This is a genomic window from Bacillus sp. FSL R5-0439, from assembly GCF_038008805.1.
Classification (GTDB): Bacteria; Bacillota; Bacilli; order Bacillales; family Bacillaceae; genus Bacillus; species Bacillus safensis.
On the sequence record NZ_JBBOZW010000001.1, the window covers coordinates 403,093 to 460,763 of the forward strand.

Here is a 57,671-nt window from a genome sequence, read left to right on the forward strand (position 1 = left end):
CAATTCTTCGACCTTGGCGGACATTCACTAAAGGCGACTCAAACCATTTCTCGGATCAATCATGAATTTTCAATGAAGGCGCCTTTAAAAATATTATTTGAAAGCAAACATCTGGCACATCTGGCGCAAATGATTGATGACATCAAAGGGGCGCCAGCCGTTCAGGAAGCCAAAATTCCAAAGCTTGAAAAGAAAACAAGCTATGAGCTGTCACATGCCCAGAAGCGCATTTGGTTCTTATCCACATTAGAAAAGAGTCATCATTACAATATATTAGGTGCTTGGAAGCTGACAGGACCATTACACATTCAAGCATTAACAAAAGCGATTGGCCTTTTAACAAAGCGGCATGAAGCACTTCGGGCAACATTCGAATCACTTGGCGGCAAGCCGGTCCAACTCATTCGAGAAGACCTTCCGCCATCTGTGACTGTGGCAAATTTCTCGTTATTTAATGAAAAAACAAGAGCGAGAAGACTGAAGCAGCTCATTCAGCAAGAGGCAGAACGCGTCTATGATTTAGAAAGAGGACCTCTTGCGCAGTGGACGATAGTAGATATGGGGAAGGAGGAGTATTATCTCCTTTGCGCGCAGCACCATATCATTTCAGATGCATGGTCACTCAGCCTGCTCATTCAGGAATTAGAAGTGGCATATGACGCGCTGCTTGCAGATGAAACGCCGCAACTCCCAGCCTTAGAAATCGAATGGACAGATTATGTACATTGGGAAAATGAACAATTAAAGCATCATCAAGCAGACAAAACCTATTGGCTCAATACGTTACAAGGTGAACTTCCAGTGCTGGATCTGCCGTTTGACCGCCCTCGTCCGCCGGTTCAAACATTTAACGGTGCTACAGAGCAAATCGTATTGGATGAACCGCTTATCCGCCGCTTGCAGGCTTTGTCTAAGCAGCAGGGCACGACACTGTTCATGACGATGCTGTCTGCGTACTACGTCCTGCTTCACAAGCTGTCCGGACAGACAGATATCATTGTTGGATCGCCTATTGCAGGCCGGGATGCCAAGCAATCAGAGCAGCTCGTTGGGATGTTTGTGAATACACTTGCGCTGAGACAGGAAGTCTCAACAGCAGAGACGTTCGCCGATCTCTTGGAAAATGTGAAAGAGATGACATTAAAAGCGTTTGAACATCAGCATTATCCATTTGATAAGCTTGTCGATGACCTTTCGTTAGATCGAGATTTAAGCCGGTCACCTATTTTTCAGGCGGCCATGGGGTATGTCACCAATTCGCTTGATGTAAACCTAAAAGGGCTGACAAGTGAACATGTGGTGGTTCATCATACAGTATCTAAATTTGATCTCACCCTGCATGTATTTGAACAGGAAGAGCAGCTGTCGATTCATGTGGAATACAATACGGATTTATTTGATCAAGAGACCATCCATCGTTATATGAACTATTATCTCCATGTGCTAGACGGCATGACGGCTCAGCCTGAGCGTACATTTGCTGATTATTGCTTAATGGACAAAGCGGAACAGGCGGCGATGATTATAGGGAAAAATCAAACGGAAACGCCTTATCCAAAGCGTACGCTTCAAGAATTGTTTGAAGAGCAGGTACAGCGTGATCCGCATCGTATTGCCCTGTCCTATATGGATGAACATATGACGTATGAAGCCTTAGATAAGAAGGCGACAAAGCTTGCTGCTTACTTGCAGTCAAAAGGAATTGGACCAGGCTCCCTCGTCCCGATGCTTTTTGATCGCTCCTTTGACATGATTGTTTCGGTACTAGGAATCATCAAATCTGGTGCTGCATATGTTCCGATGTCACCTGAATATCCTGATGCACGCATCCGTCTCATCGTTCGTGATACGCAAAGCGATGTGATCATCACCCAGTCTCATTTTGCAGACCGTCTAGTAGACTTTACATGTACAAAGATCGTCATGGACAAGCCAATACAAGAAACAAATGCAGTGTATCAAAGAGAATCATCGATCATAGGTGAAGACCAGATAGCCTATGTTAATTACACATCAGGCTCAACAGGTACACCAAAAGGCGTGATGCTTCCTCATGCAGGAGTTGTCCGCTTGGTTAGAGAAACAAATTATATAAAGCTCGGTCCAGATGACAAAATGCTTCAGCTTTCAAACTATGCTTTTGATGCCTTTACATTTGAATTATGGGGAATGCTGCTGAATGGCGGTCAGCTGATTCTGCTCCCAAAATATGCAGCACTGAATATGGACGAATTAACACAGTTCATCAAAACGCATCAAGTAACCGCCAACTGTCTGCCAACCGCTTTATTTAATCGATTGGTGGAGCATGATCCAAAAAGCGTGGCAGGCTACCGCACATTACTCGTTGGCGGGGAAGCCATGTCTAGTGAGCATGCACGAAAGGCACTGCCGCATATGGAAGGTGTGCTCGTCAATGCTTACGGGCCAACAGAAAACACGACCTTAGCCACAACACATCAAGTCACACACGTGCCAGCAGGTGCAAAATCAGTTCCAATTGGTGTGCCGGTGTCGAACTCAACTGTTGTCATACTGGACGATGCGCTCAACCCAGTACCAGCAGGAGTCAAAGGAGAAATTTATATCGGTGGAACTGGCCTTGCTAAAGGCTACCTTCATGATCCAGAGCGGACAAAGGAGCGGTTTATTGACAATCCTTTTCCTGAACTAAAGGGAGACAAGCTGTATCGCTCAGGCGACCTTGGTACATGGCGGTCAGATGGCACCATTGAATACCTCGGGCGAAAAGATCATCTAGTGAAAATTAGAGGCTACCGAATTGAATGCGGAGAAATTGAAACAGCACTGCTCAAGCATCCACAAGTCAAAGAATGTACAGTCATCGCCAAAACGTATGGCAGCTCAAAAAGGCTGGCAGCCTACCTAGTGACAAACGGAGACAATCCTCTTCCGGGCTGGAAAGCCTTTTTGCAGGAAAGCCTGCCAGGTTATATGATTCCAAGTTACTTTGTCGTACTGGATGAAATGCCGGTGACAACGAACGGGAAGGTTGATCAAAAAGCACTGCCAGAGCCAACAGAAACAATCTCCCTTTCCCAAGATGACGACAAACCGGTCACCGAAACGGAGGAGCGGATTGTCGCAGCTTTCAAGGAGGTGCTTGGTGTGAAGCAAGTAGGTATGCATGACTCCTTCTTTGATCTGGGCGGCGATTCCATCATGAGTATTCAGGCTGTCGCCAAATTAAAAGAAAAAGGTGTTCGTGTTGATCCAAAATGGATTTTTATGCACCCTGCACCTGCGCAATTAGCCGCACATTTGGACGCAGTACCAGAAGCCGCTGAGAACGTCGAAAGGTCTCCGAAGGACTATGTGATCGAGTTGAAAAAAGGCGATTCAGCCGAACCAAGAATATTCTTTGCACCGCCTGCTGGTGGAACGGTGATGGGCTATATTGATGTTGCCAAGCTCATGACACATCAAGGTGCTGTGTACGCCTTGCAGTCTCCCGGCTTATATGAGGATGAAGAGCCGCAATTTCTCCATTACACGGAGCTTGTGACCCTTTTTGTTGAAGCTATTGAAACGTTCTACCGTCCGGGCATTGACTATCTCGCAGGGCATTCAATGGGCGGGCACCTTGCCTACGGAATGAATCAGCGGCTCTCTCATGCAGGAAAAGCACCGAAAGGACTCATCATTTTAGATACGGTGCCAGTGCTAAGAGATGAGGCAGATCAGGCACTTCATGCCGATATGAACGAAGAAGAAGTGAAAATGCTCGCACTTGTCCTTGGAATGGGGAATCTGGTCGGCATTCAGCCAGAAGCTTTACAAGGATTGAGCTTCCAAGAAGTGAAGCAGAAAATACTCAAAGAGGCAGAAAAGGATGAAGTTGTTCATCAATTCATGAATGATCAATATTTAGATAAATATTTGCAAATGCAAACGCATAATACGATCATGTCACAAGCCATTGAATTAGAAAAAGAACCATTCCCTGTGCCATTTTATATTGTCCAAAGTAGTGATCATGCAAGCGATTTCCAGAAGAAGTTCGCAGACTGGGAGGCTTATACGAAAGGATCGTGCGTGTATTACCACATCAAAGGCGACCATGTCACCATGATGAAAAGACCGCAGGCAGATGAACTGGCACGGATTCTTCAAACGATTATAAAGGGGTAAAGACGTATGAATCAGTTATTTAAAACCTTTGAAAAAAAATCAGATCTCATTCAGCTTATATGTTTTCCTTTTGCCGGCGGATATTCCGCCTCATACCGTCCACTCTTTGAACAGCTAAAAGACATGGCCGAAGTCACAGCAGCAGAGCCTCCAGGGCACGGCACCAATCTCATGCCGCTTGAATCAAGCATTGACAGGCTGGCAGAGCTGTATAAAGAAGGACTCACGGACAAATTGAACCGTCCATTTATTCTGTTCGGACATTCAATGGGCGGACTTGTGGTTTACAGACTAACCCAGCTGCTAGAAAAAGAAGGGATCTATCCGGCAGCAGCGGTGATCTCAGCCATTCAGCCCCCGCAAACAAAACGACAGATGCTGACGCATTTATCCAATGACGCATTTGTGCAGCATATTGCCGAAATGGGCGGGATTCCAAAGGAATTACTAGAAAACAAACCAATGATGGATTACTTTACACCATCCTTGCGTGCAGACTACAGGGCACTAGAAACCTTTCAGCACACAGATCAATCGATCATCGACACACCTGTTTATTTATTCAATGGAAAACAAGATGAGAAATGCATGCAGGATGCAAGCGGCTGGCTAAAATGGGCAAAAACCATCGAACGCACCGATTTCGATGGAGGCCACATGTACATCAACACACATCCCGAGCCATTTGCAGAGCAGATGAGACATGTGATTGAGCTTGCAGCCAAGCAGCAATTGATCAAGAATTAAGAAAAAACGACCCATCAATAGGGTCGTTTTTTACTGAGGAATAATACTTGAAAACGCTGATATAGCTAATGAAAATAAGAATAATAAAACGAATGGGATGTAAAATTTATAACTTCTATTTTCTTGATCTTTTAAGTGAGAATAGCACCACACACTAAATGCAACTATAACGAAAATGTTGATGTTCCATAAAAATGGAAGTGTAATCGTGCGTTCAGCATTAGATACCTTTAATAGGTATAAAATAATAACAATCAAGTTGCCTAATAAAATGTAATAGTAAGCTAATATCCCTTTTTTAAAAATATTTTTATAGGAATCTTTTATTCCGAAAATAATAAAACTTAAAAAAATGACTAATGAAAAAAATAAAACTTCAATCATTGGCTTGAATATTTCTCCAATCACAGCAAGTGAAATACCTATCCACTTACTAACTTCAATTACATCTTGATTCCCATCAATTTGTAGCTCTAGTAGATTTTTATTTATTTCATCCATTTTTAATATAGAAAGGATGAAAGCTATTATACCAGAAAGCATACATACTAATAAAATGTGTTTTTTCATAATAGCACCCTTTAACAATATCAAATTTTTATAAAATAAAATTCAATCATCGAAGCAATAAATAATAAGAAAACACCGGTTATAAGCTGACTAGCATAGATTTTTCCTTTTGTTTTAAATGAAATTTTGTTTTTAGATATGATATATCCTATAATCTGTCTTGATATATCAAAAGAGACAAAATAAAAAAGAAACAAACCGAAAATTTCAATCGGAGCGTGGAAAATAATATAGTATAATGCTATATCAATTCCATATATATATGTATACGATATAAAAAATGCACCTAAGAAAAAACCATTTAGAAAAATAATAATGCTAGATAACAAACCTAAACTAACAATGCCAGATATTAATATTAGGAGTGACACAAAAAGGTTATTAAAAAAAATTTCTAGATAGCTATGAATCTCAATGTTGTTTTTCAAATCTATACTATCTATAAATGTTGAAGCAAAAATACTTAAACTAAAACCTCCTAAAAATAATATGATAAAAACTGAAAAATTTTTAAGATAATTTTTCAAAAAATTTCTTTTCGAGTTGATCTTCATGAAAAGTCACTCCTGAAGATTTTTTTTCTGAGTGAATGATACTACCATTATCAATAAAAAGGATTTCATCACATAAGTCTGCAGCAAATTGAATGATATGTGTGGAGAGCAAAATGATTTTGTTGGCATCTCTGAAATTTCTTAAATGTTTTTTCATGTCAGCCATGTTTGTAGGATCAAGACCTGTAAATGGCTCATCTAATAAAATAATGTTTGGATGATGTAATATTGTTAAAATAAAAGACATTCTTTGTCTCATACCTCTTGAAAGAGCAGAGGAACGGCGGTGAATTTGTTCTTCTAATCCATATTTGCTCAATAGATCCTTGATTTGATCATTTTCTAAAGGTTGTTCTACAAGCATAGATTGGTATTTTACAAGTTCAAAACAGGTTAAGTTTTCAAATAGAGTTGGATCGTCTTCCATATATCCGACAGAAGAAAAATTTTGCTTACTATGATTTATTAATATTTGACCTTCATCAGGGTTTATCAATCCAGCTACCATTTCTAAAATAGTCGTTTTTCCAGCACCATTTTTACCTAATAGTCCGATAATTCTACCCTCTTGGAAATGCATCTCAGGGATCATAACTTTAAAGTTAGACTCTTTGTACTCTTTTATTAGACCATGAATTGATAACATACAATCCCTCACTCAAATAATGTTTTAAATGATTTGTAATTTTTGTTGATTGTTCTATCCCAAAATTTAATCATTAAAAATAAAATGATGAAAGAACAAGCAGCCATAACAGAATTTGTTAAAATGAAATATACTGTGCTATATGAGGAAATCACTGATAAAGCTAGAATGAAACCATAACAAATATTTAAAGTCAATTTACTAAGAGAACTTGGAACTTGATAAACAAATTCCCAATTAAAATAAGGAAATACAACAGTAGAACCGACAGTACAAATACCGACGAGAATACAAGTGTTTATTAAAGTAATCATCACGTAAAAAGGCTGATCTAGTTTTAATACAAAGCTTGAAAAAATGATATATAAAATACAAAAAAACAAGTGTAATATAATAGATAAAATAATCTTGTTTTTAATTTTATTTTTCACTAAGTTAGGTAAATTCTGTTTTAAAGGAAGAATGGGGCCATCAATATCAAAAGAGACATATGGTTGTATTGCGTTCGATATAATAATCATTGGAAAAATCACACTAAAAATAAATAAAAAATCATTTTCTATATTCAATGTTTCAAGTTGATTTGTATTAACACCATAAAGAATTAGACCAAATAACCCCCCAGATATTGTTAATATAAATAATAATACTGACCATTGTATAGGAGGATTTCTCATGAGAAGTGTAATTTCATAAAATAAAATATGATTAAACTCTCTAGATGTTCTTTTTCGTTTTTCTTTTAATTCTTTTTGGGAATTAAAAATTGGTACATTACGAACATTTTTCTTCCAATTCATCAATAACAATAAGCTAATAAATGTGAAGGTTAAAATAAAATATATTGAATAACTAGATAAAGAATTTGTTAATAAATTGAATCTAAATACAGTGAAAACCCACAGTGCAATGAGGCCAGTAGTTATATAACCAATACTCGATGAAATTGAGAAAAACTTTGGGTTAGAAAGTAGCAACAAGACATGTAATCTAAGTAAGTAACCTATAATAAAAGACGAGGCTGCCAAAGCAGCGATTGTAAAAGATCCCTCATACCCATTTATAATTAAATTTGCTAAGTAAGACCCTAAAATGAAGAATAATACACCCACAATAGTACTGAAAAACTTACTCATATCTTTACTGAAGATATATTGATCTAGATGAACTTTTAAAATAGCCATCTGTTTTTTATCAGTAGAGAAAAGTATTCTCATCAAACTTTTATCAATATTAACTGTAAACATAAATATAAACAGCGATAAATAGATTATTGTTAAATCCTTAACGAAAAAAGGAGTTAATATACCTAGTAATAGCGGTGTTATTATGTATAAGAAAGCAAAAAACACAAAAATGAGAGCATTATTTCGTTGGTGTCTTCTTAGATCATTGATTAACAACATTTTTGTATATGTTAAATATTTATGCATTTACAACACTTCCATTTTAAAGGTGTATAGAGAAGGCTGTTACACCTTCTCTATTAAATCTTTTTTAGAAAGAAATAGCGTATTTCACTCCGTATTTTCTAGCATAACTAATGACCAGAGAAGCAATAGCACCAAGTCCAAAAGTACCTAAGACAGCAGCAACAGCACCCACTGTACCTGCTGCATTTAGAATTGCACTAACAGAAGTTATAGCCCAGCCAGGTATTTGAGGATAGTTTGCTACTAGATTTGCAAAAGGTGTAACTGGTTCAAGAGTCAATAAAATCATAGTTGTTAAAGTTAGAGTGAAAATAAGACTCAAGCCTACAATTGCAAAAAATCTATTTTTTAAACTCAAATCCCTAATTAACACCTCCTCTCTTGCTTATATACCCATATTATACAAAAAAAGGATATTAAATAAATGGGTTTTTGATAAAATGTGAGGAAAGATAATGAATTTACTAGAGAATTATTAGCATATAAATCGTTTTTTTAATTGATAATGACATTTCTTCAGTAACTAGCTATGAAATACAAGGTGAAAACACTAAATATATTTATTGAAATTTAATTCGGACGAAAAAAGAAGCTTTTTAGGATAATACAAGACAAGCAACAATTGATCAGACATTAAAAAAGAAAGCGGCTCTCTTTAAAGAGGCCGCTTTTTCTTATGAATTCGGTTTCTTTACCACATTCCCGCCAATCACCCCGCCAATGACCAGCACCCCTCCGAGGAAATGATACCAATCAATCGTTTCGTGTAAAATGAGAACCCCGGCGGCGACCGTGATAAACGCGGATAAATTGTTAAAGATGCTGACCTTTGCCGCTTCAAGCTGAGAGAGTGCATAGTTTGATAAATAAGCCGTGAGAAGCGATGAAAGAATACCTAAAAAGAGCATCGACCATACAAAGGATGCTTCTGTAAATGGGCTGAAAAACTCCGGCAATGAGCCATTGATCGAATGCCGGATAAGCGCAGCGGCATTGAAAAAGACAAAGCCAAAGAAGGTCATCACAAAGGTGAGTTCGATCACATGGAATCGTTTTGTAATCACTCTAGCAAACACACTATATGCACTGGATGACAAGGCTGAAAGTAAAATCAGCACATAGCCGATGAAGTGAGAATGCTGGACATCAATTCCCTTCATGACAAAGAGAAGCATCACCCCGCACACAGAAAGAAGGGTAAACAGCACTTGTATCCATGTCGCACGTTCCTTTAAAAACCAGGCTGCCAGCAGCATCGTCAAAATGGGAATCGTCGCTTGAATGATGCCAGCCTCTGAAGAAGATGTATACATCAATCCCCACACTTGAAAAGCAAAGAACAAAACAGGATAAAGCAAGGAAAACGGTACGATATAAATGAGATCACGCCATTGAATGGATATGCGATTCTTCTTTCGTAAAAATGGATACAGCAATAGAGCGGCTGCAAAAGAAACAGTAAAGCGGTGTGCCAATAAATCGATTGGGTTTGCTGATTCTAATGCTATTTTGACAAACAAAAAGGAAAAACCAATGATAGAGGCGTATGCGATCGCAGCAGCATACGCTTTTTGTTTTGAAATATTCATAACGTGACTCCTTACATGAGCATGCATGCTTCAAATGAATTGACCGGTTCTGTTCTTCTATCGTAATCGGAACATCTAACGTGTACAATAAGAGAACATAATATCTGTACCGGTACAAGGAGGAAAAGGCGTGAGGAAATATGATCAGCTTGTCTTGAGTTTAAAAGAAAAAATGGATTCAGGGGAGTACAGCGCTGGAATGAAAATTCCCTCCATTCGCCACTTAGCGGCTCAATATGCAGTGAGTAAAAGCACTGTCATCAAAGCGCTAGACACATTGGAGCGTGAACATCTGCTGTATTCTGTAGAAAGAAGCGGCTATTATGTCGTGAAAACGAAGCAATCAGTTGGTAAGCAGGATGGCACATGGATTGATTTTGCTTCCTCTGCACCTGATCCCGTGGTGTTTCCGTATGTCGATTTTCAGCACTGCATCAATCAAGCGATCGATTTGTATCAAAACGATTTATTTATTTACGGCACAGCCAACGGTTTACCATCTCTGCTGCCAGTCATTTCAAAGCGATTAATGGATTATCAAGTGTTTGCTCAACCAGAACAGATCGTCATGACCTCTGGTATTCAGCTCGCGTTATCCATTTTAAGCACCATCCCTTTTCCGAATGGAAAACAAACTATACTTGTAGAACAGCCGGGTTATCACTTATATCTCCAATATTTAGAGAAAAACCAATTGCCTGTGCGCGGAATTCAGCGGACGGAAAAAGGGATCGATCTGATCGAATTAGAGCGTATCTTTCGAGAAGAGGAGATTCGTTTTTTCTATACGATGCCACGATTTCAAAACCCGCTTGGAACGAGTTTATCAAAGCAAGAAAAAAGAGCGATAGCAGCCCTTGCCGAGAAATATGATGTCTACATTGTTGAGGATGATTATTTAGCAGATTTAGAATTTGATACAAAAAGAGACCCTATTTATTCATACGATCAGGCAGGAAAGGTTATTTATTTGAAAAGCTTTTCGAAAATCATTTTTCCAGGGCTTCGAACAGGAGCGGTCGTCTTACCTGAAGAACTGATTACTCCTTTTAGCGAACACAAACGGCTCATTGATATCGATAGCTCCATGTTGTCTCAGGCAGCTTTAGAAATATATTTAAAAAGCGGGATGTTTGAGCGGCATAGAGACAGAATGCGGGCGAGCTATCGAAACCGCTCCAAGCAGCTCGTGGCAAGTCTAAAAAATGATCAAAGCGCTTATCAGCTGGGAGAATGGGAACCAGCTACCCATACACATGTACGTGTCGACCGGTCGATTCCAATGAACCAGCTCATTCAGCAACTGAAAAAGGCATCTGTTTCCATTCAGCCAATTGACCGCCATTACCTGAAGGCCTATCAAAAGGACCCGATTTTTCAGCTCAACATCTGGCAGGTGAAAGAAGAGCAGATCACACGCGGAGTCGATCTATTAAAGACGGTATTTCAGCAAATCACGCGTTATTAAAGGCGGGACAGTACATCACTGCAAGTGAGTCTCTCAACGCTATCAGCCGCAGCAGACTTTCGTGTGCATACCGCCATTTGGTAGGCAGGATCAATTGAATATGTTTGAACAAAGCAAGGCGTTTCATGATCGGGTAATGTCAACGCAGCCTGTCCATTCTCTGAAAGACGGGCTGTAAAGGACGAAAGACCATAGGATAATCCTTTTCCAGTCAGTTTGATAAAAGCCTCCTTCATTGACCATAGATGAAAGAAATAGGCTTCCTGCCGCCCTGCCGGCTGTGAGAGTAAATCCTGATACTCATCCGCTGAAAAAAATCGCTTGGCAATCGCCAGATCAATAGGTTTGATTTCCTCAATATCAATGCCAACAGGTGCATCATCTACTGCGCAAACGACCCAATCGCCAGAATGAGATAGATTAAAATGAAAAGAAGGGAGCTGCCGGACGACAGGCTTGCCATTGCCCTCAGTTTCAAAAAGGATCTGATCCATAGGCAGATCGTACATATCATGAATCGTTTGACGAACCAGCACCTCACCTAACAAGGTTCTTCTGGCATCGATCAAAAAACGAAAGCGATCAGCCGCTGCACGCTTTTCAGATGACACAAAGAGCTTCAAACGTTCTATTTGTTGTTGTGCATTGATTTCATCTAAGTGTTGTAATTGGATAGCAAATATCTTCATAACGAACCTCTAATTTTTTACATTCATTGTACCATTGGAGAGTGACGTGCAAAAGGGTCCATTAATGTAAAAAAGACAGCGAGCCTCGCTGCTTTTATGACTGTTTCATAATGTGTACACCATTCGGATCAATTGTCTCCATTTTATCAATATCCGTCATGACCACGTCAAGCAGGGAAAGGCGTTCTCCTCTTTGCCAGTGAATGAGCTGATTCAAAGGTGATAGCAGCTGATCGACTTTAGGCGTCTGCGACAAATCAGCAGCAGCAATTGTCACAGTATGCAGCGCATCGCTTCCAGTTTCAATGACATCTGTACGCCGCTGTAATTCAAGCCTTAAACGAAGAGGTGTCGAAAGAAACGTTCTCCGTTCCCCTTCTTGGACAGGCCAGTTTAATTCTTTAGCTTGTGCAAGCAGCTGATCATATTCTTCGTTTGAGACAAGAAAGCCGATGTGATCAAACAAGACTTTTTTACTATATCCGAATGTGATATTGATCTGACCTTTTCTCATTTCGATGATTCGAAAAGTCGGCTGCTTATATCTAAAATCATCCCATGTGAGCGGGGGATGAAAGGAACCATCCTTTGTGAAACGTCCTTTTACCTCAAAGCCCAGCGAACGATAAGCTTGTTCTGTCTCTTCAACAAATGGTGTCCAGTAATGATAGTGGAAAAGCTGCATGAGATCTCCAACTCCTATGTGTGAATATTCTGTTTTTTTATTTTAACACAAGAAAAGCCATTCTGATTATAGAATGGCTTGTTCTCATCTAGTAAGGGTTTGAACAGATTTCTCTGCTGTTTTTGTAATGAGCAGCTGCAGGAGTCGTGTCGATTGCGGCAAGGAAAAACGAAGGACAAGACCTGTGAAGATCGCAGTCAAAATCGTTCCAATGCCAATCGGTCCGCCGAGCATCCATGCAAATAAAAGCACTGTTAACTCAATGCCATTTCGAACCCACTGTACGTTCAGTCCCGTTTTCGCTGAGATGAGCAGCATTAATGAATCCCTTGGCCCAGCGCCAAGATTGGCTGAGACATAAATGCCAACACCGTATCCAGAAACTACAACACCCGTAATAAATACATATAAAGCCGGTAAATACCCATGTGGTGCAGGTAATATCGCATTAAAGAAATCAATAAACACACCAATCAGCACCATATTCAGTAAAGCGCCGATCTTTGGAAATGATTTCGTGAAAATAGAAGTCAGTGTCACAATAAGTGCACCAATGATAATGGACCATTGTCCAATTGTGAGTCCAAAATGCTGAAACAGTCCGTAGTGGAAAGCGTCCCAAGGACCAATCCCAAGGATCTTCCCTTTCACTGTCAGCGATAGTCCAAAAGCTAGTACGATCAATCCAACAAAATAAAAAAACCAACGTAAAAGATGTTCCCGCTTCAAAAGCATTCCCTTCTTTCTTAAACACTCGATTTCCATCGTAACATACTCTCACACCCCTTTAAATGGCTTTGCTCAATTGTAATCGCTTTCTCCAAAAAGAATTTTTTTGATTTGTAAAGGTTCAAAACATCAAAACAAACAGCAAGACTTTCGAATTGTTTTTTTTACCAAACCAAGCCATTAATTCCCTCCTTTTAAAAGAAAAAGAAAAAAATTCAATATATTTTGACAAAAAAATAATCTAAACCAATTAAAGAATAATTATCTTTAGATAGAAGAGATTGTATGTAAACTGTGTCATTAGACCTGTTGGAAAATACGGAGGTTTACTATAAAAAAAGATCATTTTATTGGAAAAAACATATGCAAATCAAACGTTGAGAGGCACCTGTTACTAAAGGTCTATTTTTGTCGAAATTAGTCATTTAGTCATGTTGTTACTTTTGAAATGTTACTGATATTCTTTACCAAAGTGTGGGAGGTGAACTGGTACATACCATTACGATATAAAGCAAGAAAAAGGGGAGGTCAAAAAATGAATATATTGAAAAGAACAAGTCAGTTATTTCTTATTTTGGTGCTGATTATTGGAAATTTATTAACGGTCTCACCAGCTGTGACGAAAGCCGCGGGGACGGTTGTTGTGAACAATACGGATTCCTATATGTTTGGGAGTAGACCGCTGGTTCTTCAGCAGCTTGATGGAAATAACCCAACAAACGTAAAAGCTAGTGTACAGGTGAAAGGAATCGATGTAGGTGCAGTGAATGGTGTTGCTGTAAGTGATCGAGAAAATGTTGTATATGCAACTGCAGATAATATCGGTAGCCCTAGTCTATATAAAATAAATGCGACCTCAGGGCAGGCAGAGATCGTAACCAAATTACCTGAAGGTGCTACTAATGCCGTTGTGTATCAAGATAAATATATATATTCTTATGCTTCTAATGGTGAGTATTTCCTTGGAACGTACGATTTAGTTACGGGTAAAAAAACGGCCAAAAAAATCGTAGGCTATGAGATTGGGTCTGGCGTTGGCGGAGACCTTGTCGTTGATAAGGACGGCTATCTTTGGTTCGCATCCAATGGCAGTGGTGCCATTGCACAAATGAACCCTGATACAGCAGAGGTCATTCGTGTCATTCCAATTAAAAATGCGGATGGTAAAACGATTGACGGAGGCGTTCGGGGAATTAGCTTTTTGCCAAATGGACAAATGCTATTACAGTCAGGATTAAATGAATCCATTGGTCATTCCACTCTTTTTACACTTGATGCGAAAACATTAAGTACAACATATATGGGCACTGTAGGTGATACATTATCTTACGACCTAGCTTCACGTGTAAAACCAGAATTTGATCCATATCCGCCAGAGCTTGAATCAGAAAAATCAGTTGTCTTACAGAAAAAAGCAGAGGGCAACACAGATGAGAAGCATCCAGAAGTAGGCGATACCCTTCTTTATACAATTAGAGCCAAAAATACAGTACAATACGGCATTCTTAAAAATCTAATCATTTCAGATCAGCTTCCAAGCAGTTTAAGCTATGTTGCAGGCTCACTTAAGGTAGATGGTGCCAGTGTCACAGATGCAAAAGATCAAGATAAAGGTGATTATACAAACGGCACTGTTGCAGGACAAGTAGGTGACGTGAAAGATACCGATTGGCACACCGTGACATTTGAAGCGACAGTAGGAAAAGGTCAGGCAGGCAAGGATATTAAAAATACTGCCAATGTAAAAGGGGAGAACACACCACCAGGCAATCCAACAACAGATATAGAAATCTATCCTCGAGATCCAAAGCTTGAATCAGAAAAATCGGCGGTCTTGCAGAAAAAAGCAGAGGGCAACACAGATGAGAAGCATCCAGAAGTAGGCGACACATTGCTTTATACCATCCAAGCCCGTAATGCTGTTGAAGATAGCTTCATTGAAGATCTTGTCATTTCTGATAAATTACCTCAAGGGTTATCATATGTACCAAATTCACTTCAGGTAGATGGAAACCCAGTCACGGATACAAAAGATGATGACAACGGAGATATAACAGACGGAACAGTTACTGGAACGTTCGGTGAAGTGAAAGATGCGAAGTGGCATACAGTGACGTTCGAAGTGACGGTTAACAAAGGTCAGGCAGGCAAAGACATTCAAAATACAGCGAGTGTCACAAGCGGTAACACACCACCAGAGACACCGACAACAAAAACAGAAATCTATCCTCGTGACCCGAAGCTAACATCAGAAAAATCAGCTGTCTTACAGAAAAAAGCAGATGGTAACACAGATGAGAAGCATCCAGAGGTTGGTGACACTCTTCTTTATACAATTAAAACAAAGAATACGAAAGAAGACAGTCTCGTTGAAAACTTAGTGATCTCAGATGAACTGCCGGAAGGCTTGGCATATGTACCGAATTCACTACAGGTGGATGGAGATACAGTCACAGACGCAAAGGATGACGATAACGGAGACTTTACAAACGGAGCCATTTCAGGACAATTTGGCGACATTAAGGATACAGATTGGCATACGGTGACGTTTGAAGTGACGGTTGAAAAAGGACAATCAGGCAAAGACATTCAAAATACAGCCAATGTCACAGGGGGCAACACACCACCAGAGAAACCGACAACAAAAACAGAAATCTATCCGCGAGATCCAAAGCTTGAATCAGAAAAATCAGCGGTCTTGCAGAAAAAAGCAGAAGGTAACAAAGATGAGAAACATCCAGAAGTAGGCGATACCCTTCTTTATACGATTAAAACAAAGAATACGATAGAAGACAGTTTGATTAAAGATTTAGTCATTTCAGATCAATTACCAAAAGGACTGAAGTATGTCACTGGATCCCTGCAAGTTGATGGAGAATCCGTCACGGACGTAAAAGACGATGATAGCGGAGACTACACAGATGGAAAGGTTACAGGATCTTTTGGTGATGTGAAGGATACGGACTGGCACAACGTGACGTTTGAAGTAACAGTTGAAAAGGGACAGGCTGGTCAAGACATTCAAAACACAGCTAGCGTCACAGGCGAAAACACACCGCCAGAAGAGCCATCAACAGAAACAAAAATTTACCCTCGTGACCCAAAACTAACATCAGAAAAATCAGCGGGCATTCAGAAAAAGGCAGAGGGCAACACAGATAAAAAGACACCACAGGTAGGCGATACCCTTCTTTATACGATCAAAACAAAGAATCTTGAAGAAGACAGCATCGTCAACAATCTCGTGATTTCCGATGAATTGCCAGAAGGTCTTCAATATGTCGAAGGTTCACTAAAAGTAGATGGACAAGCCGCAACAGATGCAAAAGATGACGATAACGGAGACTATACAAAAGGCACAGTAACCGGTCAATTTGGCGATATCAAAGATACGGACTGGCATACAGTGACCTTTGAAGCGAAAGTCGCAAAAGGCCAATCAGGTAAAAGCATTCAAAACACAGCAAAAGTAACAGGCGAAAACACGCCGCCAGAAGAGCCATCAACCGAAACAAAAATTGATCCAAGAGATCCAAAGCTTGAATCAGAAAAAACATCTGAAATCTCTCAAAAAGCAAAAGGCAATACAGATGAAAAACAAGTACAGGCAGGCGACACGCTCCTTTACACTATCAAAACAAAAAATAGTGTAGAAGACAGTGTCATCAAAGATCTAGTCATCGCAGATAAACTACCAGAAGGTCTTCAATATGTCGAAGGTTCACTAAAAGTGGATGGACAAGCCGCGACAGATGCAAAAGATGACGATAACGGAGACTACACAAAAGGCACAGTAACCGGTCAATTTGGCGATATCAAAGATACGGACTGGCATACAGTGACCTTTGAAGCGAAAGTCGCAAAAGGCCAATCAGGTAAAAGCATTCAAAACACAGCGAAAGTAACAGGCGAAAACACGCCGCCAGAAGAGCCATCAACCGAAACAAAAATTGATCCAAGAGATCCAAAGCTTGAATCAGAAAAAACATCTGAGATCTCTCAAAAAGCAAAAGGCAATACAGATGAAAAACAAGTACAGGCAGGCGACACGCTCCTTTACACCATCAAAACAAAAAATAGTGTAGAAGACAGTGTCATCAAAGATCTAGTCATCGCAGATAAACTGCCAGAAGGTCTTCAATATGTCGAAGGTTCACTAAAAGTGGATGGACAAGCCGCGACAGATGCAAAAGATGATGACAATGGAGACTACACAAAAGGCACAGTAACCGGTCAATTTGGCGATATCAAAGATACGGACTGGCATACAGTCACATTTGAGGCGAAGGTTGCCAAAGGATCTGAAGGGAAAACCATTCAAAATATCGCAGTCGTAAGTGGTGAGAATGTAGACGATCCAGACAACCCTGAAAACTCAACAACTGTAGAACCACCGCATAAGCCAGAGGTGCCAGCAAATCCAGATACGCCTTCTAGTTCAGAAACGGAGACACCTGGTCATCATCTTCCGAATACTGCAACTGCGATGTACAACCTTTTACTAGCAGGTTTTGCACTCGTATTAATAGGTGCAGCTCTTATCGTCTGGAACAGAAGAAAAAGAAACGGATAACCGGTCATGTTTCAAAAATTCATCTCAGCGATATTAATCATAGCAGGGCTGTGTCTTGCGATTGTAGGATATTTGAATATCGTTGATGGACAAAAAGAAGTAGATCATTCATTTCAGTCTGCACAAGCAGCCATTCAGCAAAAGGGGAAAACAGATTCCCCTTTTGCGCCGCAGACTGGTGAAGCGATTGGGCTTTTGCACATCCCAAAGCTAAAAGCTGAGTTACCGATTGTAGAAGGAACAGATGCAGATGATTTAGCAAAAGGCGTTGGTCACTTTCACGAGAGTTATTTTCCAAACGAGCACGGACAAATCGTTCTATCAGGGCACCGTGATACGGTGTTTAGACGAACAGGAGAACTTGTGAAGGGAGATCAACTGATTATTGAGCTTTCATATGGACGTTTTGTCTATGAAATCGAGAAAACAAAGATAGTGAAGAAAGATGATCAAACAATTATTACGTTACAACAGGAAAAGGAAGAACTTATCCTCACCACATGTTACCCTTTTTCCTATATTGGTCCTGCACCAAACAGATATATCATATATGGGAAGCGTATTTAGTCACTGGAACAGCCTGCAGATTAACCGATTTGATCGCTTAATCCCTTCATATAGAGGGAATTGTCTATATCATATCTAGTGATGCAGGAGGGGGCAATTTGTTAAATAACGATTATGTTAAATATATAGATAAATTTGGGAGAATTGTTCTTCCGACAGAGATGAGAAAACGGTTGAACATTCATTCGCAAGATTTTATGGAGATTTACAGAGAAGAAGATCAAATTGTGATGAAACCGTATTGGCAGGACAAACCTTGTATCGTAACAGGGCAAGTGACGTGTTCCAATAAGGTGCTATCTGGTGGTGTGGTCATCAGTCCAGAGGGAGCAAGGCTGCTCCTGCAAGATTTACTGGCGCTTCGCCTGCAAAAAGAGATATAAAAAAAGGCTGTCCTCACCACGTGAGAACAGCCTTTTTTCATCATACTGGATTCAAAATCCGGTTTAAGAATTGTTTTGTTCGTTCTTCCTTTGGTCGTTTGAAGATTTCTTCCGGAGGACCTTGTTCGACAATGACGCCGCCATCAATAAAAATCACTTCGTCTGCTACTTCTTGGGCAAACTTGATTTCATGTGTGACAACCGCCATGGTCCAGCCTTCCTTCGCTAGATCCTTCATGACCTTTAAAACTTCCCCGACAAGCTCAGGGTCAAGCGCAGAGGTTGGTTCATCAAAAAGCATAAGCTCTGGCTGAATGGCAAGTGCACGGGCAATCCCGACACGCTGCTTTTGACCGCCTGAGAGCTGAAATGGATACAGGTCTTTTTTATCCTCAAGACCGACCTTTTGCAAGAGCTGAATGGCTTCTTTTCGAACCATTTCCTTTGGACGGCGCTGCACCTGGACAGGACCTTCCATGACATTTTCAAGCACTGTACGGTGAGGAAACAGGTGATAATCCTGAAATACCATTCCTGATTTACGGCGTAGCTTTAGCAGATCAGCTGATTTATTTTTTTTCGAAAAATCAATCGAGAAATCATCGAAGGTAAAGGAGCCGCCATTTGGTATTTCAAGTGCATTTAAACAGCGAAGCATCGTTGTTTTCCCAGATCCAGATGGACCAAGAATGGCCACAACCTGCCCTTTGTTGATCGAAAAATCAATCGACTTTAAAATCTCATTTTCACCAAAGGATTTCTTGAGACCTTTGACTGTTAGCATGTCGTTCCCTCCTTACCTTGCGACATATCGATCAAGTCGTTTTTCAATTTGATGCTGAACGAGCGATAGAATAAAGCAGAATACCCAATAGATGAGGGCTGCTTCCATATAAATAAACAAGATCTGATCCAAGTTCGCCGCAGCAATCTCCTGTGATTTACGGAACATCTCTGCCACGAGAATTTGGGAGGCAAGGGATGTATCCTTCACCAAGCTAATGAATGAATTAGACAGCGGTGGAATTGATACACGCACAGCCTGCGGTAAAATCACGCGGACGAGCGTTTTGCGATGTGTCATCCCAATGGAATAACCTGCTTCCCATTGTCCTTTTGGAACAGACAGGACGGATGCACGGATAATTTCCGACGCATACGCACCTACGTTTAAAGAAAAAGCAATAATGGCACTTGGATATGGATCCAGTGTGATATTAAATGTCGGAAAGAAATAGAAAATAATAAACAATTGCACAAAAAGCGGCGTTCCGCGAACGGCCGACACATAGATGGAGAAAATCCATCTGAGGGCTTTAATTTTAGACATTCTCGCAAGAGCTGTCACAAGCGCGATAAAAATACCAATAATAAAGGCAATGATGGCGAGGGGAATTGTATAATAAATCCCCTGCATCACCATTGGCCAAAAAGATTGCTGAAGAAGATCCCAAGGAATGACGACTCCTAGGATGTTATTTTGTAACATCTTCACCAAACCATTTCTTAGAAATCTTAGCGAGTGTACCGTCTTTTTTCATTTCTTTTAATGCGCCATTCACTTTGTCAACGACTTCGCCGCTGCCTTTTCTGAATGCGAAATAAGTTTCTTGAGGATCTCCTGTTTCAAATGCAACTTTTAGGTTTTTGTTACCGCTTGTTTTCAAGTAATTCAATACAGCCAATTTGTCATTGAACGTCAGATCAGCACGTCCTTGCTGAATCAATTGAATGGATTGCGCAAGACCTTCAACGCCTTCGATCTTAGCACCAGCATCTGTTGCTAGTTTGTTGTAGTTACTTGTTAACGATTGTGCTGCTTTTTTGCCTTTAACATCAGATAGTTTCTTGATGTCGTTATTATCTGATTTTGTCACAACAATAGCTTGAGATGTCGTGTATTTATCAGAGAAATCGTATTGATTTTCACGGCCAGTTTTCCCAACTTGGTTCGCTACCACGTCAAAACGTTTTGCATTCAGTCCAGCAAACATACTGTCCCATTGTGTTTCTTTGAATTCAGGTTTTAAGTCAAGGCGTTTTGCTACTTCAGTGATGACTTCTACATCGTAGCCAGTTAATTTATCTGTCTTTTTGTCATGGAAAGTGAAAGGAGCATAAGTACCCTCAGTTCCAATGGTTAATACACCTTTATCCTGAATGGATTTCCAAAGGTCTCCTGATTCCTTAGACCCAGATTGTTTATTCGCGTTGTCGCTTGCACCAGATCCACATGCCGTGATCAATGCAACACAAGCGCCTAAAATAATGGCAAAGAACATTTTTTTCATTTTATTCCCCACTTTTCTTGTTGGTATTTACAACATATGATCTTACAGAGAAGCAACCTAAAAGTAAAGCATTTGAAACTAGCTTGAGCGAATCTCACCAACTTTATGCCCGCAACCCATTTCTTTCAAACCTAAAAAGTCATTCAGTTTATTTGTGCGAACATTACTAAAATAAAGACTTTGAGACAGTGACCATAGAAGGAAGCATATTTATTATAAAAGATGTATAATTAATAGGTTGTTTTGAAAATGGAATGAATCACATGGAGACATGTTTTAATAACAGAGCATCTTAGAAGAAGGAGGGCATCATTGTGGATGTTGGACGAAATCAGCCCGATCAATTGAAAAGGGCGATGACCTCCCGCCATTTATTTATGATTTCACTTGGCGGTGTCATTGGGACAGGCTTTTTCTTAGGAACGGGCTATACGATTGGACAAGCAGGGCCAGTCGGAGCCGTTCTTTCATATATTGTGGGCGGATTGATCATGTATTTAACCATGCTGTGTCTTGGGGAGCTGTCGGTTGCACTTCCTGTGTCGGGGTCGTTTCATACGTATGCGACGAAATTTGTCAGCCCGGCAGCGGGTTTTGCTGTCGGCTGGATTTATTGGCTCGGCTGGGCGGCAACGGTCGCCCTTGAGTTCTTATCAGCAGGACAGCTGATGAGGCGCTGGCTGCCGCAAGTAGATGTGTGGATTTGGTGTCTCATATTCGGACTCTGTCTTTTCTTATTAAATGCCCGGTCAGCAAAAGCGTTCGGGGAGTCGGAATTTTTCTTTTCTACCATTAAAATTATTGCAATTTTACTCTTTATTGGCGTAGGCGGAGCGGCGATGTTTGGGTTTATTGATACAACGAGCGGTGAACCCGCCCCTTACTTCAGCCATTTTGTGAATGATGGGCTGTTTCCAAATGGCCTGCTTGCCGTTGTGGTCACGATGATTACGGTGAATTTTTCGTTTCAGGGAACAGAGCTGATCGGTATTGCGGCAGGAGAAAGTGAAAACCCCGAGAAAACCGTTCCTCGTTCGATTCATCAAACCGTATGGCGTACACTTGTCTTTTTCGTCTTATCTATTTTCGTCTTAGCCGGTATGGTGCCTTGGAAGGAAGCCAGTGTGCTGCAAAGTCCATTTGTTACTGTGTTTGAGAGAACGGGCATTCCTTTTGCGGCAGACATCATGAACTTTGTCATTATTATTGCTTTATTATCTGTTGCGAACTCTGGCTTGTATGCATCGACGAGAATGCTGTATTCCTTATCGAAGGAAGGAATGGCAGGAAAAGCATTTAGACGCGTCAATCAGCGCGGCATACCGATGAATGCCTTACTGCTCACTTTCCTGTTTACAGGGATTTCGCTGTTATCCGGTTTTTTTGCAGAGAAAACGGTATTTGCCTGGATCGTGTCCATTGCCGGAATGAGTGCCCAGACAGGCTGGATCACGATTACATTATCACAGCTTCTTTTCCGTAGAAAATATTTGAAAGCAGGCGGAAAGCTGGAAAACTTAAAATTTAAAACGCCTCTTTATCCGGTGCTGCCAATCATTGCGATTACACTGAATACCATCGTGTTGGTCAGCCTTGCCTTTGATCAAGAGCAGCGCATCGGGCTATATGTCGGCGTACCGCTCATGATCATTGGATATGTTGTCTATCATCGCTATGTGAAAAAGCATCAGGCACAAAGTGAGCCACTGAAGCTGCAAATCCATGGAGATGATGAGATTCGGTTTTAAAATCAAAAAACACTAAATTTAAGATATTTAAAAACACCTCTGATATCAATCTGAAGGTGTTTTTTTTGAAGTGATTCTGTAAGTTCTCAACTAACAACAAAAGTTAGTTCATATCCTGCTGTTTAAAATCTTGTTGTTCAAAATTTTGGCGCTTATTCTGATATCCTACATTATTATTACCCCAAAGCTTCTCGTAATCCCATCCTGTTAGCGCTTTCAAAACACTTCTTGTTTCATCATCAGCCTGTTCCATTGAACCATTATTCTTTAACCTATTAATTTCATTAATCATAATGGAATGCGTTTTCTTAGATAATTTAAATTTAAATGAAATAACTAAACTAATCCCGACTAGCCCTACAGTTCCGAAAAACAGAATACCTACAATCCCATTTATTGCTGTCGTAGACTGTGTCGTCGCACTTGCAACGAATCCACTTTCCTGTAAAATAACTCCTACCAAGAATGTGGCTAAAGCTGTAGTACTCTTGCGTGTAAAAGTCATAATACCTGCAAATATTCCTTCTCTTCTTTTACGAGTGACCATTTCATCTACATCAGGAATGAAAGTGTAAATATTCCATGGTATATAATATAATCCACTCTTTCCGATGCCTAAAATAACAGAGAAAGCATACAGCGCTATAATCATATAAGTTGGTTGTGTGAAGTATAAAAATATATAACCACTGATACATGTAATAATAGCAGTATAAGATATTTTCAAAGATGGCGCAGGACCTATTTTAATCACGAGCCAACCAAACAATATGGTACATACCATTTGAAGTAATGAACCAATAGATAATAAATCGGCTGCGAGCACTGCATCTTTATTTAAAGAAAACACAACAAAGTAGACAAAGACAGCGTTTAAAATATCCATGGCAGTAAACGAACAAATATACATCGTGAGGTGCTGACGGAAACTTCTAATTCTAAAAGTAGATGTTAAGTCAATGATGACTTTTTTTATGGATTCTATAGCAGGTACTTTTTCTACACCATCAGGTTCTATCATGTCTTCTTCTATTTTACGTTCCCATGTTGTTCTATGTGTAATTAATAATGCAGCCATAAAAATAAAGGTGAAGATAATTCCATTGTAAAGAAAAACTTGAGGTGAATCTTTTCCGAATATTTCGAATAATCTGCCTGGAATAAAGGTAGCTAAAAATGTTCCTAGTCCTGAGTAGATTAATCTTATTGTTGAGAGCTTGGTCCGTGCATTAAAATCATTCGTCATTTCAGCTCCAAGTGTTTCAAATGGAATTAATACCATTGCTGCAAGGAATTCTAACAAAATATAAACCGTTAAATAGTACCAGTAATTCATATCAGAAATCCAAAGAAGAGAATAAATAACCATCAAAGGGCTTCCAATTAGTAAAAAGAACCTGCGTCGTCCAAATTTTTTCCCAAGTTTTGTACGACCAAAATTGTCAGTGATATGGCCCATAATTGGGCTTGCTATCGCATCAATAATACGAGCAATTGCAATAATAGATCCTGCTTCAACAGGGGTAAGACCACAGTATGTAATAAAAAAATATAACATCCATGCGCCTATGATAGCGAATGCTCCCCCTCCAAATAAATCCATTGTTCCATAACCAATATAATTTTTGAGTGTTAGTTTCCTGTTCTCAGTCTGCATTCTTATTTCTCCTTTCCAAGCCTACTTATAAATTTAAAAAAACATATAAAATAAAGATGTATGACAAGGAAAAAAATAAAAATATTAAACACCTGAATACGCCATAAAACCTCCATCAACAGGAATGGTCACGCCGGTAACAAATGCTGACATATGATCATCAACAAGCCATAATAGGGTACCAAGAAGATCTTCTGGCGTACCAAACCTTCTCATTGGTGTGTTCGAAATAATCTTATGAGACCTCTCTGTATAATCTCCTTCTTCAGTTAGGAGAAGGTTTTTATTTTGTGAGGTTAAAAAGAAGCCCGGTGCAATGGCATTTACTCTAATTCCTGCCTCGGCCATATGAACAGCTAACCATTTGGTGAAATTTTCAATTGCTGCTTTTGCCGCGCTATAAGCAGGCACTTTGGTCATTGGAGAAGGGGCACTCATAGATGACATGTTGATGACAACTGCTCCCTTTCGATGAACCATATTTTTAGTGAAAATTTGTGTAGGAATAAAAGTCCCCATAAAATTTAAATCAAATACATTTTGTACACTATCTGTACTTAAATGAAAAAAAGTATTTACCTTAGGATTAGTAAGGTCGTCTGTTTGAAATATTTCATTGGTTGTATTTGCACTGGAGTGGTTACCACCAGCTCCATTTATCAATATTGTACAATTGCCTAATTCCTCTGTTACAATCTTCTCGGCTTGTTCAACACTCTCTTTATTCAGAACATCACATTTAATCGCAATCGCTTTCCCGCCCATAAGGTTAATTTCTTCGGCTACCTTTTCACCCTTTTCGACTGTTCTATTTAAAATGGCAACAGACACGCCATGTCTAGCAAGTTCCTTTGCCATGGCGCTGCAAAGTACGCCACTTCCTCCTGTTATGACAGCTACTTTACCAGCTAAATTTTTATTTTCTTGTATGTTTACCATGTAGCTTCCTCCTTTGCTTCTTTTCATACAGAATGTTTATTTTGTAAAGCATCCCAAGCTCCCCACAAATACATAATTCCAAGTGCTCTATCATAAAGACCATATCCAGGCCTGCATTGTTCATCCCATATGTGTCTTCCATGATCGGGTCTACAATAACCTTTGAATCCGCTTTCATAATAAGCGTGTATAATAGCTGAAACATCTACTGATCCATCTTTTGATCGATGCGATGTTTCAACAAAGTCCCCGTTATCATATACACGTACATTTCTTATATGAGTAAATGGGATTCTATCAATAAATTCGTGAATCATAGAAACTAAATCATTTTCTAAGTTTGCTCCTAAAGATCCTGTACAGAGCGTTATACAATGATGTGGGCTATTATTTAGTTGTAAAATTTTTCTGATGTTTTTTTGGTTAGTTACTATTCGCGGTAGACCAAAGACAGGCCAAGGTGGATCGTCAGGATGAATAGCCATTTTAATATCATGAAGTTCTGCAATTGGAATAACCTGATCTAAAAAATATTTCAAGTTGTCCCATAAATCATCGTCTGTTACATTTCTGTAGGCTTCAAAAAGGTGGTGGAGGTGATTTAACCGCTCTGGTTCCCAGCCTGGCATGGTTAAACTGGAGTTCTCACTAATTTTATTTACTAAGTCTTTCGGATCAATATCTTTAATTCGACTATGTTCATAAAATAGAGCTGTAGAGCCATCAGGAAGTGTTTTATTTAAGTCTGTACGGATCCAATCAAATACAGGCATAAAGTTATAACATATGACTTTAACACCGACCTTTGCTAGCTTCTGAATTGTTTTCTTATAATTTTCTATGTATCGATCTCTAGTTGGAAGTCCGAGCTTAATGTCTTCATGAACATTCACGCTTTCAACCACTTCAATATGAAGGTTATGTTTATCAGCTAATTTTTTCATTTCTACAATTCTTTCTAATGGCCACTCTTCTCCTGCGGGCACATCATGCAGTGCCCAAACAATTCCTTCCACTCCTGGAATCTGCTTTATTTGTTCCAGTGTGATTGTGTCGTTTCCTTCGCCAAACCATCTAAATGTCATCCTCATCTACCATCACCCCTAAAATATAAGTAACAACCTATTTTTATTTAAAATAATTTGGATATTCTTTCTTCAATAATTCTTTATCAACAAGTGCAATTTTCAAATGCTCTTCCATGATTGTTTCAGCTTTATCAGCATCTTGATCTTGTATAGCTTTGAAGATATTTACATGTTGAGAAAGAATATTATCCCAATTATAATCTGTTACTAGCCTTAACATACGACTCCTATTAAAGTGTACATTCATCTGTTGAATAACTAACCATGTTTTTTCTTTTTTACACCGTTTGAAAATAGTTCTATGAAACTCCTCATCTAATTCAAACATTTTTTTATAGTCTTTTTTCTTAACGCAAATTTTTTGCATACTTAAATTCATATCTAAATCATTAATCAACTCTTCAGAAAATTCCTGACAGGCTAGTCTAATCACGGCCTTCTCGAGATGTTCTCGCATAAACCGTGCTTCCTCCACAAGGTTCAAATCAATTAAAGAAACAAATGTACCTCGTTGAGGGTAGATACTTAATAATCCTTCTTGAGATAATTTTAAAAAACTTTCTCTTACAGGAGTTCGACTAACATTAAATTGAATGGATATTTCTTTTTCAGAAATATTTGTCCCAGGTGGAAGCTTCAGGCTTAATATTTGATCTTTTAGCATATTGTAAACTTGTTCCCTCGTAGAGAGGTTTTGGTTTTTAAAATCAATATTCATTATTCTAATCTCCTTTCTCTAACATACTACCATACAAGTGCATTAGAATGGTAGACACTAATTTAATTTTTCTGAATATTACCCTGTGAGCATTTATAACTCTTGATGATTCTAACTATGTAAGCCATGATCAATCATAAAAGTGAGGGATATTAAAAAGAAAATTCAAAAAACTATACAAAATTCAAAAAGATTGAGTTATAATGTTTTTGATCTACCATACTAGTATAACTAGAATATTAATAGAACGAACGGTACTCTGATCTATCAGTTAGGTGAATCATTCAGTTTTTTGAAAGCGCTATCTCATTATTAGAAGTGAAAATTTATCTTCTTGCAGAAGGGAAAGATTGATATGACCAACATCGCAATTATAGGAACTGGATCTATTGCAACTGCCCATATCGAGGCTTATCTTGCAATGCCTGAAATCAGTAAAATTGTAGCTTTAGCTGATATTTATCCTGAAAAAGCAATGTCTGCAGCAACAAAATATAACCTAGAAGCACGAGTTGTCGCTAACTACCAAGAGTTATTGAATGATCCTACGATTGATGCCGTTTCCATTTGTACACCTCCTTATATGCACGCAACCATTGCCATCGATTTTCTTAAAGCAGGCAAACATGTCTTAGTAGAAAAACCTATGGCTTCTTCTCTAAAAGAATGTGACGAAATGATAAAAGCATCTATTGAAAGCCAAAAGCTTTTATCCGTTGTTGCCCAAAACAGGTTTATGACGCCCATTATGAGATTAAAACATGTCCTTGATCAAAACCTCATTGGAAAAATCGCTCATACTCAAGTTGATTCTTTTTGGTGGCGTGGTCATAGTTACTATGATTTATGGTGGCGCGGTACATGGGAAAAAGAAGGTGGAGGTTGTACACTTAATCATGCTGTCCATCATATTGATATGTTGCAATGGATGTTAGGATTGCCGACTGACATTTTTGCAGCAACTAGTAATACCTTGCATGATAATGCAGAGGTTGAAGACCTTTCGATTGCTGTACTTCGCTATGGAAATGGCAGCTTAGCACAAGTAACCAGTTCTGTTGTTCATCATGGAGAAGAACAACAACTGATTTTTCAAGGTGAAAAAGCTAGAGTATCTGTCCCATGGAAAGTAAATGCTCAAATAGCTAAAGAAAATGGGTTTCCTCAAGAGAAAAATGATGAGGATTTAGAAAATCGTATTCAGGAAGCTTTTAATCAATATCCGGAATTACTATTTGAAGGGCATAAAGGACAAATAAATAATTTTTTAATGGCTATCAAGGGTAACCAGAAGCTTTTAATTGATGGAACAGAAGGAAGAAAAACACTAGAACTTATTACAGCCATCTATAAATCTGCAAACCAAGGTGTTCATGTGAAGCTTCCTCTTTTAGCAGACGATCCTTTTTATACACGTGAAGGAATGCTTGCGAACGTTAAGCATTTTTATGAAAAACAAAGCAGTGTAGAAAATTTTTCAGACGATACGATAACCGTTGGAGGAAATTACGAGAAACTATGAGTCTAACGTTATAAATTATTAAAAATAAACTGGAAGCTAGCTAGAGGAGGAACAAATCATGCAGAAAAGTGATGGAATGAATTATGCTCCTAAGGGAAAAAGTGCCCCTGTTGTTACAGAAGGACAATTCGTAATAGCAGCTATAGGTCTTGATCATGGACACATCTATGCAATGTGCAATGGATTAACTGAGGCTGGGGCTACATTAAAATGGGTGTATGATCATGATCAGAAAAAAGTACAAGAATTTTGTAAAGCATATCCGGAGGTACAGGCAGCCAAAAGTGAGAAAGAAGTTCTCGAAGATCCTGATGTAAGGCTCGTGGCAGGCGCAGCCATTACATCTAAACGCTGTGATTTAGGGCTGCGTGTTTTAGATCATGGTAAGCATTACTTTACGGATAAATCACCTTTTACAACGTTAGAACAATTGGAGCTTGCTCGTAAAAAAACAGCTGAAACGGGGCTTAAATGGGCTGTTTATTATAGTGAACGTTTGCACGTGGAGAGTGCCGTATTTGCTGGTCAATTGATTGAACAAGGAGCCATTGGAAAAGTGGTACAAGTTCTTGGGACTGGCCCACATCGTAGTAATGTAGAAAGCAGACCAAGCTGGTTTTTTGAAAAGGAGTATTATGGAGGTATTCTATGTGATATTGGTAGTCACCAAATTGAACAATTCCTTTACTATTCTGGCGCAAAAGATGCAAAAGTTGTACATAGTAAAGTGGGCAATTACAAACATCACCAATATCCAGAATTGGAAGACTTCGGCGATGCTACTTTAATTGCGGATAATGGGGCTACAAACTATTTTAGAGTAGACTGGCTGACTCCTGATGGCCTTAGCACTTGGGGGGATGGGCGTACATTCATTCTTGGAACAGATGGGTATATTGAAATTCGCAAATACGTAGACATAGCAAGGGATAAAACAGGAGACCATTTATACTTAGTAAATCAACAGACAGAGCAACATTTTTCTTTAAATGGAGAAGTAGGATTCCCTTACTTTGGTGAACTTATTTTAGATTGTTTAAACGATACTGAAAATGCTATGACTCAAGAACATACTTTTAAAGCCGCAGAACTATGCTTAATTGCACAACGAGACGCAATCTATGTAAATACGGAGATTGAATTAAGTAAGATCTAAAAAAGTGAGGTGTTATTTTTGTTAATAACACCTTATTTCATTTAATTGATTTTCTAAACATAAGTATAGAGGTGACTATATTGTCTACATTCCTAAGCGAAGATATGATGCTTAATCACGAAAGTTCAAAAGTTCTTTATCATGATTACGCGAAAAATATGCCAATCTATGACTTTCATACGCATTTAATGGCTGATGATATTGCTGCTAACAAAAAATATGAAAATATGACTGATATTTGGCTTAATGGAGACCACTATAAATGGAGGGCTATGCGGTGGTTTGGCGTAGAAGAAAGATTGATCACGGGGAATGCAAGTGACAAGGAAAAATTTTTAGCTTGGGCCCAAACGGTTCCATATACAATAGGAAATCCTCTTTATCATTGGTCACATTTAGAATTAAGTCGTTATTTCAATGTAAATGAGTTGTTCTCAGAAAAAAATGCACATAAAGTTTGGGATATCTGTAATGAGAGATTAAATGAAAGGAACATGTCCACAAATGGAATTTTAGAAAAATTTAATGTAAAAGTTGTATGTACGACTGATGATCCAATCGATACTTTAGAAATTCATCAAATCATACGTAAAGATGTAGGAATTACTACTAGGGTCCTACCTACATTTAGACCGGATCAAGCTTTAAATATTGAACAATCAAATTTTGTGAATTATATAGAAAAATTAGGTGAGTCAATCAACGGCGTTGTTTTAACATATGAAAACTTTATCGCTTCATTACATTCACGAATTGATTATTTTCACGCGAATGGATGCAGAATGTCTGATCATGGTTTTGAAATATTTCCATTTTCACCAGCTACTGAACAAGAAGTATCTTCTATCTTTGTACGTGCGTTGCAAGGAAAAACACTATCCCAAGAGGATATCAATAAATTTAAAACAAACACTCTTCTTCACCTGAGTAAAAAATATCATTCTCTTCATTGGACCATGCAATTACACATAGGTGCTTTAAGGAATAATAACACACGAATGTTCAAGTTAACGGGAAAAGATAGTGGGTACGACTCTATGTCTGACTTCCACCTAGCAAGACATTTAAATGGTTTTTTGAATGCCTTAGACAAAGATAACCTTTTACCTAAAACCATTATCTATAATTTAAATCCCGTTCATAATGCGATTGTGGCCTCTACTATAGGGAATTTTCAATCTTCTGATGCCAGAGCAAAAATTCAATTTGGATCCGGGTGGTGGTTTAATGATCAAAAAGACGGCATGCTAGATCAAATGAAAACATTATCTAATATAGGTTTGCTTAGCACTTTCGTAGGTATGCTTACAGACTCCAGAAGCTTTTTATCGTTCCCTCGCCATGAATATTTCAGAAGAATTTTATGTAATTTATTTGGGACTTGGATAGAAAATGGTGAGCTTCCAAGGGATTACGAATTTATAGGAAAAATAGTCAAAGATATTTGTTATCACAATGCCGTGAATTATTTTAACATCGAAATAAATGAGACAGTACCAATGAAAACGAATGAATCATGCAGTAAGATATAAAATTTCTATATGAAGGATGATCAACAATAAAGTGAAAAACTGGACATGATGTACTCATGTCCAGTTTTTTATTAATGAACGCCTTTCATCGCTTTCTTAATCACTGGTGTCAGTAATAGCATTACAACGCATAAAACGATGGCCAGCAATCCGATGATACCGAAATAGACGGTTTCTGGCACTTTATCAAACAGTTTGACTACTTGCGCATTGATCGCCTGTGCCATCGCATTTGAAAGGAACCAAAGGCTCATCGTTTGCGCTGAGAAGGCAGCAGGTGCCAGCTTTGTTGTCGCTGACAGTCCAACTGGTGATAAGCAGAGCTCTCCGATCACAACGAGGAAGAAGCTCAGAACGAGCCATAATGGGCTCACAAGTGTGTTCGGACCAGACATGTATGCAGGAATGATCATGATGATGAAGGATAACCCTGCAAACAGAAGGCCGAGTGAGAATTTAATCGGGGTAGACGGCTGTTTCTTCCCAAGTCTGACCCATAACCAAGCAAACACTGGAGACAGCAGCACAATAAAGATAGGGTTCAATGATTGGAACCATGAAGACGCTAGTGTCATCCCAAGAAAATTCAAGTTTGTTCGTTGATCTGCATATGTCGCTAAAATGTTTGAGCCTTGTTCTTGAATCGCCCAGAACATCACGGCAGCAAGGAACAATGGAATATAAGCGAGAACTCTGGATTGCTCCACTGCACTCGTCTTTTTACTGAAATACATGACAATGAAATAAACAATCGGAATGAGTACACCAAGGGCACTGACAAACCAAGTGAATAGATTAATTGTGAGTGCGCCTGTTTGAATGCCAATGACAGCAAAAACTGCGAGCAAAATCACAACCAATGATCCGTAAATTTTGAAGTTCTTACGTTCGGCAGCTGATAATGGATTTGTCACATAAGTGCCGGCAAGACCAAGGTTCGGTTTTTTTGTGACCACAAATGTAATGAGTCCAACAAGCATCCCAACGGCAGCGAGTGAGAACCCGAGGTGGAAATTCACTTTTTGACCGAGTGTTCCGACAATTAATGGGGAGATAAAGCCACCCATGTTGATCCCCATGTAGAAAATACTAAATCCAGAGTCCCTACGTGGATCTGTTTTTGTATACAGGTCGCCAACAATGTTTGAAACGTTTGGCTTAAGAAGACCTGTCCCAATAATAATCAGTCCCATACTAATAAAGAGCGCTGTTGCTCCACTTGGCAAAGCCAAAATCACGTGGCCAAGCATAATGAAAACTCCGCCATAAAACACCGTACTGGACGAACCAAATACCCGGTCGGCGAGCCATCCGCCAATAACTCCTGACATATAGACAAGCGCACCGTAGACAGACATGATCGAATTGGCTGTCGTCTGGTCAAAGCCTAGACCGCCTTTTGTCACCTCTGTGTACATATAATAAATAAGCAGTGCACGCATGCCATAATAGGAGAAACGCTCCCAAAATTCAGTGAAAAACAGTGTGTAAAGTCCTTTTGGATGTCCAAAAAACCCTTTTTGAGGAACACTTTTAACAATTTTATCGTGGTCAATTGTAGACATGGCATAGATCCTTTCTTAAAAAAAGAGATATGAGAAAAATGATATTCTTGTATAGTTCTTGTGTCAATATAAAACTATTCTAAAACAGGAAAATGTTAGTTCAATAGGCTTAAAGACTCAAAAAATTGAAAAATTCATTGAAGTAAAAATTATCGGAAAGTTATTCCGGAAGAATTTATTTAAAATTTGAAGCAATGTACAAGCAAACCTTTACCACATGCATAGGATGACGAGAGAACATGTGTGAAAAGGAGTGATTTAGGTTGGGGGAATTGAATGAAGCTGATCTAAAAAAACCTGTTGTCAATGTACTAGATTTTGGCGTGATTGCTGACGGGAAAACGGATTGCACAGCCAAGCTCAATGAATGTTTAGAATGGACAAAAGCACAAGGGTATTCCCATGTCTGGCTGCCGAGCGGCACATATTTAATCGATGCGGTGTACAGAGGTGATTCATTTTTTCCTTTCCGAGGTGCAGGTATACGGGTGCCAAGTCATATATGCATTGAGATGGCGCCAGACGCTGTGATAAAGGTAAAACCAAATGATTCATGGGGGTATGCAGCCTTTTATATAGGAAAGGTTCAGAATGTGACCATCCGAGGCGGACGTATTGAAGGGGATCGTCATGAGCATGTATACAAGCCGCTCCCCTCTGAACGAAAAACCCATGAATGGGGCTTTGGGGTGTGCATTGAAGGTGCCTCCCATGTCGAGGTGAATCATGTCCAAATCAAAAATTGTACGGGAGACGGCATTATTGTCAGTCCCCATGGTTTATTGACAGAGGGTGAACCGTACTCGCCTGCTGCATCTATTGATATTTCCGGCTGCACCATCACAGATTCGAGGCGCAACAACATTTCGATTACAGGCTGTGATGGGGTCATTGTGGAGGACTGTCTCTTGGAAAGAGCAGGAGTAAATGGGGTCGAGCCAAGAATGGGCATTGATATTGAAGGCTATGGAGAAAATGCCGTTAATATGGAAGAACCGCTGAATATTCAGATTCGAAACAACATCGTCAGAGGAGGGGCTGCGAGCTCAATCTATAACTTTAACGGTTATGGTGTGATCATTGAAGGCAATCATACAGATAGCAGTATCTCCTATGGCTTCTCCACCGAAACGATCATTGCCAACAATATGATTCGTGCAGTGGGAGGAGGTGTTACAAAAGCAGGGATTACGAGCTTAGGCGTCTCACTTGGCCAAACCGAAAACAATGTGATTATTATTGGCAATATGATTGAGGGGTTTGAAAAAGGGATTGATGTGAGGGGAGACAGTGTTCACATTACAGGTAATAAGATTAGTCTTTTTGAAGATGCGGCTGTGTCCGTTTATATGGCGAATCGTATTCTAATAGAAGGAAACCATATTGAATCAGGAACGAATACCGGAAAAAGGAGCGCCTCCCTGCGTATCTATCAATCGGATAGTGTCGTCTTTTCAAACAATACGGTCTATTCTGTTATCGATGCGGCCGTGGTGAGAGGAACGAATATCCTGATCCAGCACAATCAATTCAAAGAATTCAGCAGAGGAATCTGGGTGCAGGAAGGGGAAACAGGGATCAATGGCAACCACTTTATTCAAGAAGGACACCCGGAGCTAGATTCTTCCTATACGATCAGTGTCACCGAAAATGCAAAGGCTTTCATCTGGCAGAATCGCTTTAAAAACTATCAAAACTACGCTGTATACAGTAGCACGACAGGGGCATTAGAAATTAAAGACAATTCCTTTGAAGAAACATCCTTATATGTGGTGATGTATATTAAAAATGGTTCACCACAAATTGGAGATAACCGCTTCTATTTAAATCGATCGATCGGACAGCCGACAGCGATCTTTATTGACCAGGCTTCCTCAGCTCGTGTGCTGCGCAATAACATCATCAATCTATCTCCTCAAAAAGCGATTGCTGTCCGCACCGCAAATTCCACTCATTCTGTCATCGCTCACAACATGCTGGAGCGCAGTCAATTGTTGACACATACCACAGACCGGCTCATCGGAAATATTGAGATTGATACGCCATCATAAGCGTTTGAAATCCCTTATTTTGGAGGTTCAGAAGGCGGTTGACAATCCTGTAAAAAGGGCATATAGTAATAATTATTTTTCATTTTTCGCAACATTTGCCCTTTTTTTATTAATAAAACCGATTAATTCAATCAGAAAAATGTATCTTCTAAGGACTTCAGTTTGATACATGTAGGATATAGAAAGGATGAAGAACAAGTGTCACAGCCGAAAAGGAAGCTCAAGCTAGGCGTATTCATCGCAGGAACTGGACATCACGTTGCCTCTTGGAGACATCCGAATGCAGTACCAGACGCAGCCATGAACCTAGATTATTTTAAACAATTAGCGAAAAAGGCAGAGGAAGGAAAGCTGGATTTGCTCTTTTTAGCTGACAGTTTATCCATTAATCAAACCTCTCATCCGAACGTATTAACGAGATTTGAACCGCTCACGCTGCTTTCATCGATTGCTGAGTCTACTTCAACGATTGGTTTAGCAGCAACAGCTTCCACTACATACAGTGAGCCTTTCCATATTGCAAGACAGTTTGCCTCCCTTGATCATTTATCAGGCGGAAGAGCGGCATGGAATGTGGTCACATCTTCTATTGAAGAAACAGCGAAAAATTTTAGCGGAGAAGAGCATTTAGCACACCATAAACGTTATGAACGGGCAGAAGAGTTCGTCGAAGTCGTCAAAGGTCTCTGGGATTCTTGGGAGGAAGACGCCCTTGTCAGAAACAAGGAAACAGGAGAATTCTTCGAATCTAGTAAGCTTCATGAGCTCCAGCATAAAGGTGAGTTCTTCTCAGTCAGGGGGCCTCTCAACTTATCACGCACGCCGCAAGGGCAGCCTGTGATCATTCAAGCAGGATCTTCCGAAGATGGTCAAAAGCTTGCAGCAAAAACAGCAGAGCTCATTTTCACTGCACAAAACGATCTCGAAAAAGCGAAGGAATTTTATCAAAGCTTGAAGGGGAAAGTAGAGGCTGCTGGCCGTGCTAGAGAGGACGTCAGCATCATGCCGGGTATCTTCCCGATCATTGCTGATACAGAGGAAGAAGCCCGAGCAAAATATGAAGAATTACAGGAGCTGATTGTTCCTGAGATTGGACTGAGCATTCTGCAAAATTACTTAGGCGGGATTGATCTGTCTCAGTATCCGTTAGACGGACCGCTTCCAGAGATTGATCCGAGCACGTCAAATGCGGTGAAAAGCCGTTTTGATCTCGTGATGAATATGGCGAGAAAGGATAACCTGACCATTCGCCAGCTCTATCAATCGGTTGCCGGCTCACGCGGTCATAATATTTTCATTGGAACGCCGGAGCAGCTGGCAGACGTGATGGAAACATGGCTGAATGAAGAAGCAGCAGACGGCTTTAATGTGATGCCGCCGCTCTTGCCAGAAGGACTGGATGTGTTTGTAGACCGCGTCGTCCCAATCCTTCAGGAACGAGGCTTATTCAAAACCGATTACACAGGACAAACCTTACGAGAAAATCTCGGACTAACAGAGCCAAAAAATCGCTACACGACATAAGGTGAGGTGACTAACGTTGGGATACACGTTTCGTCTGGCAACAGATGCAGATATAGAGGCGCTTCTTGAACTAACAACAAGAGCCTATGAGCCAATTCGTGAGCTCGGCATTCAGTTCCAAGCAGCACATGCCGATTTCGCTCTCGTTCAGAATAATGTACAAAAGAATCTTTGCTATGTGATGGAAGAAAACGGAGAGCTTCTATCCACCTTATCACTCCGTATGCCTTGGGGAGAGCAGCCAGGACCGTTCGGCGTCCCTCACATCTGGTGGTTTGCCTCAGAACCAGCCGCCAAAAAAGGGACAGGTTCTGCCTTGCTGGAATGGGTTGAAACCGAAGTACTAAGGGATACACTAAAGGTACCGTACGTGTCACTCGGTACAGCTGATAAGCACCCGTGGCTCGTAGAAATGTATGAGCGCAAAGGCTATGTCAGAGCAGGAGAAAAGGATTTAGGCAAAGGTCATATCACGATTTATTTAAAAAAACAATTAAGATCAGATATCACACAACCATAAGACGAAAGAAGGGTTTTCGAACATGAAAAACAAAAAGTGGCTAGTCGTTCTTTTTGCAGCAATGCTGGCAGTTTTAGCAGCTTGCGGTGGTAACAATCAAAGTGAAGGCAAAGACGAAAAAGTATTAAAAGTAGGCGCTACTGGACAAAGCTATCCATTCGCTTATAAAGACAATGGCAAGCTTGTCGGATTCGATGTTGAAGTAACAGAAGCCATTGCGAAAAAGCTTGGCTACAAACTAGACTGGCAGCTGAGCGAATTCAGCGGACTAATGGGACAGCTGACATCTGGTAAGCTCGATACGGTGTCAAACCAAGTTGCCATTACAGACGAGCGTAAACAAACATTTAACTTTACAGATACGTACGCATACGCAGGAACACAAATCATCGTAAAAAAAGACAACAACGACATCAAAGGTCTTGATGATTTAAAAGGAAAAACAGTGGCGGCGGTTCTTGGCTCTAACCATGCTAAAAACTTAGAGAGCAAAGACCCAGATAAGAAAATTAAGATTAAAACATATGAAACGCAAGACGGCGTATTAAATGAAGTGGCAAATGGCCGCGTAGATGCTTATGTCAACGGCCGCAGTGTATTACTTGCTCAAATTGAAAAAACAGGTCTGCCGCTGAAAATCGTAGGCAACCCAATTGTGTATGAAGAAGTAGGCTACCCATTTGCGAAAGATAAAAAGCATGACAAACTAAGAGAAGAATTTAACAAAGCCATCAAAGAATTAAGAGAAGACGGGACACTTAAGAAATTGTCTGAGAAATATTTCAAAGACGATGTCACAGTGCCAATTAAAAAATAACAACAGCGGCGGTGAAGAGCAGACATGAACAAAATTGATTGGCAGTATATGGTGACGGTTTTTCCGACACTGCTTCAATACTTGCCGATAACGATCTTCATGGCGATTGTCTCCATGGTATTTGCCATTATCATTGGTGTGGTATTCGCTCTTATTACGAAAAACCGGATACCTGTTTTATACCAATTTGCCAAGCTGTATATTTCTTTCTTCAGAGCGGTTCCAACCTTGGTTCAGCTCTTTCTCATTTATTTTGGTCTCCCGCAGCTATTCCCTGCGATGACCTCAATGGATGCTTTAACAGCGGTCATTATCGGATTAAGTATTAAAAACTCAGCATACTTAGCAGAAATTTTCAGAGCGGCTCTGAACTCAGTGGATGAAGGGCAGCTTGAGGCATGCTTATCTGTCGGTATGACAAGATGGCAGTCTTACGTCAGAATTATTTTCCCGCAGGCCATCAGAAATGCGATTCCAGCGACGGGGAATACCTTTATTGGTCTTTTAAAAGAAACATCTCTTGCCTTTACGATTGGTGTGGCAGAAATGTTTGCACAAGGGAAGATGATTGCATCGGCGAACTATAAATACTTTGAAACCTATTTAGCCGTAGGGATTGTGTATTGGGTGATGACCATCATTTATAGCTTCCTGCAAGACCTATTTGAACGAAAAATCAGCAAACCTTACCGGAATTAAGGAGGTGTGGACATGATCAAGCTCACCAATTTGAAGAAATCATTCGGCGACCTTGTCGTCTTAGACGGAATCAATCTCGACGTGCAAAAAGGGCAGGTTGTGGCCATTATCGGACCTTCTGGCTCCGGTAAATCCACTTTGCTGCGCTGCTTAAATTTATTAGAAACACCAGATGAAGGCACGATTGAAATTGGCGATGCGAAGCTCGATGCGTCTAAATATTCACGTAAAGAAGCCCATCACCTGCGTCAACAAACGGCCATGGTGTTTCAAAACTATAATTTATTTAAAAACAAGACAGCACTGCAAAACATTACAGAATCATTGCTTGTGACGAAAAAAATGACAAAGCAGCAGGCGAATGAAATCGGTATGAAACTGCTGAAGCAGGTAGGGCTAGAGCAAAAGGCTGACAGCTATCCAGTCACATTATCTGGCGGGCAGCAGCAGCGGATTGGGATTGCCCGCGCGTTAGCGGTTGATCCACATGCGATTTTGCTGGATGAACCAACGTCAGCGCTTGATCCAGAGCTTGTCTCAGGTGTGCTTCAAGTCATTAAATCCATTGCGATTCAAGAAACAACAATGATCATCGTCACACATGAAATGGCGTTTGCAAGAGAAGTGGCAGACCATGTGATTTTCATGGCAGATGGTCATATTATTGAGCAGGGGACGCCAACTGAGTTATTTGATGAAACGAAGAATGAACGGACGAAACGATTTATCCAAAAAGAAGCAGCGGCTGAAGAAGCATAAGCTGCTTTTTATTCTTTAGAGGGGTGATTGACAGTGAAATCAATAGGAAATGGAGCTTTAAACAAACGTTTAATCAACATTCGCCGAGCGCTTCATGAGCATCCAGAGCTGGCGTTTGAAGAATATGAAACGACAAAGAAACTGCGCCGCTGGTTAGAAGAGGAAGGGATCACTGTACTTGATATCCCAGCCCTGCAAACAGGCGTTGTCTGTGAAATCAAAGGAGAACAAGAAGGACCGACAATTGCTCTGAGAGCCGATATTGACGCTCTTCCGATTGAAGAAGCATCTGCCGAACCATTTTCTTCAAAGGTACCGGGCAAAATGCATGCATGCGGTCATGATTTCCATACAGCTTCTATTTTTGGGGCGGCACTTTTATTAAAGGAGCGGAAACACGAAATCAAAGGCACGGTCCGTATTTTGTTCCAGCCGGCTGAGGAAGTTGCTCAAGGAGCGAAGCACGTTATAGAGGCAGGCGTTTTAGATGGAGTCGATGCGATTTTTGGTATGCACAACAAACCTGACCTGCCAGTTGGCACGATTGGCATTAGAGAAAAAGCATTGATGGCGAGTGTGGATCGGTTTGAAATCGATATTAAAGGAACGGGAGGTCATGCCGGGATTCCAAATCACACGGTGGACCCCATTGCCATCAGCGGGCAGATCACAAGTGCCCTTCAGCAAATCGTCAGCCGCCGCATCAGCTCCTTGCATCATGCGGTTGTCAGCATCACACGCATTCAAGGCGGTACGTCATGGAATGTGATTCCCGACCGTGTCGAGATGGAAGGAACCGTTCGGACGTTTGAGCCTGAAGTAAGAGCGATGATTCCAGAGCTCATGAAAAAAATCGTCAGCGGAATTGCAGAGGGATTTGGAGCAGAGGCTGAAGTGAGATGGCATCCGTATTTGCCTTCTGTCATGAATGATGAGCGTCTGACAAAGGTAGTAGAAGAAACGGCTGGCTCGCTTGACTTACGTGTCGTGCAGGCAGAGCAGTCACCGGGCGGAGAAGATTTTGCCCTTTATCAAGAACGCATTCCAGGCTTTTTTGTATGGATGGGGACCAGTGGTACGAAGGAGTGGCATCACCCTGCGTTTACTTTAAATGAAGACGCACTTCCGGTTGCTGCTGCCTTCTTTGCTGAGCTTGCCGTTCGGGCATTGGAGTCTCGATCATGGAGCTAACAAAACAACTGGCAGAGGCAGTGCTTTCTGCTGATCCGCTGCAAGATGAACGGGCCATTCAGATGGCTAGAAATGGCCTGTTAGATGCTGCGGCATCAGCGCTTGCTGCGAAAGAGGATGAAGGGATTCAGAAGCTGATGCAGCTTGTTGAACAGGAAGGCGGAGCCGCTCAGATTCCTGTCATGGGACAAGGGAGGAAGGTGAGTCGCCAATCCGCAGCAATGCTGAACGGCTACCTCATCCATGCCCTTGATTATGATGATGTGCACTCAGATGTGAGAGGACATCCAAGTGCGGTCATCATTCCGGCGCTGCTATCACAGCTGACAGACGGCAAAGGGTATGGCGAACGGTTTTTAGCTGCCTACATCACAGGTGTTGAAGTGATGGCAAGACTTGGCGAATCCATCGGCAAAGCACATTATGAGCGGGGCTGGCATAATACGGGAACACTCGGAGCCATTGCGGCAGTGTGTGCGATTGGCTATTTGAAGCAGGTCACACGAGAAGAACTGACGAAAGCTATCGGCTTTGCCGGGGCGCAATCAGCTGGAATGCGAAAGCAATTTGGCTCTGATATGAAACCATTACAAGCCGGCTTAGCTGCTAAAACAGCCGTTTGGTCTATGGATTTAGCTTGTTCAGGTTTTGGCGGGAATGACTCGGTTCTTGATGGCGCACTTGGTTTCTTTTCACTTTATGGAGATCAGGAGCTTGCGGAAAGCCGTTTGCTAGAAGGCTATGGTTCTACATGGCGTATCGTTTCACCTGGGCTGTGGTTCAAAGTATATCCATTCTGCTCAGCAGCCCACCATGCGGCAGATGCGATCCAATCTTTAATGAAAGAGCGGGCTTTTTTGCCGGAGCAGGTAAGACAGGTCGATGTCATATTCCCGCCAGGCGGAGATGCAGCGCTTATTGAACGAACACCTTTGACTGGGGAAGAAGGACGATTCAGTGTCGAATATGTCATCGCACTTGCAGTGTTTGGACAGACGCTTACGCTGGATGCCTTTACGAAAAAAAATATTCCATCAGACATGCGGATATGGATGAAACGGGTGAGCAGAGGATATGATCAAACGATAGAGCCCCATCCCGATGCTGTTCCAAAAGGACGCTTTACGATTGTGAAGCTCACCTTATCTGACGGCACCACCATCAGCAAACGAGTTGATGTACCTCGGGGAGCACCAGGCTGTGCGTTATCGAAAGAAGATATCATACAAAAGTTAAGCAGCGTCACAAGCGCATCACAAGATCAGCAGATTTTACAGGCGGTTAAAGAGGGAAACGACGCTGCGTATTTGAAGTTGCTGGCATGATAAAAAAGCTCATCGATAGAGATGAGCTTTCAGCGTGTAGACAAACCCTCGCATTCGGTGTCAGTTTTGCGCTCCGGTGCTCGCCCTTCCTAGACTGCAAAGGTTTTCTATCACGCTGAAAGGAAGACAAAGGGCTAAAATAAAGATCATTTTAGCCCTTTGTCAACAATCTGAAAGCTCATCAATAGAGATGAGCTTTTTTAAATAGATCTATCATAAACTGTCAGGAAGTTCTTTATCTAAATATATGAGAATTCCTCATGAGTTAAAGAACCATAAATGACAATGTCCTCATCTTGATATGTTTTAAAGTAATGTTGAATCATAACTCAACTAACATCTTGACCATCTTCTGCAATTCCATCATCAAAAAACTCATGTGATCCACCGCAGTATTAGTTCTTTCAAAAAGTATGAATAAAAGATGACCAAACGATGATAAGTTCATGAAAACAGTGGAATCCAATTGAGATTTGAGAGGGAAGATGTAAAATAAAGCTACATAAAGAAAAACAATGGCAGCAGCGGAGGCTGATGATGAAAATATTAATGATTGAAGATAATCAGAGTGTTTGTACAATGACGGATATGTTTTTTCAACGAGAGGGATTTCAAGCTGAATTCGTTCATGATGGATTAGAAGGACTGAATCGCTTTCAGCAAGAGGAGAATTGGGATCTGCTCATCTTAGATGTCATGCTTCCTTCGATGGATGGTCTGACCATTTGTCAAAAGGTGCGTCAGATCAGTGATGTTCCGATTATCATGCTGACAGCAAAGGAAACCGAATCTGATCAAGTGCTTGGTTTTGATCTTGGGGCAGATGATTATGTGACCAAGCCCTTTAGCCCACTCACCTTGATGGCAAGAATTAGAGCGGTGAAACGACGCTTTGCTCATACAACGACTCAAGAAAAGGTGAATGAGGGTGAACGGCTGGAGACAGCACATTTTCAGTTGGATAAGAAAACGAGGGAAGTTTTCCTGGATGGAGAGCGAATAGAGAACCTCACACCGAAGGAATACGATCTGTTGTGCTTTTTTATTCAGCATCCTCGGCAAGTATTTTCACGAGAACAATTGCTTGAGCAAATTTGGGGATATCAATTTTATGGAGATGAACGAACGGTAGATGTCCATATTAAACGGCTGCGCCAAAAAATTGGGAACGGTCCTAAGCCCTTTTTGTATACAGTATGGGGCGTAGGGTATAAGTTCGATGAAGATTAAATATTTTTATCAGCTGCTGATCAGTCATCTTGGGTTATTGCTCATCGCCATTGTCATTATCAGCACCCTTTTATCTCATTTTGTGAAAGATATTGCCTATCAAAACAGAGTGAATGAAATGAGCTCCTATGGGAATGAAATCTTGCAAGATTATAAACGACTCCCTAAAAGCGAGATGACCTTTCGTCTGCGTCCATTTGAAGATATTCTTTCGACGAGGCAAATTCGTTTTTTCGTGTTTGATGAAAAAGGAGATATTCTCTCTCAGCAGCAAGAGATGCCGCCGCATGAAGTATTATTGACAAAGGATTTATGGGCCAAACTCTCAAAAGGAGAGCAAATCATTGACAAGCGAAGTGATTCACGCCGCCTTGATCAAGAGGCATCACTTGTGGCACTCCCTGTCATGGAGGATGGAAAGCTAAAGGGTGGAGTCGTCCTTATTGCCCCGATTCAAGGCGCTGAACAGCTCATCGCCCAAATGAATCGTTATCTGTATATCATCGTATTTGTGGCACTGACGATCACCTTTATTCTCAGCCTGTTCTTGTCTAAATTTCATGTGAACCGCATCAAAAAGTTGAGAGAGGCGACTGAAAAGATTGCGCAAGGTGATTACAACATCAAGCTTGAAAACAAACACCTTGATGAAATTGGCACACTTGGTGAGGATTTTAATATGATGGCCAAGCGTCTTCAGCAATCAAGAGAGGAAATTGACCGGCTCGAAAAGCGCAGACGCCAATTCATCGCAGATGTGTCTCACGAATTGAAAACTCCGCTGACCACCATTCGAGGACTGGTGGAATGGCTGAACACAGCGGATGTGTCAGCAGAAGAGAAAGAGAAATGCTATTCCTTAATTACTGACGAGACAAAACGTATGCTGCGCCTCGTCAATGAAAATATGGATTATGAGAAAATTAGATCGAATCAAATTACCCTTCAGAAATTTCACTATCCACTCATTGACACATTTGAAGTGATGAAAGAGCAGCTGAGCCGAATCGCCGAAGAGAAAAACAATCAGCTGATCGTGGATGTTGATCCCAAGCTAAAGGTTTATGCGGATTATGACAGGCTCATTCAAATGCTTGTCAATATCACAAAGAACGCGATTCAATTCACAGAAGGTGGTCGTATTTACTTAAGAGGAAAACAAGGAAATCAAGAGACGATCATTGAAGTGGAAGACACAGGCATTGGCATTGCGCCAGATGAAGTCAAACACATATGGGAACGTTTTTATAAAGCGGATATCTCAAGAACGAATACACCGTATGGAGAATACGGATTGGGCTTGTCCATCGTGAAGCAGCTTGTGGACTTACATGAAGGGCATATTGATATGAAAAGTGAAAAAAACAATGGAACGACATTTACCATTCGACTGCCGTTTCCAGAAGAAAAGGGCTAAAATGAAGTTCATTTTAGCCCTTTTTGGTGAATCACCACTTATTCATTTTTGGTAAACGTTAACCCAATATGAGCAAGTGCCTGCGGTAAATCTTTTCGGATGGTGATGTCTTTAAACGATATATTGGATTGAATCGCACTTAAAGCAAGGTCTTGTTTAATGCCTGTTAAAACTGCCGAAATTCCTAAAAGTCTCAGCGTTTGTGCGTAGCTGACCAAATATTGAATGCTCTGTTCATTCAGGCTTTTTGTTCCCGATACATCAATAACCAAATGAGAGAGCGACAGCCTGTAGCTTTCCTGTAAAATGGTTTCCAAAATATGCTGAGCACGTGTCTCTTCAATATCACCAAGCAGAGGAAGCACGGCGACACCGTCAACAACTGGTACGATCGGTACAGACAATTGCTGAATCTGCCTGTTGGCACGGTCTAGCTCGAGAACGTAGCTTAATAAAGAAGCCATCGTTTCAAACATATACACATGCTCTTCTGTGAAATGATTTGGTCTCACATCAAGTCCGCAAATCGTTCCGTAGTTCGTCCCATCTGTGAAATCAATGGGAACCCCAATGAACGAGCCGCCTTGAAGATTTTTCGTGACCTCTAAGTATTTAAATCGGTCATCTTTCGAAATGTCAGGGATCACAAGTGTAGCCTGATGGTCGACCGCCAGCTTGCAAAATGTCTTTTCGTAAGGAAGTTCTTCCCCTTCTTCAAGAAGCTGCTCGTCATGATTTAACACTTTTACAATTTGATTGGTGTTTTGATCATTTTTAGCGATAAACAGTGTATTCACACCAATGAATTGACTCATCATGTTTAAAATACTAGTAGAAGCATCATGAAAATTGCGAAACTGTTTTAATAGTTGTTGACGAGGCATTGTTTTAGGACTCCTTGTAGCTCCGATCATAGGTCGGAACGGATAGTTGATTTGTCTCTATCATACAAAATCAAACGAGAAATAGATACACTTTAATGCGCAGAGAACTCGAATCGGCGAGAGGAAAAAAGACTGCCGGATCTTAAGATCTGGCAGCCTGCTGATTAAAGGGAGACAGGGACAGTAGACATAGAGAAAAATTCCTCATATAAGGCTTGAACAGCTTCTTTTTCTTGAGCCGCTTTGACGCCAAACATCATGCTGACCTCTGAAGAACCTTGATTGATCATTTCAATATTGACCTTCGCTTTTGACAGCGCTTTTGCCGCTCTTGCTGTTGTGCCAACATTATGACGCATCGCTTCTCCTACAACCATAATCAGCGAGAGATTCCGCTCTAAAACGACCTCATCTGCATCAAGCACGAGCTTTAAGCGGTCTAGCAGCTCTTGTTCAATATGCTGCTCCTCCAGCTGATCCTGCCTTAAAATAATGGTCATATCATCAATGCCAGAAGGTACGTGCTCATATGTAAGCCCATATTCCTCTAATGTTTGCAGCACCTTACGACCAAAGCCGACCTCTCTGTTCATCAAATATTTACTAATGTAAATGCTGCAAAATCCATTATCTGAGGCGATTCCAACAACAGGTCCATTTGTATGATCGCGCTGATTCACAATTTTTGTGCCTTTTGCCGAAGGATTATTGGTGTTTTTAATCTGAACCGGAATGCCTGCACGGAAGGCTGGAATGAGTGCTTCATCATGAAAAACAGAAAATCCAGCATACGACAGCTCGCGCATTTCCCGGTATGTCAGCTCTGTAATCTCTTTCGGTTCATGAACGATCGTTGGATTGACAGCATAGACAGCATCCACATCTGTAAAGTTTTCATACACATCTGCCTTTAGACCGTTCGCCAAAATGGAGCCGGTAATATCGGAGCCGCTTCGCGAAAAGGTAACGATGTCTCCCGCTAGACTAAAGCCAAAAAAGCCAGGGAATATAATAATGCCAGAGCGCTCTCTTAATTTGTACAAATGATCATATGACTCCGGCAGGACTTGCGCTTGACCAGGCTCATCGCTCACAAACAAACCAGCTTCCTTTGGATTCACATAATGAGCTTCCACACCCTGGTGGCGGAAATAGGCAGCAATGAGCTTTGCATTATTGTCTTCGCCGCTTGCTTTGATGGCATCAAGATAGCACTCAGGGCGGGATGAATCAGCCTGTAATAATGCGTCTAGATCTTGCCTGATGGTGTCGATAATGTCTTGACCTAATCCGAGTTCATCCGCTATTGAGGCATACCTCTCGATGACGGCTTCCTTTAAATCATGTGCTTCGCCTAAACGTAAATATTGTTCACCACAGCTAATTAATAGATCGGTGACCTTCGTATCCGTTGAATGCCGTTTTCCTGGTGCGGAAACAACGACTGCTTTTCGAGCTGGATCTGCTGTTACAATGTCAAATACCTTTTGCAGCTGCTTGCCAGATGCAAGTGAACTGCCACCAAATTTCACGACCTTCAATGCATACATCTCCTATAGTAAAAATTTTCTCACAAATTGAATAGTTCCTATTATCAACTCTTTTCTTTAAATTATCAAGGTTTTTCTTCACTAGAAATACAAATGTATTTATAGAGAGGACGGTATTGTGTGAGTATATGAAAAAAGAGCCGGCCATATGCCGAGCTCTTTTTCTTATGAAGAAGACGAGGAGGAAGATATCTCCTGCTTCATCACTTTGTTATCACGTTTTGCCTTTAAGAAAAAGGAGAGGATGAGTCCAATGACTGCAATCAGACCAGAAATGAAAAATGACGTATTCATTCCATGAACGGCTGATTTTAATGGATTGGCTAATTCTGCATTTGCAGCAGAGCTGCTCATGATGGAAACAAGCACAGCCGTTCCAATGGAACCGCCTACTTGTCTCATCGTGTTATTCATCGCTGTCCCATGCGGGATCAAATGAGGCGGTAATGCGTTAATACCTGCCGTTGTCAGCGGCATCATGATCATCCCAACCCCGATTAAGCGAAGCGTATAGGCGACCGTAATGAGAGCGATCGATGAATCAAGGGTGAGCAGCATAAATGGCAGGGTGGTAACGGTGAGGATCGTAAATCCGCCTAATGCGAGCCCTCTTCCGCCGACTTTATCAAAAATCCGTCCGATAATTGGTGACAGGAATCCCATAAAGAGAGCACCTGGCAATAAGATCAGCCCTGTATCAAGTGCAGACAGCCCTCTGACATTCTGCGTATAAAGCGGCAGAATTGTCTCTGTACCAATTAATAAAGCAAAGACAAGCATTCCAAGGAAGGTTGTTAAGCTAAAGATCGCAAATTTAAATACGCCAAACTCAAGCATCGGTCTTGTTAGGTTCGACTGGCGCAGGATAAAGAAGAACAAGCTCACGGCGCCGACAATCAGCGAAATGAGAACAGTCGCACTCGTCCATCCATACGTGCCGACACTAGAAAATCCGTAAAGCAGCCCGCCGAAACCGAAGGACGACAAGATGACAGATAAGACATCAATACGTGTCTCTCGCTGCTGTGTGACATTTTTCATTAAGAAGAAAGCAAGAATAAGGTCGATGATACCGATTGGCAGAACAATATAGAACAGAGCCTTCCAGCTGAAGGAATCGACAATCCAGCCGCCGAGTGTTGGTCCAAGCGCTGGTGCGAACGAAATGACAAGTCCGACCATGCCCATTGCCTGCCCACGTTTTTCTTTTGGGAAAATGGTTAAAAAGATCGTTTGCATCAGCGGCATTAAAATCCCTGCACCGGCTGCCTGTACGATACGCGCTGCAAGTAACACCGGGAAATTCGTAGCAAATGAAGCAAGAATTGTACCGGCTGTAAAGATGCTAAGTGCCGTTAAAACTAAAGAACGGCTCGAAAATTTCTCAATTAAGAAAGCCGTAATCGGGATGAGAATCCCGTTTGTCAGCATAAAGGCTGTTGTAAGCCACTGTCCTTTGCTGACCTCAATATTGAAGTCCTCCATGATATGTGGGATCGCTGGAATAAGAAGCGTTTGGTTTAATATCGCGACGAATGCCCCAACGAGAAAAATCCCAACAATCACAGATCGATTGTAAGATGTTGTTGATTGGTTCATGTTATCCCTTCTTTATCTATAAAATGATGCTTTTCAGCTGTGACACGTTTTGTGATAAAACGCTGTTTTTGCCTAAATAATCGAGCAGTGAGCTGATTAAAAAGGTTCTCGGTTGGTCCTTTGATAATTCCTGATTGAGCAGCTCATACGCAGAGAGGAGATCATTTTTTTCTTCTCCGTTTGGCCATGAGTGAAGCTCTTGTTTGATCTTTGTTAAGTACGAATTGACAAGTTTTTCTTCGTCATATTCGTCCTGTGAGGAAAGCAAATAAGAGTTCATCAGCTCGTCTGTTAACACAGGTTCAATGGAACAAGGCTTTTTCGATACACGATCCATCACACCGATGATCATTTCGGCAGCAATTTCTAATTGGATGTTTTTTTGCTCAATCGCCAGCATTAAGATGAATTCTCTCATTAATCCATTGAGAACAATCACTAAATCCCAGACATATGGAGCGACAGATTCACCATATGTACTTAAAATAATGTCTCTGTGCCGCTGCATGATAATGGAGCGTGTTTCACGTAAATGCTTAATGACAATGGGCGAATGCTGAGAAAAAGCTTCAAAGGACAGCATGTTCAAAAATTTATGATTCTCTTTAAACTCTTCAAGCTCAAGCTTGATCTTCTTTGTGAATTTTTCCTTTTTGGACAGCGTCGTTTCTGAATGAATGATGCGGGAAATCTCTCTCATTTTGCGCTGATTGTATTTAATCAGTTCTAATAGAAGAGCTTCCTTTGAATCAAACAGTTTATAAATAGACGCTTTGGATATTTTACAGGCATCGGCAATTGACTGCATGGAGACACTCATATAGCCTTTTTGAGAAAACAATTTCTTCGAAACCCGCAAAATCTCTTCTTGCTTTTCGTTCATCTTCTTAAGTCCTTTCCGAATCGGCAAAACCATATGGTCACAATGGAAACCGAGTGGTCACTTTGGCTATCATAACAAAACCAATGCCTTAAGACAAGAAAATGAACTTAAAAAATACCCGTCTGTATGACAGGTACTTTATCCTTCCGCATGTGCGACATATATTTTTGTTTTGCCGTGAAGTTCAACGACCAAAAGGTCTTCTCTCTCCTTCACAGAGTAAATAGCGGTCCCTTTTTGCAGCCTAGAAGCTGTACCATGTTCAAAATTTTTGGCGGCTGTTTTCTGAATGACACCTACTTGCTGATGTTTTGTGACGTGTAAGGATGTCGTCCAATCTACATTTGTTTCATACACGGTTCCTTCCCATTGAAATAAATCTGCCTGCTGATCCATAGCTAATAACTCTTCCGCACTAGGTGGTTTTGACTGGGAATGATATTGGACTGACTGGCAGGCGCATAAGGAAAACGTGAGCAGCAAGAGCAATAAACTAAACCATATGTTACGTATCAAAAAAGGTTCCTTCCCTTCAATACAGTGTTTCTTAAGTAATGGACGTGAATGAAGTTAAATCGTTACATGCCTAGTCAGTTCATGAGTTTTAGGTGAATGAGATTGTATGTTGGCACAAAATACGATACATTTATCGTATGACGAATCCAAACCATCCAAACAAAGAAGATATGAGACTGATTTCTGTGCTGCACGCATTGGCTGATCCAATCCGGTTAGAAATTGTCCGCTGCTTGGCAGAAGCGGGGGAGAGGACATGCGGCACGTATGAGATGAATATTGCCAAATCCACGCTTTCCCATCACTTCAAAGTGCTGAGGAAGGCAGGCGTCGTGAAAGTGAGAATTGACGGGAAGCACCGTTACTATTCTTTAAGAAAAGAAGACATCGAGACCGCTTTTCCTGGACTCATGTCATCGATTCTAGCTGTAGATAAAAAGCGGTGGTAAGCCAGCTGTCTATGAAGAGCAGCTGGCTGTTTTATTTCCCGAAAATGGCGTCGTACAGCCGTTTCACTGCCGGTTGAATATCCTCTCGCCTCATATGCGAGAAGCCGAGGACGAGCGGAACAAAGCCTGGCTGATGTCCCGGCAATTGCTCATCAAGGGTAAAACGATCCATACCGTACATTTTCAGCTTCCTTTCTTTCGCTCGCTGTAAAATCTCATGCTGCGTCCGATTTGAACGGAACTCTGCGATAAAATGAAGCCCGGCATTTTCTCCAATAATCCGCACATTGTCAGCAAAAACCATATTGAGCTCTTCAATGAGCTGCTTCCGTTTTTCCTCATATAAACCATTCATGCGTTTAATATGCCGTTGATACGCCCCATCTTTTATAAAATGAAGAAGGGTGTATTGTGTAAAAAGATTAGCTGTTTGAATGAAAAAATGCTGTTCCTCCTTATAGCGTCTCAATAAATGCTGAGGCAGCACCATATAGCTTAGCCGCAAGCCGGGCAGCAATGATTTTGAAAAGGTACCCATATAAATGACTTTGTCATATCGATCGAGACTTTGCAGCGCTGGAATGCTGTCTGTGCCATATTTAAATTCACTGTCATAATCATCCTCAATGATGTAACGGTCTGGCTGATCAGCTGCCCAGTTTAACAGCTGAATGCGCCGGGAAATCGGCATAATCACCCCTGTTGGAAATTGATGTGAAGGGGTGATGATCAACACATTCGGCTGTTTCTTATAAATGTCGTTCATCCGCACACCTTTTTGATCAATGCCAATCGTTTCAATTTGATGATGATTGTTTTTCAGCATTTGATAGAGCCGGCGGTAGCCAGGGTTTTCTAGCCCGTATACTTGACCGGCTGGAAGGATGCTTGATAACGAATGGATCAGTGACTGTGTGCCTGCACTTAAAATGAGCTGTTCTGGATAGCATTTGACTCCTCTCGCAAGTCCGATCAGCCGGGCAATCGTTTCCCTGAGCTCATACACACCTTGTGGATGCGGAAGCTCACCGAAGGCATCTTGGTGGAGATGGATCGCCTTTTGTTCGCTTTTCAGCCAGCTTTTAAATGGGAAGTTCGCTGTATCGACGGAGATATGTGAAAAGGAATACCAGTCGTCTCGTGCAATCGGTTCTTCCTTTAAATCTACAGGAAGAGAAGAGGGTTTTAGCTGACCAGATTCATGAAACGTTTCTAGTGACTCCACGAAAAAACCTTTGCGCTCAACCGAGTATAAATACCCCTCGGCAAGCAGCTGCTGATAGGCGCCATTCACTGAATTAACGCTGACGTTTAATGTATCGGCTAACTCTCGTTTGGACGGTAATTGATCGTGTGGCTGCAAGTTGCGATTTAAGATTTCTTCTTTGATTTTCATATAAATTTGATGATAAATATATCCGTTTTGCCCTGTTTGATCTAGTTGAATTGTCAGCATCTCACCATTCCATCCTCTCTGGTACCATGAAAAAAATGATATTGGTACTTTCTATCATACCAAAAAATATTCAGAATAATAAAAAAGGATATAAAGGGGATGGATGACAATGAGTCAAACGACAACAAACCGTTTTTCAACTGAAGAATGGCAGGGGAAAAGAGATCAATACGTCGCAAGAGGCGTGAGTAATGGCAACCGTCATCTTGCAGCGAAGGGGAAAGGAGCCGAGCTGTTCGATATTGATGGGAAGCGATTTATCGATTTTGCAGGCGCCATTGGCACATTAAACGTAGGACATTCACATCCAAAGGTGGTGGAAGCGGTCAAAGCACAGGCAGAGAGCCTGATTCATCCAGGTTTTAACGTGATGATGTACGAATCGTATATCGAATTGGCAGAGAAGCTGTGCCGCCTCACACCAGGAGACCATGATAAGAAAGCCATTTTCCTTAATTCAGGTGCAGAAGCTGTTGAAAATGCCGTGAAAATTGCCCGTAAATATACGAAAAGACAGGGCGTTGTGTCGTTTACAAGAGGTTTTCACGGCAGAACGAATATGACAATGAGCATGACGAGCAAGGTCAAGCCATATAAATTTGGCTTCGGACCATTCGCATCTGAGGTGTACCAAGCACCGTACCCTTATTACTATCAAAAGCCTGAAGGATTAAGTGATGCCGCATACGACGAGTACATCATTGATCAATTCAATCAATTCTTCGTCGCAGCCGTTGCACCAGAAACCGTTGCTTGTGTGGTCATGGAACCAGTCCAAGGGGAGGGCGGATTCATTGTACCATCGAAGCGTTTCGTTCAGCATGTTGCATCATTCTGTCAGCAGCACGGGATTGTCTTTGTTGCAGATGAAATCCAAACCGGTTTTGCGAGAACAGGGAAATACTTTGCGATTGAGCACTTTGATGTGGTGCCGGACTTAATTACTGTGTCAAAATCTCTTGCAGCTGGCTTACCGCTGAGTGGTGTCGTTGGCAGAAAAGAACTGCTTGATGCGGCAGATCCAGGGGAGCTCGGGGGAACATATGCAGGAAGTCCGTTAGGCTGTGTAGCAGCAATGGCTGTTCTTGATATCATTGAAACTGAACAATTGAATCAACGATCTGAACACATTGGACAAGTCATTGAGGACAAAGCCAATGAATGGAGAACAGCGTATCCATTCATTGGGGAAGTACGTCGATTAGGGGCAATGGCGGCGATTGAAATTGTGGAAGATCAAACAACACGTACACCGGATAAGAAAACAGCCGCAGCGATTGCAGCATATGCAAACGATCACGGGCTGCTTCTATTAACGGCAGGGATTAATGGGAATATTATTCGCTTTTTAACACCACTTGTCATCACAGATGAGCTGCTTCACGAGGGACTAGGGATCATTGAGGACGCCTTCAAAGCACGCTAAACAACAAAGGGGGATGGTTGTATGCAAAAACAACAAATGGCAAAAACGATGTCGCAGTCAGACGTGCTGTTTTTATCCATTGGTGCAATGCTTGGCTGGGGCTGGGTTGTACTTTCGGGAGATTGGATTTTAACAGCTGGCTTTTTAGGCAGTGTGATTGCCTTTGTGATAGGAGGCATTCTCGTGATCTTTATTGGACTCACGTATGCCGAGCTTTCATCTGCAATTCCAGAGACAGGAGGAGGGCTCGTTTTTGTCCATCGGGCATTTGGGATGAAAGCAGCGTTCGTCTCAGCATGGGGCGTATTGTTTGGTTATGTGTCCGTGATTACGTTTGAAGCTGTTGCCTTGCCGACCGTCATTGATTATGTGATTCCAACAAAGCATGCTGGCTTTCTATGGAATATTGGTGGATGGGACGTGTATTTCACGTGGGTATTGATTGGATCTGGCGGTGCATTGTTTTTAACAGCACTGAATTACATTGGGGCTAAGCCTGCCGCCATTTTCCAGTCCGTGTTCACTGTGGCAATTATTCTGACAGGTTTTCTCCTTTTAGGCGGCGCAACATTTAATGGAGATTTTGCAAACCTTGAGCCGATGTTTCAAGGCGGGGTTGGCGGTCTCATGGCGGTATTAGTCATGATTCCCTTTTTATTCGTTGGGTTTGATGTCATTCCACAAGTAGCAGCGGAAATTCATGCACCAAAGAAAATCATTGGGAGAATCTTGATTATTTCTATCGTAAGCGCGGTCGTTTTTTATCTGCTTATTGTCTTTGGGGTAGCTGCTGGAATGTCAAAAGGACAGCTTGAAGCCTCTTCCTTAGCGACAGCAGATGCCATGGTTCAGCTTCTCGGTCATCAAGCATTTGGAACAGTGCTGGTTATTGGCGGTGTAGCAGGGATTGTGACAAGCTGGAACGCTTTTATCATCGGGGCAAGCCGTATCCTATATGCCATGGCGGAAAGAGGCATGATTTCCAAATGGTTTGCGTATATTCATCCAAAGTATAAAACACCGACAAATGCGATTTTGTTTCTTGGGGCATTGGCCTTTTTTGCTCCATTATTAGGCCGTCCTGCCCTCCTGTGGATTGTCAATGCGGGCGGTGTCGGAATTATCGTCGGGTACTTAATTGTGTCCATCGCCTTTATGAGACTTCGCAAAATAGAACCCGAGCTTGAGCGTCCATACCGCATTAAATATTGGCGGACGACAGGCGTTCTAGCCATCGGATTGAGTCTTCTTTTCCTTTCATTTTACTTTCCAGGAATGCCGGCCTCCTTATCTTGGCCAGCTGAATGGATATTGCTTTTAGGTTGGGTACTCATTGGGTATATACTATATGTAATGAATCCAAGAACGAAGGAGACGGTAGAGCATGACAAACGAACTCAAAGTGTATAATCCTGCAACAGGAGAAGAAATTGCTTCAGTTGCTCAGCATACAAAAGAACAGATCGAAGACGCAATTTCCCGCTCACACAAAGCATTTAAATCATGGGCGAAAACGTCAGCGCATGAGCGTGCCAATATCATTCGCAAGTGGTTTGATCTGATGATTGAACATAAAGAAAGGCTTGCGAAAATCATTACAGAAGAAAACGGGAAGCCGTATCAAGAAGCATTAGGGGAAATCGTCTATGCGGCTGGTTATATTGAATGGTACGCGGAGGAAGCAAAGCGAATCTACGGAAGAACCATCCCATCACATACGACAAGCAAACGCCTTTTCGTCACAAAACAGCCAGTTGGTCCTGTTGCTGCCATTACTCCGTGGAATTTCCCTGCGGCGATGATTACGAGAAAGGCAGCCCCAGCGCTTGCAGCAGGCTGTACGTTTATTGTAAAACCTGCCGAAGATACGCCTTTGACAGCTATTGAACTAGTAAAATTGGGTCATGAAGCTGGCATTCCAGAGGATGCACTGCAATGGGTTGTCGGAGATGGCAAAGAAGTGGGTGAAATCTTCACAGATAGTCCATTGATTCGAAAAATCACGTTTACAGGCTCAACGCCCGTCGGAAAGCATTTGATCAAAAACAGTGCCAGCACAGTCAAACATGTATCAATGGAGCTTGGCGGTCATGCCCCGCTCATCGTAGACAAGGACGCAAATCTTGAACTAGCTGTCAAACAAGCAGTGGCGTCTAAGTTCCGGAATGCAGGACAAACCTGTGTCTGTGCCAACCGCTTAATTGTGCATGAAGACATTCATGAAGCATTTGCGCAAAGGTTCAGCAAAGAAGTAGAAAAGCTGAAAGTGGGAAATGGCTTTGAAGAAGGCACATCTATCGGTCCAATTATCAACAAGCGCGGCTTTGATAAAATTGTCGGCCAAATTCAAGATGCAGTGGATAAAGGGGCGAAAGTTCTTGTTGGCGGCGATACGCATTTCGACGATGACAAATCATATTATTTTGTCCAGCCAACGGTTCTTACACATGTGGACACTTCAATGAACATTATGCATGAAGAGACCTTTGGTCCAGTGGCGCCGATTACAACATTCAAAACGTTAGACGAGGCAATTGAATTAGCCAACGATACACCTTTTGGCCTTGCAGCTTATTTCTTTACAGAAAATTATCGGAACGGGCTCTACATTTCCGAACATCTCGATTATGGAATTATTGGCTGGAATGATGGCGGTCCATCAGCTGTCCAAGCACCGTTCGGCGGTATGAAAGAGAGCGGGATAGGGCGAGAAGGCGGAATCGAAGGAATCGAACCATATTTAGAAACAAAATATGTATCTATTGGTTTAGACGAATAAACGTGAAAAAGACTGTCTGAGGAATCTCAGCAGTCTTTTTTATGTTATACAGCCGGCGGGAAAAGCTGGTCCACCGTTTCTTTCGTTTCTTTCAGAATTTCATGTATGTAATCTGCAGATGCCTGTTCCATACTGCTGAACAAAAGCCGTTCGACAGGCTGAACCCCAATAAGATTAAAGACTTCTGTATCCGTTGTCATGTGATGAGAGGAGGAGAAGCTCATATTGGAATCAAGAAAATTCCTCGGGGCATCGTGCGTGTTGATAATGACCCCTTTTTTGTGCCGAAGTAAATTTTCAATTACTCCATGCTCATTCTTCTGATAAGCAAAGCCCTCAGAAAAGACGCGCTCTACATAGCCCTTTAGCATAGCCGGCAAGCCTGTCCACCATATTGGAAAAATAAACGTCAGCACATCGGCTTGCTGAATCAGCTTCTGCTCTCTTTGAATGTCGATCGGAACATCACCGCATTTGATCGCAGCCTTTTCTGCAATGGTGAGCTCTGGCGGAAAACCTAGCGCATAGACATCACGAACAGTCACTTTATGACCATTGTTCAATAGAGTGCTCACAACAAGATCTAATAAGGTTTGATTTAAGCTTTGCTGGGGATGAGCAAAAATGATTACATGGTTCATCTCATAGCCTCCTATGTGGTCATCTGTCTCATTATGGCATGTGGATTTATCCTATTCAATCCTATATTGGTAATAACAAGTTGGGAAAATGGAAAATAATTGATTTTTAAATGTGTAAAGGAAGAAAAAGCGATCGTTTCTAAGAAAACGATCGCTCATACAGCTTTTATTTTTTTCTAAAAGCAAGTCCCAGTGCAATCAGTGCCACGACTAGAGCAGCAATGGACAGACCAAGGACAAGTGGTGAGGAAGAAGCAGAGGCTGTTTCAGAGGCCTTCTCTTCTTTGGGTTTTTCTTGACCATGTGAATCCGTTACGGTATTAGATGCCACAATGTTTGTGATGGAATGAGGTTTATCAGCATCTTTATCGCCAGTCCATTCAACGACTGTTCCATCCTTATAATATTGATACGCATCCCATGCAGCTTCACCAGCTTTTTCAGGGTTTTTCGCTACAAAAACGAATTGCTGAAATTGTCCAGCAAGCACACCTTTACCAGTTGCCTCCCAAGTCACTCTTGTCACCTTGCCATCTTTCTCTTCAGTTGACGTTTTCCAGCCAGGTACAGGCTCATATTGCTGGAATTCTACGCCTTTAGGAATTGTCACGACAACCTTAGTCGTTGGACTGTCACTTTCAGAAGGAACCTTTAATGTATAGGTCTCCCAAGCATTTGTCGCAGACGTATCAGGCTTGACTGTTACGTGCGCACTCACAGGAATCGCCAATAAAAATGAAGCGAGAAGCATTGGTAATAAAGCTTTAACGTATTTTTTCATATGTGATGAACTCCTTTTAGTTTCTTCTAATAAAGGTGGTATCGATATTCTCAAAAGAACCAGTTAACGCATGGATTTCAATTTTCCATGTGCCTTTTTCATTTAATAAGAGATTTTCAGCAGAGAAATGACCATTTTTTAATCGTTTCAGCTGAAATTCACTTGGTGTCTCA

The 57,671-nt window shown here is 41.1% G+C and carries 50 protein-coding genes (2 of these 50 only partly in view); 24 read left to right on the top strand and 26 right to left on the bottom strand.

Annotation, left to right across the window (positions count from 1 at the left end):
• Together NST59_RS01965 and NST59_RS01970 are read left to right on the top strand one after the other, a co-directional pair.
• Positions 1-4,152 carry the 3' portion of a non-ribosomal peptide synthetase gene (locus tag NST59_RS01965; RefSeq protein ID WP_144490715.1) on the top strand. It extends 4,044 nt beyond the left edge of the window, so only the last 4,152 of its 8,196 coding nucleotides appear in the window; its start codon lies off the left edge, out of view; its stop codon occupies positions 4,150-4,152.
• 6 nt (positions 4,153-4,158) lie between these two features.
• Positions 4,159-4,899, top strand: coding sequence for a thioesterase II family protein (locus NST59_RS01970; protein ID WP_144490716.1), 741 nt, complete (start codon positions 4,159-4,161; stop codon positions 4,897-4,899).
• 30 nt (positions 4,900-4,929) lie between these two features.
• Here the strand turns inward: NST59_RS01970 and NST59_RS01975 are convergent, their stop codons facing one another.
• The 6 genes from NST59_RS01975 to NST59_RS02000 form a co-directional block, all read right to left on the bottom strand.
• On the bottom strand, positions 4,930-5,469 hold the full coding sequence (locus NST59_RS01975; RefSeq protein ID WP_075610865.1) for a hypothetical protein: 540 nt from the start codon (positions 5,467-5,469) through the stop codon (positions 4,930-4,932).
• A 20-nt stretch (positions 5,470-5,489) separates the two neighbouring features.
• The gene (locus NST59_RS01980) at positions 5,490-6,023 is read right to left on the bottom strand and encodes a stage II sporulation protein M (protein WP_073979274.1); all 534 of its coding nucleotides are present in this window, start codon (positions 6,021-6,023) and stop codon (positions 5,490-5,492) included.
• Entirely contained in the window at positions 5,980-6,669 is a 690-nt protein-coding gene (locus NST59_RS01985) for an ABC transporter ATP-binding protein (RefSeq protein WP_126682190.1), read from the bottom strand. The genes NST59_RS01980 and NST59_RS01985 overlap by 44 nt, the downstream gene beginning before the upstream one ends.
• 8 nt (positions 6,670-6,677) lie before the next feature.
• Positions 6,678-8,102, bottom strand: coding sequence for a hypothetical protein (locus NST59_RS01990; RefSeq protein WP_144490717.1), 1,425 nt, complete (start codon positions 8,100-8,102; stop codon positions 6,678-6,680).
• A 64-nt stretch (positions 8,103-8,166) separates the two neighbouring features.
• On the bottom strand, positions 8,167-8,460 hold the full coding sequence (locus NST59_RS01995; RefSeq protein WP_144490718.1) for a hypothetical protein: 294 nt from the start codon (positions 8,458-8,460) through the stop codon (positions 8,167-8,169).
• 316 nt (positions 8,461-8,776) lie between these two features.
• On the bottom strand, positions 8,777-9,691 hold the full coding sequence (locus NST59_RS02000; RefSeq protein WP_064498656.1) for a DMT family transporter: 915 nt from the start codon (positions 9,689-9,691) through the stop codon (positions 8,777-8,779).
• 130 nt (positions 9,692-9,821) lie between these two features.
• Here NST59_RS02000 and NST59_RS02005 point away from each other — a divergent pair, with 130 nt between their 5' ends.
• The gene (locus tag NST59_RS02005) at positions 9,822-11,159 is read left to right on the top strand and encodes an aminotransferase-like domain-containing protein (protein WP_144490719.1); all 1,338 of its coding nucleotides are present in this window, start codon (positions 9,822-9,824) and stop codon (positions 11,157-11,159) included.
• On the opposite strand, the gene NST59_RS02010 is transcribed toward NST59_RS02005, so the two are convergent.
• The 3 genes from NST59_RS02010 to NST59_RS02020 all read right to left on the bottom strand — a co-directional run bounded on the left by NST59_RS02010 (position 11,156) and on the right by NST59_RS02020 (position 13,262).
• Positions 11,156-11,848 carry a 4'-phosphopantetheinyl transferase family protein gene (locus NST59_RS02010; protein ID WP_144490720.1) on the bottom strand — a complete coding sequence of 231 codons (693 nt, stop codon included), beginning with the start codon at positions 11,846-11,848 and terminating at the stop codon, positions 11,156-11,158. The two genes, NST59_RS02005 and NST59_RS02010, sit on opposite strands and share 4 nt — an antisense overlap.
• 94 nt (positions 11,849-11,942) lie before the next feature.
• Entirely contained in the window at positions 11,943-12,533 is a 591-nt protein-coding gene (locus NST59_RS02015) for a hypothetical protein (protein WP_126682196.1), read from the bottom strand.
• Between the two features lie 84 nt (positions 12,534-12,617).
• Complete coding sequence (locus NST59_RS02020; RefSeq protein WP_144490721.1) at positions 12,618-13,262, bottom strand: YczE/YyaS/YitT family protein; 645 nt, start codon at positions 13,260-13,262, stop codon at positions 12,618-12,620.
• A 535-nt stretch (positions 13,263-13,797) separates the two neighbouring features.
• Between NST59_RS02020 and NST59_RS02025 the strand changes: the two genes are divergently transcribed.
• The 3 genes from NST59_RS02025 to NST59_RS02035 all read left to right on the top strand — a co-directional run bounded on the left by NST59_RS02025 (position 13,798) and on the right by NST59_RS02035 (position 18,785).
• Positions 13,798-17,835 carry an isopeptide-forming domain-containing fimbrial protein gene (locus NST59_RS02025; protein ID WP_144490722.1) on the top strand — a complete coding sequence of 1,346 codons (4,038 nt, stop codon included), beginning with the start codon at positions 13,798-13,800 and terminating at the stop codon, positions 17,833-17,835.
• A gap of 6 nt (positions 17,836-17,841) precedes the next feature.
• Positions 17,842-18,402, top strand: a complete 561-nt coding sequence (locus NST59_RS02030; protein ID WP_144490723.1) for a class D sortase — start codon at positions 17,842-17,844, stop codon at positions 18,400-18,402.
• 98 nt (positions 18,403-18,500) lie between these two features.
• Positions 18,501-18,785, top strand: coding sequence for an AbrB/MazE/SpoVT family DNA-binding domain-containing protein (locus tag NST59_RS02035; protein WP_064498665.1), 285 nt, complete (start codon positions 18,501-18,503; stop codon positions 18,783-18,785).
• 40 nt (positions 18,786-18,825) lie between these two features.
• Here the strand turns inward: NST59_RS02035 and NST59_RS02040 are convergent, their stop codons facing one another.
• The 3 genes from NST59_RS02040 to tcyA are packed head-to-tail and all read right to left on the bottom strand — an operon-like array spanning position 18,826 to position 21,076.
• On the bottom strand, positions 18,826-19,569 hold the full coding sequence (locus NST59_RS02040) for an amino acid ABC transporter ATP-binding protein (RefSeq protein ID WP_041089051.1): 744 nt from the start codon (positions 19,567-19,569) through the stop codon (positions 18,826-18,828).
• Positions 19,570-19,581: 12 nt separating this feature from the next.
• Positions 19,582-20,274, bottom strand: a complete 693-nt coding sequence (locus NST59_RS02045) for an amino acid ABC transporter permease (RefSeq protein ID WP_024424286.1) — start codon at positions 20,272-20,274, stop codon at positions 19,582-19,584.
• A complete protein-coding gene (tcyA, locus tag NST59_RS02050; protein ID WP_039176473.1) occupies positions 20,261-21,076 on the bottom strand; it encodes a cystine ABC transporter substrate-binding lipoprotein TcyA in 816 nt (271 codons plus the stop codon). Before tcyA ends, NST59_RS02045 begins: the two co-directional genes overlap by 14 nt.
• A gap of 314 nt (positions 21,077-21,390) precedes the next feature.
• Between tcyA and NST59_RS02055 the strand changes: the two genes are divergently transcribed.
• A complete protein-coding gene (locus NST59_RS02055; protein ID WP_081258475.1) occupies positions 21,391-22,824 on the top strand; it encodes an amino acid permease in 1,434 nt (477 codons plus the stop codon).
• A 103-nt stretch (positions 22,825-22,927) separates the two neighbouring features.
• Here NST59_RS02055 and NST59_RS02060 read toward each other — a convergent pair whose 3' ends face one another.
• From NST59_RS02060 to NST59_RS02075, 4 genes are all read right to left on the bottom strand, one after another.
• On the bottom strand, positions 22,928-24,481 hold the full coding sequence (locus tag NST59_RS02060; protein WP_064498666.1) for an MFS transporter: 1,554 nt from the start codon (positions 24,479-24,481) through the stop codon (positions 22,928-22,930).
• An 84-nt stretch (positions 24,482-24,565) separates the two neighbouring features.
• Entirely contained in the window at positions 24,566-25,420 is an 855-nt protein-coding gene (locus tag NST59_RS02065) for an SDR family oxidoreductase (RefSeq protein ID WP_039176481.1), read from the bottom strand.
• Positions 25,421-25,443: 23 nt separating this feature from the next.
• Complete coding sequence (gene uxuA, locus NST59_RS02070) at positions 25,444-26,511, bottom strand: mannonate dehydratase (RefSeq protein ID WP_039176484.1); 1,068 nt, start codon at positions 26,509-26,511, stop codon at positions 25,444-25,446.
• Between the two features lie 37 nt (positions 26,512-26,548).
• Positions 26,549-27,226, bottom strand: a complete 678-nt coding sequence (locus NST59_RS02075) for a GntR family transcriptional regulator (protein WP_144490725.1) — start codon at positions 27,224-27,226, stop codon at positions 26,549-26,551.
• 355 nt (positions 27,227-27,581) lie between these two features.
• On the opposite strand from NST59_RS02075, the gene NST59_RS02080 reads away from it, so the two are divergent.
• From NST59_RS02080 to uxaC, 3 genes are all read left to right on the top strand, one after another.
• On the top strand, positions 27,582-28,748 hold the full coding sequence (locus NST59_RS02080; RefSeq protein ID WP_058837317.1) for a Gfo/Idh/MocA family protein: 1,167 nt from the start codon (positions 27,582-27,584) through the stop codon (positions 28,746-28,748).
• A gap of 58 nt (positions 28,749-28,806) precedes the next feature.
• Positions 28,807-29,904 carry a Gfo/Idh/MocA family protein gene (locus NST59_RS02085; RefSeq protein ID WP_039176497.1) on the top strand — a complete coding sequence of 366 codons (1,098 nt, stop codon included), beginning with the start codon at positions 28,807-28,809 and terminating at the stop codon, positions 29,902-29,904.
• Positions 29,905-29,984: 80 nt separating this feature from the next.
• On the top strand, positions 29,985-31,436 hold the full coding sequence (gene uxaC, locus NST59_RS02090) for a glucuronate isomerase (protein WP_052196512.1): 1,452 nt from the start codon (positions 29,985-29,987) through the stop codon (positions 31,434-31,436).
• 71 nt (positions 31,437-31,507) lie between these two features.
• Here the strand turns inward: uxaC and NST59_RS02095 are convergent, their stop codons facing one another.
• Positions 31,508-33,001, bottom strand: coding sequence for a peptide MFS transporter (locus NST59_RS02095; RefSeq protein WP_024425520.1), 1,494 nt, complete (start codon positions 32,999-33,001; stop codon positions 31,508-31,510).
• A gap of 263 nt (positions 33,002-33,264) precedes the next feature.
• On the opposite strand from NST59_RS02095, the gene NST59_RS02100 reads away from it, so the two are divergent.
• From NST59_RS02100 to NST59_RS02145, 10 genes are all read left to right on the top strand, one after another.
• On the top strand, positions 33,265-35,052 hold the full coding sequence (locus NST59_RS02100) for a right-handed parallel beta-helix repeat-containing protein (protein ID WP_039176499.1): 1,788 nt from the start codon (positions 33,265-33,267) through the stop codon (positions 35,050-35,052).
• A gap of 198 nt (positions 35,053-35,250) precedes the next feature.
• Positions 35,251-36,576: an LLM class flavin-dependent oxidoreductase gene (locus tag NST59_RS02105; RefSeq protein ID WP_144490726.1), complete on the top strand. Its 1,326-nt coding sequence runs from the start codon at positions 35,251-35,253 to the stop codon at positions 36,574-36,576.
• A 16-nt stretch (positions 36,577-36,592) separates the two neighbouring features.
• Positions 36,593-37,096, top strand: a complete 504-nt coding sequence (locus tag NST59_RS02110; RefSeq protein WP_099662905.1) for a GNAT family N-acetyltransferase — start codon at positions 36,593-36,595, stop codon at positions 37,094-37,096.
• A 22-nt stretch (positions 37,097-37,118) separates the two neighbouring features.
• Positions 37,119-37,913, top strand: coding sequence for an amino acid ABC transporter substrate-binding protein (locus NST59_RS02115; protein ID WP_024427304.1), 795 nt, complete (start codon positions 37,119-37,121; stop codon positions 37,911-37,913).
• Between the two features lie 24 nt (positions 37,914-37,937).
• Positions 37,938-38,612, top strand: a complete 675-nt coding sequence (locus tag NST59_RS02120; protein ID WP_024427305.1) for an amino acid ABC transporter permease — start codon at positions 37,938-37,940, stop codon at positions 38,610-38,612.
• A gap of 12 nt (positions 38,613-38,624) precedes the next feature.
• On the top strand, positions 38,625-39,371 hold the full coding sequence (locus NST59_RS02125) for an amino acid ABC transporter ATP-binding protein (RefSeq protein WP_039176505.1): 747 nt from the start codon (positions 38,625-38,627) through the stop codon (positions 39,369-39,371).
• A gap of 33 nt (positions 39,372-39,404) precedes the next feature.
• Positions 39,405-40,562, top strand: coding sequence for an amidohydrolase (locus tag NST59_RS02130; RefSeq protein WP_144491726.1), 1,158 nt, complete (start codon positions 39,405-39,407; stop codon positions 40,560-40,562).
• The gene (locus tag NST59_RS02135) at positions 40,553-41,887 is read left to right on the top strand and encodes an MmgE/PrpD family protein (RefSeq protein WP_144491727.1); all 1,335 of its coding nucleotides are present in this window, start codon (positions 40,553-40,555) and stop codon (positions 41,885-41,887) included. Before NST59_RS02130 ends, NST59_RS02135 begins: the two co-directional genes overlap by 10 nt.
• 537 nt (positions 41,888-42,424) lie before the next feature.
• Positions 42,425-43,117, top strand: a complete 693-nt coding sequence (locus NST59_RS02140; RefSeq protein WP_106025698.1) for a response regulator transcription factor — start codon at positions 42,425-42,427, stop codon at positions 43,115-43,117.
• On the top strand, positions 43,107-44,534 hold the full coding sequence (locus NST59_RS02145; RefSeq protein ID WP_106025697.1) for a sensor histidine kinase: 1,428 nt from the start codon (positions 43,107-43,109) through the stop codon (positions 44,532-44,534). Before NST59_RS02140 ends, NST59_RS02145 begins: the two co-directional genes overlap by 11 nt.
• A gap of 38 nt (positions 44,535-44,572) precedes the next feature.
• Here the strand turns inward: NST59_RS02145 and NST59_RS02150 are convergent, their stop codons facing one another.
• The 5 genes from NST59_RS02150 to NST59_RS02170 form a co-directional block, all read right to left on the bottom strand.
• Positions 44,573-45,418 (bottom strand): GAF domain-containing protein, encoded by an 846-nt coding sequence (locus NST59_RS02150; RefSeq protein ID WP_039176521.1) that lies wholly within the window; start codon positions 45,416-45,418, stop codon positions 44,573-44,575.
• Between the two features lie 164 nt (positions 45,419-45,582).
• The gene (locus NST59_RS02155; protein ID WP_144490729.1) at positions 45,583-46,959 is read right to left on the bottom strand and encodes an aspartate kinase; all 1,377 of its coding nucleotides are present in this window, start codon (positions 46,957-46,959) and stop codon (positions 45,583-45,585) included.
• A gap of 174 nt (positions 46,960-47,133) precedes the next feature.
• Entirely contained in the window at positions 47,134-48,567 is a 1,434-nt protein-coding gene (locus NST59_RS02160) for an MDR family MFS transporter (RefSeq protein ID WP_107164135.1), read from the bottom strand.
• Positions 48,568-48,583: 16 nt separating this feature from the next.
• On the bottom strand, positions 48,584-49,450 hold the full coding sequence (locus NST59_RS02165) for a TetR/AcrR family transcriptional regulator (RefSeq protein WP_228280305.1): 867 nt from the start codon (positions 49,448-49,450) through the stop codon (positions 48,584-48,586).
• Between the two features lie 138 nt (positions 49,451-49,588).
• Positions 49,589-49,966 carry a hypothetical protein gene (locus NST59_RS02170; protein ID WP_039176531.1) on the bottom strand — a complete coding sequence of 126 codons (378 nt, stop codon included), beginning with the start codon at positions 49,964-49,966 and terminating at the stop codon, positions 49,589-49,591.
• Between the two features lie 137 nt (positions 49,967-50,103).
• On the opposite strand from NST59_RS02170, the gene NST59_RS02175 reads away from it, so the two are divergent.
• Positions 50,104-50,415: an ArsR/SmtB family transcription factor gene (locus tag NST59_RS02175; protein ID WP_126682231.1), complete on the top strand. Its 312-nt coding sequence runs from the start codon at positions 50,104-50,106 to the stop codon at positions 50,413-50,415.
• A 31-nt stretch (positions 50,416-50,446) separates the two neighbouring features.
• Here the strand turns inward: NST59_RS02175 and gabR are convergent, their stop codons facing one another.
• Positions 50,447-51,871 (bottom strand): MocR-like transcriptional regulator GabR, encoded by a 1,425-nt coding sequence (gene gabR, locus NST59_RS02180; RefSeq protein ID WP_126682209.1) that lies wholly within the window; start codon positions 51,869-51,871, stop codon positions 50,447-50,449.
• Positions 51,872-51,980: 109 nt separating this feature from the next.
• On the opposite strand from gabR, the gene gabT reads away from it, so the two are divergent.
• Genes gabT through NST59_RS02195 form a run of 3 tightly spaced genes read left to right on the top strand, consistent with a single transcriptional unit; the run spans position 51,981 to position 56,076 of the window.
• Positions 51,981-53,297 carry a 4-aminobutyrate--2-oxoglutarate transaminase gene (gene gabT, locus NST59_RS02185; RefSeq protein WP_144490731.1) on the top strand — a complete coding sequence of 439 codons (1,317 nt, stop codon included), beginning with the start codon at positions 51,981-51,983 and terminating at the stop codon, positions 53,295-53,297.
• Between the two features lie 21 nt (positions 53,298-53,318).
• The gene (locus tag NST59_RS02190) at positions 53,319-54,707 is read left to right on the top strand and encodes an APC family permease (protein WP_144490732.1); all 1,389 of its coding nucleotides are present in this window, start codon (positions 53,319-53,321) and stop codon (positions 54,705-54,707) included.
• Entirely contained in the window at positions 54,682-56,076 is a 1,395-nt protein-coding gene (locus NST59_RS02195; RefSeq protein WP_106025693.1) for an NAD-dependent succinate-semialdehyde dehydrogenase, read from the top strand. The genes NST59_RS02190 and NST59_RS02195 overlap by 26 nt, the downstream gene beginning before the upstream one ends.
• Before the next feature lie 44 nt (positions 56,077-56,120).
• On the opposite strand, the gene NST59_RS02200 is transcribed toward NST59_RS02195, so the two are convergent.
• The 3 genes from NST59_RS02200 to NST59_RS02210 all read right to left on the bottom strand — a co-directional run.
• On the bottom strand, positions 56,121-56,717 hold the full coding sequence (locus NST59_RS02200; RefSeq protein WP_058837334.1) for an NAD(P)H-dependent oxidoreductase: 597 nt from the start codon (positions 56,715-56,717) through the stop codon (positions 56,121-56,123).
• A 166-nt stretch (positions 56,718-56,883) separates the two neighbouring features.
• Positions 56,884-57,498: a YcnI family copper-binding membrane protein gene (locus NST59_RS02205; RefSeq protein ID WP_041089100.1), complete on the bottom strand. Its 615-nt coding sequence runs from the start codon at positions 57,496-57,498 to the stop codon at positions 56,884-56,886.
• A 16-nt stretch (positions 57,499-57,514) separates the two neighbouring features.
• A protein-coding gene (locus NST59_RS02210) for a copper resistance CopC/CopD family protein (RefSeq protein ID WP_126682212.1) crosses the window boundary here: on the bottom strand, positions 57,515-57,671 show its 3' portion. 1,478 nt of this gene lie beyond the right edge of the window; only the last 157 of its 1,635 coding nucleotides appear in the window; its start codon lies off the right edge, out of view; it ends in the stop codon at positions 57,515-57,517.

Excerpts from the sequence above, each read along its gene's own strand:
- NST59_RS01970 (WP_144490716.1), top strand. The coding sequence starts at position 4,159 with ATGAATCAGTTATTTAAAACCTTTGAAAAAAAATCAGATCTCATTCAG.
- NST59_RS01975 (WP_075610865.1), bottom strand. The coding sequence starts at position 5,469 with ATGAAAAAACACATTTTATTAGTATGTATGCTTTCTGGTATAATAGCT.
- NST59_RS01980 (WP_073979274.1), bottom strand. The coding sequence starts at position 6,023 with ATGAAGATCAACTCGAAAAGAAATTTTTTGAAAAATTATCTTAAAAAT.
- NST59_RS01985 (WP_126682190.1), bottom strand. The coding sequence starts at position 6,669 with ATGTTATCAATTCATGGTCTAATAAAAGAGTACAAAGAGTCTAACTTT.
- NST59_RS01990 (WP_144490717.1), bottom strand. The coding sequence starts at position 8,102 with ATGCATAAATATTTAACATATACAAAAATGTTGTTAATCAATGATCTA.
- NST59_RS02000 (WP_064498656.1), bottom strand. The coding sequence starts at position 9,691 with ATGAATATTTCAAAACAAAAAGCGTATGCTGCTGCGATCGCATACGCC.
- NST59_RS02010 (WP_144490720.1), bottom strand. The coding sequence starts at position 11,848 with ATGAAGATATTTGCTATCCAATTACAACACTTAGATGAAATCAATGCA.
- NST59_RS02015 (WP_126682196.1), bottom strand. The coding sequence starts at position 12,533 with ATGCAGCTTTTCCACTATCATTACTGGACACCATTTGTTGAAGAGACA.
- NST59_RS02025 (WP_144490722.1), top strand. The coding sequence starts at position 13,798 with ATGAATATATTGAAAAGAACAAGTCAGTTATTTCTTATTTTGGTGCTG.
- NST59_RS02030 (WP_144490723.1), top strand. The coding sequence starts at position 17,842 with ATGTTTCAAAAATTCATCTCAGCGATATTAATCATAGCAGGGCTGTGT.
- NST59_RS02040 (WP_041089051.1), bottom strand. The coding sequence starts at position 19,569 with ATGCTAACAGTCAAAGGTCTCAAGAAATCCTTTGGTGAAAATGAGATT.
- NST59_RS02045 (WP_024424286.1), bottom strand. The coding sequence starts at position 20,274 with ATGTTACAAAATAACATCCTAGGAGTCGTCATTCCTTGGGATCTTCTT.
- tcyA (WP_039176473.1), bottom strand. The coding sequence starts at position 21,076 with ATGAAAAAAATGTTCTTTGCCATTATTTTAGGCGCTTGTGTTGCATTG.
- NST59_RS02060 (WP_064498666.1), bottom strand. The coding sequence starts at position 24,481 with ATGCAGACTGAGAACAGGAAACTAACACTCAAAAATTATATTGGTTAT.
- NST59_RS02065 (WP_039176481.1), bottom strand. The coding sequence starts at position 25,420 with ATGGTAAACATACAAGAAAATAAAAATTTAGCTGGTAAAGTAGCTGTC.
- uxuA (WP_039176484.1), bottom strand. The coding sequence starts at position 26,511 with ATGAGGATGACATTTAGATGGTTTGGCGAAGGAAACGACACAATCACA.
- NST59_RS02075 (WP_144490725.1), bottom strand. The coding sequence starts at position 27,226 with ATGAATATTGATTTTAAAAACCAAAACCTCTCTACGAGGGAACAAGTT.
- NST59_RS02080 (WP_058837317.1), top strand. The coding sequence starts at position 27,582 with ATGACCAACATCGCAATTATAGGAACTGGATCTATTGCAACTGCCCAT.
- NST59_RS02085 (WP_039176497.1), top strand. The coding sequence starts at position 28,807 with ATGCAGAAAAGTGATGGAATGAATTATGCTCCTAAGGGAAAAAGTGCC.
- NST59_RS02095 (WP_024425520.1), bottom strand. The coding sequence starts at position 33,001 with ATGTCTACAATTGACCACGATAAAATTGTTAAAAGTGTTCCTCAAAAA.
- NST59_RS02115 (WP_024427304.1), top strand. The coding sequence starts at position 37,119 with ATGAAAAACAAAAAGTGGCTAGTCGTTCTTTTTGCAGCAATGCTGGCA.
- NST59_RS02120 (WP_024427305.1), top strand. The coding sequence starts at position 37,938 with ATGAACAAAATTGATTGGCAGTATATGGTGACGGTTTTTCCGACACTG.
- NST59_RS02125 (WP_039176505.1), top strand. The coding sequence starts at position 38,625 with ATGATCAAGCTCACCAATTTGAAGAAATCATTCGGCGACCTTGTCGTC.
- NST59_RS02135 (WP_144491727.1), top strand. The coding sequence starts at position 40,553 with ATGGAGCTAACAAAACAACTGGCAGAGGCAGTGCTTTCTGCTGATCCG.
- NST59_RS02140 (WP_106025698.1), top strand. The coding sequence starts at position 42,425 with ATGAAAATATTAATGATTGAAGATAATCAGAGTGTTTGTACAATGACG.
- NST59_RS02145 (WP_106025697.1), top strand. The coding sequence starts at position 43,107 with ATGAAGATTAAATATTTTTATCAGCTGCTGATCAGTCATCTTGGGTTA.
- NST59_RS02150 (WP_039176521.1), bottom strand. The coding sequence starts at position 45,418 with ATGCCTCGTCAACAACTATTAAAACAGTTTCGCAATTTTCATGATGCT.
- NST59_RS02160 (WP_107164135.1), bottom strand. The coding sequence starts at position 48,567 with ATGAACCAATCAACAACATCTTACAATCGATCTGTGATTGTTGGGATT.
- NST59_RS02165 (WP_228280305.1), bottom strand. The coding sequence starts at position 49,450 with ATGAACGAAAAGCAAGAAGAGATTTTGCGGGTTTCGAAGAAATTGTTT.
- NST59_RS02175 (WP_126682231.1), top strand. The coding sequence starts at position 50,104 with ATGACGAATCCAAACCATCCAAACAAAGAAGATATGAGACTGATTTCT.
- gabR (WP_126682209.1), bottom strand. The coding sequence starts at position 51,871 with ATGCTGACAATTCAACTAGATCAAACAGGGCAAAACGGATATATTTAT.
- gabT (WP_144490731.1), top strand. The coding sequence starts at position 51,981 with ATGAGTCAAACGACAACAAACCGTTTTTCAACTGAAGAATGGCAGGGG.
- NST59_RS02190 (WP_144490732.1), top strand. The coding sequence starts at position 53,319 with ATGCAAAAACAACAAATGGCAAAAACGATGTCGCAGTCAGACGTGCTG.
- NST59_RS02195 (WP_106025693.1), top strand. The coding sequence starts at position 54,682 with ATGACAAACGAACTCAAAGTGTATAATCCTGCAACAGGAGAAGAAATT.
- NST59_RS02200 (WP_058837334.1), bottom strand. The coding sequence starts at position 56,717 with ATGAACCATGTAATCATTTTTGCTCATCCCCAGCAAAGCTTAAATCAA.
- NST59_RS02205 (WP_041089100.1), bottom strand. The coding sequence starts at position 57,498 with ATGAAAAAATACGTTAAAGCTTTATTACCAATGCTTCTCGCTTCATTT.